We start from the raw sequence: 57,671 nt of genomic DNA on the forward strand, positions 1-57,671 counted from the left end.
AAAGGTGAAGAAGAAACTGATGACACCTATCATATTTTAAAAAGAAAATTCATTATTTCTTTAGCTTTTACAATTCCGGTTTTTATCTTGTCAATGGGCGGAATGTTAATCGATTTTCCATTTTCACATTATACTCAGGGTATTTTCGAATTAATTCTTACGCTTCCTGTTTTATTCTATTCCGGATGGTTTTTGATGAAAAGAGGCTGGGTTTCATTTAAAACCTGGAACTTAAATATGTTTAGCCTAATTGCTTTGGGCGTAGCTGCAGCATTTATTTTCAGTGTTATTGCTTTGGCTTTTCCCAATTTGCTTCCACATGAAATCCGGGGACACAATCATGAAATTCCACTTTATTTTGAAGCCGTTTGTGTGATTATGACTTTGGTTATTCTAGGTCAGTTAATGGAAGCTTTAGCTCACAAAAAAACAGGAAATGCCATTAAAGAACTGATGAATCTTTCTCCTGATGAAGCTAATTTAATGGTTAATAATGAAGAAAAAAAAGTTCCGCTTTCTGAAGTGAAAATTGGAGATTTATTAAAAGTAAAACCAGGCGAAAAAATTCCTGTTGATGGAAAAATTATTGAAGGAAATTCTGTCGTTAATGAAAGTATGATTACCGGTGAACCCATTCCTGTTGAAAAAAATATTGACGACCAGGTAACTTCCGGAACAATCAATGGAAATCAGGTTTTCATCATGAAAGCTGAAAAAGTGGGTGATGAAACTTTGCTTTCCAAGATTATTAAAATGGTAAACGATGCAAGCAGAAGTCGTGCTCCTATTCAGAAACTGACCGATAAAGTGGCAAAAGTTTTTGTTCCGGCTGTTATTTTTATTGCGGTAATTACGTTTATTCTATGGCAGATTCTTGGTCCTGAAGGTCAGAAAACATTGTTCGCTTTTGTAAATGCGGTTGCGGTTTTAATTGTTGCCTGTCCATGTGCTTTAGGTTTGGCAACCCCAATGTCTTTGATGGTTGGAATCGGTAAAGGTGCTAAAAACGGAATTCTGATTAAAAATGCTGAAGCCCTTGAATTGATGAATCAAGTAAATGTTTTAATCACTGATAAAACAGGGACTTTAACCGAAGGGAAGTCATCTTTGGAATACATTCAAACTATCAATCAATCTGATCAGGATTTAATTTTAAAATTAGCCTATTCATTGAATCAAAACTCAGAGCATCCCTTGTCGAGTGCCGTTATTAAAAAAGCAAAAGACCAAAATATATCTGCTGAAAAAGTCGAAAAGTTTGAAAACATTTCAGGAAAAGGCGTAAAAGGAATTGTTGATGGGAAAAAGGTGTACTTAGGAAATGAAAATCTTTTAGTTTCAAATAAAATTCAAATTCCTGAAGAATTGAAACTAAAAGCTACGGAAATTCAATCGAAAGCTCACACAATTTCATACATCGCTCAGGAAAACGAAGTTTTAGGATTTATAAGTTTTACCGATAAAATCAAGGAAAGTTCGAAAAAAGCTGTCCAGCATTTATTAAATGAAGGAATTGATGTCATCATGATGACCGGAGACAACGAAAATACTGCAAAAGCTGTTGCAGATGAACTGGGCATCAAACATTTTAAAGCCAACTGTCTTCCTGAAGACAAATTAAATGAAGTTAAAAAGCTTCAACAGCAAGGAAAAATTGTAGCTATGACCGGTGATGGAATCAACGATTCTCCCGCTCTTGCACAGGCAAACATTGGTATTGCAATGGGAACAGGAACCGATGTCGCCATTGAAACGGCAGAAATCACGTTACTAAAAGGAGACATTTTAGGAATTGCAAAAGCAAAAATTTTAAGTGAAAAATTATTAAGAAACATCAAAGAAAATCTATTCTTTGCATTTATATACAATGTCTTGGGAATTCCGATTGCGGCAGGATTGTTGTATCCGTTTTTTGGTATTCTCTTATCACCAATGATTGCAGCGGCTGCGATGAGCTTCAGCTCTCTGTCGGTGATTTTAAATTCATTGAGATTGAATTCTGTGGATTTGGAAATAAAATAATTAAACTCTCGCAGATTTGCTGATAGCGCAGATTATTTTTGTTTAATGACTATTTAAATCTGCTCAATCCGCTTAATCTACAAGAGGCAAATAAAATATGGAAAAAGAAAATATCTACATCGGCTGTTCGGGTTTCTACAATAATGACTGGAAAGGTTCTTTGTATCCCGAAGATGCGAAAAGTAAAGACTTTCTGACTTTATATTCTAAAGAATTCAATGCTGTTGAAATCAACTCAACTTTCTACAGAAAACCTACCGCAAAAACTTTATTGAAATGGTTTGAGGAAACTCCCGAAGATTTCAGATTTTTTATTAAGATACCTAAAGGTATTTCTCACGAAAAGCGTTTAAAAGATTGTAAAGAAGAAATTCAAGAATTTTGTGAGCACATTCAAACTCATTTAAAAGAAAAACTGTCGGGCTTTTTGTATCAGTTTCCGCCTTCATTTAAAAATACGGAAGAGAATTTAAATTTAATCATTCAAAATTTAGATTTTGATTATCTCAATGTCATAGAGTTCCGAAACGATTCCTGGTGGAATGATGAAATTTATTCAATTTTAAGATCAAAAAAAATTATCTTTTCAGGAGTAAGTTTTCCCGGAAATCTACCTGATGATTTCATCATTAATCATGCTGAACTTTTTTATTATCGGCTCCACGGAAAACCAATTCTTTATAAATCTGAATATCCTGAAAATGAAATGAAAATCTTAGCTGAAAATATTTTAAAATCAAAAAGGAAAGGTTTTGTTTTCTTCAATAATACTTGGGGAACCGCCGCTGTAAAAAATGCCATCGAATTGAATAAAATTCTTCAAAAATAATTTCATTAAAATTTCATTAAAAAGTGAAAAAAAAAATTATTTTGTGGTATAAATTTTGTTAACTTTACTTCGTAAAATTTAACAATTTTTAACAACTTAATTTCCACTAATTTTTATGAAAAAAACTTTTGCGGGAAAAACTCGAAATAAGAGTTTTCTCGGGGTGTTTGCAGTAATGAGTGCTGTATCAACATTATTTATCGGCTGCAATCAGAAAATCGAAGTAAAAGAATCTGAAAAAATTCTTTCGAAAGAGCCTCCCGTCGCAAAAGTCCCAAGAATTGATGATGAAGATGTCCCTTCTGATAAAAGAGTAATTTATCTTACTTTCGATGATGGCCCCAATCGAGGAACCGAAAATCTTCTGAAAATATTACACAAAAGAAACGTCTGTGCAACCGCTTTTCTTGTCGGAAAGCATGCCACAGACAGCAAAAGGCAAAAAGACGATCTTGAAAAAATGAGAGCAGATCAGCTGATCGAGCTTGCTAATCACAGTTATACACACGCCCACAACAAATACTCAGATTTTTATAAAAATCCTGATGCGGTCGTAAAAGATTTTGACCTTGCCAAAGACAGTTTAAAACTTACAGGAAAAATAGCAAGAACACCCGGAAGAAATATTTGGAGACTCAACAACATTAATGTAACCGATCTCAAAAGTTCTTCCGAAGCTGCAGATCAATTAAAAATAGCGGGTTATAAAGTAATCGGTTGGGATCTTGAATGGAAACCTACGAACAAAATGAATTTAAAAGGAAATCATGAAGCGATGCTGAAAAAAGTAGACAGCATTTTCTTTAACGATCTTGAAAAAACATCAAGACATTTGGTTTTCCTTACGCACGACCAATATCTTAACGATGCAGATTCGATTAACGAGTTAGATTTATTTATAGAAAAATTACAGAAATCAAATCGTTTTGTTTTCAGAAAAGTCTCGGCTTATCCGAAAATCAATGAGATTTTGAATTAATATTTTACTCTCACAGATTTTCACAGATGTTTATGTTTTAAATATTCTCATTGATCCGTGTAAATCTGCGTAATCTGTGGGAATTATTTAATATAAAAACATCTTTTTTTATTTTAAAATTCGGAAATTTGCAGCATGAGTATTCAGGAAAATTACAAAGCGATAAAAAATCAATTGCCGGAAAATGTTGAATTGGTTGCCGTTTCAAAAACACATCCCGTTTCTTCTATTCAGGAAGTATATGATTTAGGACAAAGAGTTTTTGGTGAAAATAAAGTTCAGGAACTCACTGAGAAATACCCATTGCTTCCGAAAGATATTCAGTGGCATCTGATCGGGCATCTTCAGACCAATAAGGTAAAATATATTGCTGAATTTATTGACACCATTCAAAGTGTGGACTCTGAGAAACTTCTAAACGAAATCAATAAAGAAGCTGCAAAACACAACCGTACAATTAAAGTTTTACTTCAGGTAAAAATCGCTGAAGAAGAAAGCAAATTCGGCTTGGAGATTTCTGAAGCCAAAGATTTGTTTGATAAATTTATAAAAGGAGAATTTACAAACATTAAAATTACAGGTTTGATGGGAATGGCAACATTTACAGAAGACGAAAATCAAATAAGAAAAGAGTTTTCTGTTTTAAAAAATCTGTTTGATGAATTGAGCCAAATTCAAAAAATGGAAACTTTATCGATGGGAATGAGTGATGACTTCCCTATTGCCATTGAATGCGGTGCCAATTCGGTACGTGTAGGATCGGCAATTTTTGGAAGAAGAGATTATTCAAAGTGAAATTTAGGAATGATATTTGCTAGTAATCAAGCAAAAAATTAACTAAATTTGCAACTATGCAAAAAATCCTTATTGTAGAAGACGAAAAAGCAATATCCGGAGTACTTCACAGTATTCTTTCGGATGAATTAACCGATTATGAATTTGTCATTGCTGATGACGGTTTAGAAGGCTATAAACAGGTTGAGAAAGAAGATTTCGCATTGGTGATTTCAGACATCAAAATGCCAAAACTTTCAGGAACAGAGCTTTTAAAGCAAAGTTTAGCCCTGAAACCTGAAACAACATTCATCATGATTTCCGGTCATGCCGACATCGATTCTGCAGTTTCGTGTTTAAAGGATGGTGCATACGATTTTATTTCCAAGCCAATTGATATCAACAGACTGATAACAAGTGTGAAAAATGCCTTGGTAAAGGAAACTCTTAAGAAAGAAAACAAAAATCTTCAGACCGAAAATAAAACCCTGAAAAAGAAAGTCAACAAAAAATACCAAATGATTGGTGAATCTGCTGCCTTGAAAAAAATTCAGGATATGATCGAAAAAGTTGCCGCTTCGGATGCAAGAGTTTTAATTACAGGTCCAAACGGAGCCGGAAAAGAATTGGTAGCTCATGCGATTCACAACCTAAGTGAAAGATCAAGAGGACCGATGATTGAGGTAAACTGTGCCGCTATTCCTTCTGAATTGATTGAATCTGAACTTTTCGGACATGTAAAAGGTTCGTTTACTGGAGCAATTAAAGACAAGCAGGGGAAATTTGAGCAGGCAAACGGAGGAACCATTTTCTTAGATGAAATTGGAGATATGAGTCTTATCGCTCAGGCAAAAGTGTTGAGAGCATTGCAGGAAAGTAAAGTTTCTCCTGTAGGAAGCGATAAAGAAATCAAAGTGGATGTAAGAGTTTTGGCTGCAACCAACAAAAATATGCAGACAGAAATTGAGGCGGGAAGATTCAGAGAAGATTTATACCACAGACTTTCTGTTATTGAAATCTACGTTCCGCCATTGGATGAAAGAAAGGAAGACATCAGTCTTTTGGTAAATCATTTTTCGGGAATCATTGCTGATGAACATGGTACTGCCATGAAAAAATTTGATGATAAAGCGATTGATGCTTTAAAAGCTCTTTCATGGACCGGAAATATCAGAGAACTTAGAAATGTGGTTGAAAGATTAATTATTCTTGGAGGAAGCTCTGTTTCTGAAGAGGATGTTGCAAGTTTTGTAAGAAAATAATTTAATTATTAATTAAAATAAATTATAAAAATTTGCAGTAATTATGCTGCAAATTTTTTTTTGAACTGTTATGAAGTTTTTAAATAAAAATTACACGAAAGAAGCCCTCACATTGGCTCTTCCGGTAATGCTTACGCAAGTTGGGCAGGTTTCTGTAAACCTATTCGACAATATTATCGTTGGGAAATTACTTGGCGCAGATGCTTTGGCTTCAGTATCTTTAGGAAACGCCGTTTTTTTCTCGATGTTTGTTTTGGCATTGGGATTTTCTTTTGCCATTCCGCCATTGGTTTCGGAAGCACATTCACAGCATGATCACAAAACGATCAATTCTGTTTTCAGTCATGGATTTGTGATCAATATGTCCGTCGGAATTATTCTGATGGGAATTCTGTTTTTGGGAATGCCGCTACTCTATCATTCTGGGCAGCCCGCAAAAATTATTCCCGATACGGTTGATTTCTTAACTATTATGGCAATCAGTATTGTTCCGTTTATGGCATTTCAGACTTTGAGAGAAGTTTCTGAAGGTTTGTCGTACACCATTGGAGTAACAAAGGCTACAATTATTGCCAATGTCATCAACATTGTTCTAAATTATGTTTTCATCAAAGGACTTTGGATCTTTCCTGAAATGGGCGTGAAAGGTTCTGCTTTAGCTAGTTTGATTGCCAGAATTTTCATGGTTGTTTTTCTTTATTTCGTTTTATTAAAAGAGAAAAAAACAAGACAGTACATCAAAGAATTTTCATTGAAAATGCAGGTTTTCTCTAAGAAAATGTTTGAGAAAATGATACGATTAGGTTTCCCTACCGCTTTACAGATGTTTTTTGAGGTAACCGCATTTGCAGGAGCTGCATTTATCTGCGGATTGATTTCAGCTCACGATATTGCTTCGCACCAGATTGCGTTGAGTATGGCTTCATTTACCTTTAATTTATGTATCGGATTCAGTGTAGCTTCAACGGTAATGATCGGCAGAAAACTGGGCGAACAGAATTTTGTTGAGTTAAGAAAAATAGGAATCAACAACCTCAAAATTGCATTTTTATTCATGTGTATTTGTGGCTTTGTATTTATTGTGGGAAGAAATATTTTGCCAACCTTCTTTACAAAACCTGAAGAAGTGGAAGTGATAACTTTAGCATCAAAACTGATGATTATTGCAGCTTTATTCCAGCTTTCTGACGGAATTCAGGTAACGGCTTTAGGAATGTTGAGAGGTTTGCAGGACGTGAAAATTCCTTCTATTTATACATTTATTGCGTATTGGCTGATTACCATTCCTTTGGGCTATTTCCTTTGCGTGACCATGGAAATGGGCGCTTTCGGAATGTGGATTGCGCTCGGATTGGGATTAACGATTTCTGCATGTATGCTGGTAAAACGTTTCCTGAATATGTCTGCAAGACGGATTAAAGGAAATAAAATATAAATTTGAAAGCGGTCTTTGGATCGCTTTCTTATTTGCTATCTTTAAAATTCGAAACTAATGCTTGATGAAAACAATCTTAGAAACCAACCGCCTTTTGCTCAGAGAATTTGACATCAGCGATGCAGAAAACTTCTATAAATTAAATTCAAATCTAAATGTTATAAAATATACAGGAAATTCTGCTTTTAAAGACATCAATGAAGCCAGAGAATTTCTTGAAAACTACTCCGATTACCAAAGAAACGGCTATGGAAGATGGGCAGTTATTAATAAATCAACAAATCAATTTTTGGGTTGGTGTGGCTTAAAATATGATGAAGATTTAGATGAAACCGATATTGGATTTCGGTTTTTTGAACATTTTTGGAATCAAGGGTTTGGTACAGAAAGCGCAAAAGCCTGTCTGGATTACGGTTTTAATGAATTACATTTAAAAACGATTGTCGGAAGAGCGATGAAAGAAAATATGGCATCCATAAAAGTTTTAGAAAAAATCGGACTCAAATTTGAAAAAGCCTTCGATTTTGATGGACAGGAAGGTGTAGTTTATAAAATTGAAAAATAAAAATATCAGATAACATCATGGAACAGATTATACTTAGAAAAATTGATGAAAAAGATGTAAAATCATTGCAGGAGATTGCCAAACAAACTTTTTTCGATACTTTCTCACCACACAATACCGCAGAAAATATGGAAAAATATCTGAATGAAGGTTTTACTACTGAAAAATTAACCTCAGAAATTCAAAACGAAAATTCTCAATTTTATTTTGCTTTGTCTGACAATGAAGTTATAGGATATTTAAAAGTAAATTCAGGAAATGCACAAACCGAATTGCAGGACAAGAATTCTCTTGAAATCGAAAGGATTTATGTTTCAAAAGATTTTCATGGTAAAAAAGTAGGACAGATTTTATATGATAAAGCATTAGAAATTGCAAAAAATAAAAACCTGAAATATGTCTGGCTAGGAGTTTGGGAAGAAAATCACAGGGCTGTACAATTTTATAAAAAAAATGGTTTTGTAGAATTTGATCAACATATTTTTCTGTTCGGAGATGAAAAACAGACAGATTTGATGATGAAAAAAGAGTTGTAATAAACTAAATATTATTCACTTTAATGTGTATAATTATTATATTTGCTAAACATTTCAAATAATAAAATGCAAAAAACACTTATTTTCATCGGTATTATCATGAATCTTTTTTATCAATCTCAAACGAACAGATTTGTTTACGAGCTACAGTACCGAAGTGATTCTACAGAAGACTACAGAAAAACATTGATGAATCTGGATATCTCTGCTGAAAAGGTAAAGTTTTATGATCAAACATTTGCTGAATACGATTCTATTAACAGAGCCGCAAAGACCACCGTATCAAAATATAGCACCAGAACAGATCAGATTATCTCAAGAGAAATCAATTCTAACAAAAATAATTGGTACAGAGACTTTTTTGACTATTTTGTCGTAAAGACCAATGATGAAATGTCTTGGAAACTTTTGCAGGAAACTAAAGACTACAATGGATATAAGCTTCAAAAGGCAGTAACCAAATTTGGAGGCAGAAATTGGATTGCATGGTTCTCAAATGATATTAATATAAAGGAAGGACCTTATAAATTTCGTGGACTTCCAGGTCTGATATTCCTTTTGGAAGATGCTGAGAAAAATTTTATCTATCAGCTTAAAAAAAATGTAAAATTGTCACAAACTTACGACACAAATGATTTTGTGGAAACTCATTTTGGCAAACAAGCAATAACGGTGAGCAATCAAAAATTCAACGCTTATCTCGAAGATTTATACTTGAATCCTACAAGAATGCTTTCTGACAATATAAAAAACGGAGGTAAAGCCAACTTTAAAAATGAAACTATTGAGACAGTAGATGAACTTAACAGAAAAAAAGGGATGTTGCAAAATGGAATAAAAAGCAGATATATTTTTATTGAAAAAGATAAACAACCTAATTTCAAAAAATAAAATTAGATTTTTCTAAAAGTACAAGTTTACTTTTTCAGAAAGCTCCCGTCGATTTTTGTAAATTGACGGGAGCTTTTGGTATAATCATCTAATGGAGTTTTGGAAAAACAATAGACAAAATTAATTAATCCTTTTCCCCATTATTTTCAAAGTACGTTCTATCCCATCCAGAACTGCGACGTTTGGCAAAATTCCCCAATCTTCAAAACCGAAGTTTTGGAAAAGCTTTATGCTTGGTTCGTTATGCAGAAATATGAACCCCAGTAAAGTCTTAATTCCAAATTTTCCGGCATTATCGACACAGTATTGCAAGGTCTTTTTGCCGTAGCCTTTTCCACGGAAATTTTCATCCATGTAAATGCTTACTTCAACCGTTCCGTTATAAGCCGGTCTGCCATAAAATGATGAAAAACTAACCCAACCAACGATATTATTTTCTGTATCTTCTACTATCCAAAGCGGTCTTCTTTCAGGATTGTGCTCATAAAACCACTGATGTCTGCTTTCTACAGAAATTTCTTCGGTATCTGCCGTAACCATTCTGGATCCGATGGTTGAGTTGTAAATTTCAACAATTCTTTTCAAATCTTCAAGTCGTGCGTCTCTGAATATTAAATCTTCCATTTTTCTTAAACAGTATTATACAAAGATACTGGAAGATTTTAGGTTACATTAAATCATACAGATTTTTTCTTTTCATTATCTTTTAAAGCCTTATTCAGACTTCTAACGGTAGTTCCCAGATAAGACGCCATATCTTCTTTTGAAATTTTCATTTCTTTTGCTTTGAGTTCCAAAAGTTGAGACAAAGTATGTTCTGTAGCATGAAGTTGCTGATAAGACGATCTGTTTGAGGTGTTCACAATACGTTCTGCAAAAACATCAAGCAATAAGTTGTTTAAATTGAGATCGTTTTTAATCAGCGACTGAAAATAAGGAATGGTAACGGTAAATACAGAAACTTCCGTAATCGCTTCAATGCTGCAGATACACGGAACATTTTTCATCATTTCAATTTCCCCGAGAATTTCACCTTTTCCCAAAAACTCAACAATGTATTCCTCCTTATTTTCTTCTGTGAAAAAACATTTGGTAATTCCGCTTTTGATGAGCATTATTTTATCAGAGACTTCATTCTGCGTCAATAATTTTTCGTCTTTTTCAAAGGATTCTAATATAATATTGCCTTTATGCTGCTGACTATTATAAAGTACCCATAAATAATCTAAAAAATCTTGATTGGTTCTTAACATAATTTTATTTAAGATAGATGCCTTTCGATATCTATAATTTATACTCAGTTTTATCAGCAGAAAATTACAAAAACTAAAATGAATAGAATATGAATTATTTAAATTAAATCAATAAAAAAACCCGCTCCACAGAACGAGTTTTAAGTATAATTATTTTTTCAGACATTTCTCTAAGAACTGATCCTGTTCCCAAAGCAAATGAAGAATATTTTCTTTGGCGGCATAGCCGTGAGATTCTTTTGGAAGTAGAACCATTCTCACTGGGGCGCCCAGATTTTTCAAAGCCTGGAAATATCTTTCGGTCTGTAAAGTAAATGTTCCCGGATTATTGTCTGCATCACCATGAACCAATAACATTGGCGTTTTCATTTTATCGGCATTCATAAACGGAGACATCGTGTTGTAAATTTCCGGAACATCCCAGTAATTTCTCTGCTCACTCTGGAATCCAAATGGCGTCAAAGTTCTGTTATATGCACCACTTCTTGCAATTCCGCACGCATAATCTTTGGAATGTGTTAAAAGATTCGCCGTCATAAAAGCACCATACGAATGTCCACCTACTGCAACTTTTGTTCGATCAATGTATCCTAATTGGTCTACTGCATCAATGGCTGCTTTTCCGTTGGCAACCAATTGCGGAATGAAAGTATCATTCGGTTCAGTCTTTCCTTCACCGATAATCGGGAATGCAGCATCATCAAGCACGGCATATCCTTTTGCCGTCCAATACACGAACGAGCCGTAATATGGAAACGTAAAATCATTCGGATTCTGAGTATTCTGTCCGGCCGTATTTTTGTCTTTATATTCTGTAGGATACGCCCAGATTAATAACGGAAGCTTTTCTTTTTTCGATTTTCTGTCGTAGTTTGCAGGTAAATAAAGCGTTCCCGTTAAAGTAACTCCGTCATTTCTTTTGTATGTAATTACTTCTTTATAAACATCTTTAATGCTTTCAAACGGATTGGCAAAATTCGTAACGGGCTCAGATTTATTAGTCTTAATATTTTTCTTATAATAATTCGGATACTGATTTGCCGATTGCTGAATTGTTAGCACCTCTCCTTTTTTAGGATCAATAATATCAATGATTTCTTCTTTAGCTCCTTTGAGATTTGAAGTGTACAGTCTTTTCTTTTTTAAAGACTTCATATCCATTTCATCAATGAAAGGATGTTGCCCATCTTTGGTAAATCCGGCTCCAATCAGATAAGATTTTTCGCCTTTCATATCGATAACATATCTTCCAAAGTCATTTTTAGTGGTGTTGAAACTTCCCGGATCATTGTAGACATCCTGATAATTTCTGTCTTCGATGACTTTCGATTCGCCGTTATTCAAATCAACCAGATAGGATTTTGTATTTCTTGTATCGTACCAACCTTCAGAAACAATGGCGTAGTGATTATTCGTCCAGCTTGTGCCTTCATATCTTTGTTTCGTTTTAAAAAAAGATTTTGGTTGATCATTAAACGGAGCGTTCCATGTGAAAATTTCGTCTCTGAAATCAACAATTTTAGATTGATCTCCGCCATCTAAAGCTTCCGCAAAAATCAATGTTGCAGGCTGATCTGCTCTCCAGGTCATATCTCTTTTCCCGGTTCTTACTGATGAAAAACCTTTAGGCATAATTTCGGTAAGCGGAACTTCATTTACCACCTTTACTTCTACTCCTTTTGCATCATACACTTTTGCAGTCAAAGGAAATCTGCTCAAAGGAACGATATAAGAAAACGGTTTTTTAATTGTCGTTGCCATTAAATAATTTCCATCTGGAGAATAACTTAGCGTATAAAAAATATCTTTGTCTTTAAACTTTTTAAGATTGCCATTCAAATCAACATGATACAATTCTGAATGAGTAAGTGTTTCAAAATTCTTTTCATCCTGCGGATTTTTAAGCAAATCCTGATACGTTCTGTTCTGAGAAACTTTTCCGTCTGCCGTGGAAACAATCGGACCTGTAGGAAGATCTTTTGAAGAATCAATCAATTGTGATCTGTTTTCAGGCAACACTTTTATCAGAAAACTTTGGGAATCTTTCATCCAAACAAACGGATAATGTAAGTTTGCATTAAGATTATCTTTTGTAATTTTTTTCGCCGTTGCCGTTTCCAAATCAACTACCCAAAGCTCAACTCCTTTATCGGTAGTATTGGTAAAAGCCAATTTCTTTTCGTCAGGAGAAAAATTAGTATTCGTAATCTTTGGATTTTGCGGAAGACCTTTTACCTGAATTTCAGTCTTATCATTCATTTTACGAACTTTCAGGTTGTTTGAATACGTAATCGTACTTGAAATATTCGTCACCGGATTGATTCTTAAACCTCCCAGTTTCATTTCCTGCTGATTAAGGTCATCCAAAGTTTTATACGTTGGTCTGTAAGTGAAAATTACCCAATCTTTTTTTGAATTGGTCAAAACACTTGGTGGTCGGTCATAATCTGCAAGTTTAAGAATTTCTGCAGATGGTTTCTGATACGTAATATTTTCCTGAGCTTCATAAAAATTGAGAAACGCAAGAAGACAGATGGTTAACTTGATCTTCATTTTCTTTTTGATTTTTCACGAATTTAATGAAAAGTAATTAATTCAATGCTTTATCCTAACTCTTAATTTTAACGCAAAGAGCGCAAAGATTTTTCTTTATGTAATTCACCGTTTTTAAGTTCGCAAAGGCGTTTGACTTCGTCGAATCTACGATTTCACTCAGCAAAGACCAAAATATATTTTCTAAATAAAATAAGATAAATAATTTATATTAAACTTTTACTCAAAATTTCAGAAACCCTTTCGATTTCTTCTAATGTATTGAAATAATGTGGTGAAAGTCGTACTGCTCCGTCAACTTTTTTGTCGGTAAAATCAATTAACGCTGAATGTTTGTAGCTTGCAGAAAAAAATACGTTATTATCTCTCAAAACATTTTGAATATTCTCCAAATCATTGTCCGGTCCGCAAAAAGTAACGATACTGCTTAAATTTTTTCCAATATCTAAAACTTTAAAACCACTTTCTGAAAGATTTGTTCTTAATGTTTCAGCTAAATTTTTATTATAATTTTCAATTTGTTCTAAACCAATATTGTTGGCATATCTTACTGCTTCCATCATTCCTAAAACTGCTGCATAAGAAACTTCCCAATGCTCAAACCTTTTTGCGGTCTTGAATAATTCATAGTTATCAAATTCGGACCAATGCGCTCCTCTCATATCCAATAAAACCGGTGCATAATCCTGTTCCAAAACTCTGTCTGAAACATATAAGAATCCGCTTCCTCTTGGTCCTCTCATAAATTTTCTCCCGGTCGCAGTAAGGAAGTCACAGCCTATTTTTTCGACATCAACAACCATTTGTCCGACCGATTGGCAACAATCTGCCAAATACAAAACATCATATTGCCGGCAGATTTTTCCGACACTTTCAACATCCTGAATCAATCCTGAATTTGTTGGAATATGGGTAACGGCAACCAATTTTGGCTGATGTTCTTTAATTAAATTTTCAAGTTCTTCAAAATCAAGTTCGTTATTATCCAATTTTTTTAGTCTGATAATTTTTACATTCAATCTCTTTTGAAGTGAAATAAACGTAATCTGATTAGAAATATAATCGTCAATTGTGGTGATAATTACATCACCTTCTATAAAAATAATGCTTGAAAGTGCTTTCGCGAAAGCTTCTGTAGCACTCGTCATGAAGGCAATATTGGAAGGCTTAGAATGAATCAGTCTCGCCGTTTCAGCGTAAAAATTTTCAAGCAATTCTGCATTCCTGTTAGCAACTTCATATCCACCGAATTGCTCTTCCTGATGAAAATAATCGATCATCGAATCCACCACAATATTGGGCATTAACGAAGAACCGGCATTGTTGAAGAATAGTTTACCATCTCTTAAACCCCTTATTTCCTGTCTTATTTTATCTGTATTCATTTCTTATTTGTAGATTTTATTTAAGCTATTTAATCTGCGTGATCTGTATAATCTGCGTGAACTAAATCTATCTAGAATAATGATGAATACTTCCCTCTCGCAGATTTGGCAGATGACGCAGATTTTAATTTTTATCTGACAATTTTATACAAAAAATCCCGAATTTGAAGTATCGGGATTTATCTATTTTTAAATTTATTATCTTTAATCTAAAACACTCCAACCTCTTTTCGGATTGGTATTTGAAGAAACCTCCTGCTCGTTGACAATGATGTTTTCTCTTCTCTGCCCGATATAATCAAGCTCGCTTAATTTTGAGAAAATATTTTCGAGACTTTTCAGCATCAAACTGATATGCAATAACGGTTCGCCCGAATTGTGATGGTCATAATTCGTTTCTGCCACTGTCGAAAGCTGGTTCAGTAAAGTATGAGGCGCAATTTCGCTCCATTCTAAGCTGTAATTCAGCATCTCTTCTAATTCTCCCGGAACAAGAATCTGTGTAGAATTGTACATTCTCAACGCTAATTTTGCAAAAGTTTCAATTAAAAAAACCGGCGGTTGATACGGAATGATATTTCTGAACTGAAAATACATATCTCCGAAAGTATTCACCAAAACATTACACAAGGCTTTCACATTTAATGCTAAAGAAGTATTTTGATTTTTATGAGAAGCTTTCTGAATGATTTTAAACGCATATTGCTGTAAATTCCCGATAGATTTTGCAAATCCGTTGTAATAATCAATCAAAACCGGATGGCTCTGAATCGATGTACAGGGCGGAATAAAATTGGTATTAACCTGCGCTATATTTCCTTTAAAATCTACTTTCCCCACAACCAGATAATTTCCTCCCGAATAATTGCTGTTCAGCGAACTTACAGGAAGCAATTCAATATGATAATTTGAATGGGCATTTGGATGTCTCGGCGGAATTTCTTCAGGATCAATATCTCCGAAAGGTACTTTATCAAAAGGATTTACGGAAACTAAAATATAGTATTCTCCATCCATTTGGTTCTCATCAATATTTAAAGATTTAGCCAGAGATTTTACACTGACTCTACGATCTTTAAGTTCTAATCTATACCCTGCTAAAGTTACTGCACTGCAATTTTTGATAAAAAGCTGCACATCATTGGTTGCCGTATTATGAACATCAAAAATGGTTTTATCGGTAAACTCATTAGACAATGGCAGCAAACCGTAATTATAATTGGTTATAGGAAGAGAGCTAGAATCTCTAATGGTATCGATTAAAAAATTGTCCTGATCGTTAAGATGTCTCTGTGAGACCTTCATTCCATCAACCCAGTTGATAGCAAAATGTTTTATGGGCTGTATCATATTGTAATACTTTTATTTGTGATTTTAATTTTACTTTTTTCCTTCTTCTTCGTGCTGAATCACTCTCTTACAAATCACCACTTCATTTTCTGAAATCGTATTTGTCGTAATATCCTGATCGAAATCGATATATTTTCTGAAGCTAAAAAACGATTTTTTGGTATAAAAAATCCAGTAATAAGGTTCTCTCTGTTCGTCAGTTAAATGAATAATTGACTTTGGATTTTTATGGTTGTAATCATCTACCACTCTGAAAAACCAATCTCCGAAAGTGACTCCCGTTGGTAGAGTTTTCGCTTTAATTCTGAATCTGTTGGCATCTTCAAGATTTTTACTCAGTTCAACATTTAAAACCATTAAGCGATCAAAATCTGCACCGTCGAAATCTGGTGGTTTCTGATCCGGAGAATATCTCCATGTTTTATAAATATCAACAGGAATGCTTATCAGCTGAATATAGCAATAATAAAAAACCAATGGTACAAAAAATATTAAAACACTGGTTGCGGACATTATAGGATATCCTGTTCCTTTGCCGATCCATCCGAAAATCAGAACAAAAAGATAAGCACCTACAAGAGCACACGTTATTGAAAGAATAGATTCAAATAAAATACTCTTCGTCTGAGATTTAAAATGTTTTCTGAAAAAATTATGCATCAGATTTACGTGGAGAATCCCAAAAACCAGATAAATAATCTGCGCGATCAAATACCAATAAGGATTGAAAGTATTACCCGCAAAACCGAAAAAACCCGGTAACGCCAGACACAGACTGCACAAAAGAACATAAACAATCATTGTTCTTATTTTTATGGCAGGCTGGCTTTTTCGGATAGCTCCCAAAATGAACATCATAATGACAGCAAGAAGCGGCACCAAAATATACCTGAAAAATATACCTTTTACTGAAGAAATTTCCATTGATTTCTTTTAATATTTAGTTTGATTGATGAATTGTAAATATACTTAAAAATTTTTACAGAAACGTAGAATAACCGAGCCTGTTTGCATTTCTTTGATCGTCTTCCAGCACAAAAGAATAGTCTTTTTTCTCTGTGATAAAATTTTCTTCAATATCTACAGAAACAGGAAGGCAATAATCGTACAAAGCTTGCAAAACTTTCCTGAAAGGATTGCCCGGAATATAATTTTTCATCTCATCATAAGGAATCGGACCGATATTTACGATCCAGTTTCTTTCGCCGTCCATGTGTTTTCCGCTTGCTATATAGGTAACTCCCAGTCTTGAATTTCCCAAAAGAATAGAAGAATCGTCTTCTTTCATTCTGTCGATTTCATTTGGTGTAAAAGTAATTTCTACAGGAACTTTCAGAAAAGCGGTCATGCAACGTTCAAACCACTTTTTATCGCCTCTGATGTTGTGGAAAAATGGCAAAATATGAAGGAAAATATAAGCATTCTGTTTATCGAGCATTTTAATGATCGGCCAGAGATCACTGAAGATGTGGAGAAGAGAATCTGTTTCGCTTGCCAAATCGAAATCAAATTCTTTCAGCAAAGCGCTGATTTCGGTAAAGAAAATTTCAAGCTCGAAAGGTCTGAAGAACTTTCTTGCATCATCTTCCACTCTTTTTTGTTTGCGGATCTCTTTTACAACACTTTCAACATTTTTTCTTGAAGTATTGAGAGAAGGCGGATGAAAAAGTCCTTCCGGAAGATAATCATAAATTCCTTCACGGTAAGTTCTGATATTGAGAACTTCTTCGTCAAATCCTAGATAATGGCTTGAAATACTTTTAATATCCTTCAGATAAGCTCTGTCGTTGATGCCTATTCTTTCAATAAAAATATTGCTTACAGATCGGTGATATTTCAAAAGATTTACGGCAACTGCTTCAGCTTTAAAGTCTGTCTGCAGCTTGTTGTAATTCATTTCTATCGTGCTGTTGTCGTACATATTTATTTGTGTGATCTTAATTGGTATCGTAAAGATAAAATATCTCCTATTATTGAAAAAGAATTTATATTAATTTTTTACACTTAAATTCTTTATCTGATCTAATTTACTGATTTTCTTTTGCATTAATCTTTATTAAATAAAATTCGTCTGTGATTTTACATAAAATTAACAGTGCAATAACCAACAAATCATCATTTTCAACCATAATTTCGGTAAGGCTGGCTTATCTTTGCAACTCGAAAATTAATTAAAGAAATGAAAAGTATTTATTCTAAAATTCTGCTTTTGGCATTTGTTGCAAGTTCGGTTTATTCATACGCATGGGGATTAACGGGACACCGAGTGATTGCTGAGATTGCAGAAAACCATCTTTCAGGAAAGGCTAAAAGAGAGATCAGAAAAATGTTGGGGCAGGAAAGAATGGCGTATTGGGCAAACTGGCCGGATTTTATTAAATCTGATACGACCGGTGTCTGGAAGCAGGCTTCAGCTTGGCATTACGTAAACATCGATCCAAAAACAGATTTTGCTGCATTCGAAAAAGACTTAAAAGCTCAGGCAGGAGCCAATCTTTATTCTCAGATTAAAGTATTGTCGAGCCAGATTAAAGATGAAAAAACTTCTGAAAAAGACAGAAAAATTGCTTTGATTTTCCTCATTCACATGATGGGAGATTTAGCACAGCCGATGCATACAGGAAGATCTGAAGATTTAGGGGGAAATAAAATCAGTGTTACTTATTTTGGAGACAAGACCAATTTACACTCTGTTTGGGACGGAAAATTGGTTGATTCACAAAAATACAGCTACACAGAATACGCAAAACTTTTGGATATTAAATCGAAAGATGAAGTAAAACAAATTCAATCCGGAACGTTGGAAAACTGGTTGTACGATTCTCATCAGATTGCTAATAAAATTTACGCACAAACTCCGGATGGTTCGAAATTGTCTTACGATTACCAGTATAAATTTAATGACGTCATGGAAAGACAGCTTCTTTATGGAGGTTTGAGATTGGCGAAATTACTGAATGATTTGTTTTAATGTGAATCGTCAATGGTGAATTTTAAAAGTCAATTTTGAATTATGACTTAAAAATAGTAGAGCGGAACTTTGGTTTCGCTTTTTTTTGTTTTAACTGTAATAATTCTTCACTTAGTTTGTCATGCTGAAAGCATCTCAACATAGTATTAGAGATTCAATTTTAGATCCTTACAGGATGACAAACCGTGTGGATATTTATGAATGTTGAATTTATGAACAACACCCTAGCCCCGATAAAAACGACATCCTTTTTGGTGGCGGGCGGAACGAAGAGGAGACCGCTACCAAAAAGATACAGTGGATAGCGGGAAAAAGCTTCAAATAGAAAATTAAAACTGCTTTTCGATGTAATCAAATTGCTCCAAAAAAACAATAGAACACAAATTCGACAGAGTCAAAAAGCTTCAAATAAAAGATTTAATTTTTTTTGATAAAATCAATAAACGCTTTATCCTCAATATAAAGGGGAATAATTTACGACTATTTTTTCTGTTTTAAATTAAATTAATAAAAAATATTGCAACTGGTGTAACCTTTGTATTATTTTGAGCGTATAATATAATAGCAACTCTATTTTTGAGAACAGAATAAATGAGACAATTAAAAATAACCAAGCAGGTTACCAACAGGGAAACCGCTTCACTAGACAAGTATTTGCAGGAAATTGGTAAAGTAGAACTGATTACAGCAGACGAAGAAGTAGATTTGGCACAGAGAATCCGTGCAGGCGACAGAGCCGCTTTGGAAAAATTAATTAAAGCCAACCTTCGTTTCGTAGTTTCCGTTTCTAAACAATACCAAAACCAAGGACTTTCTCTTCCCGATTTGATCAACGAAGGGAATTTAGGATTAATGAAAGCTGCAAAAAGATATGACGAAACCAGAGGTTTCAAATTTATCTCTTACGCAGTTTGGTGGATTCGTCAGTCGATTTTACAGGCTTTGGCAGAACAGTCGAGAATTGTAAGATTGCCATTGAACAAAATCGGTTCGATCAACAAAATCAATAAAGCTTACGCGCACCTTGAGCAGGAAAACGAAAGACCACCTTCTCCGGAAGAATTGGCAGAAGTTTTGGACATGAGTGAGGAAGACATCAAAGAATCGATGAAAAACTCCGGAAGACATTTGTCGATGGATGCGCCATTGGTAGAAGGTGAAGATTCTAACTTGTACGACGTATTGCGTTCAGGAGAATCTCCAAGTCCGGATAAAGATTTGATGCTTGAATCTCTTCAAATCGAAATTGAAAGAGCATTGAACACTTTAACGCCAAGAGAGGCTGATTTGGTAAGACTGTATTTCGGATTGAACGGAAAACATCCAATGACTTTGGAAGAAATCGGTGAAACTTTCGATCTTACAAGAGAAAGAGTTCGTCAGATTAAAGAAAAAGCAATCAAAAGACTGAAACATAATACGAGAAGTAAGATTTTGAAATCTTATTTAGGTAAATAATTTTTAGTTTTAAATAATTATTAACGGAGCTTGATTTTTCAGGCTCCGTTTTTTTTGTTTAATAATTTAAAGTATCTTCATTCAACTAATTAAAATAATAAATTAACCATCACATTTGTCATTCTGAACGAAGAGTAGCGAAGTGAAGAATCTCAATATTTAAAATTTAAAAGAACTTTCAGAGATTTCTCCTATCGTCGAAATGACAAATGCAACAAAAAAACAAACATGAAAAAAATACTTTTTAGTTCTACTCTATTTTTATTAATAATTTCCTGCTCAGAAAAAACTGAAAATAAACCTTTAGAAAATAATGTAGTTGATAACGTAGGATCATCAACATCTTTAAAAAGTGGTCGCGGAAAAGGAAATATGGTGTTAGATATTTATGCTGAGTTACTTAAAAATGATAAAAAATTGCAGAAATTAGAAAAGAAAATTGAGGATATAAATAAAGAAACAAATGTTGTAATTTCTGATTATGAAACTATCATCAATAAATCTGACAGTTACTACAATGATGCAAATGAACTTACAAGATCAATTATTGATTCTATGACGAAGAAGGAAATTGAAAAAGAAATTAAATTCAGTTCTGAAAGATATGATTTGAAAACAAAGAAAATCAAAGATTTAATTGTAAAAATTAACCAAAATACAAGCATCATTAAAGATCAACATACGATTTTTAAAATCAAGAAAACTCTACCGGAAATTGAAAAATATCAAGATGCTCATCCTTTGAAAACGGATAGTCTTGAAAATTTTGTCAATAAACAAAATCAGTTATTAAGCGAATTGAAAAACTTGAAATAATTCTTGCCACAAATACACGAATATTGAACTTTCACATTATAATATCGTGTATTCGTGGCATTTAAAAACCAATTAATGAATCAAATCTCAATCATCGGAGCCGGAATCGGCGGTTTAACTTTAGGAAATATTCTCAAGCAACACGACTTAGATTTTACTATTTATGAATCTGCGTCTGAAATAAAACCTGTCGGAGCCGGAATTATGATGGCAGTGAATGCAATGCAGATTTTCGACAAATTAGGTTTAAAAGAAAAAATTGAAAGTAAAGGAAATAAAATTCACGGAATATGTATTGCCGATGAAAAGCTTAAAACCATTTCTACGACGAATGTTTTGGCTTTAGAAAAGAAATTCAACTCCTGTAATGTTGCCATTCACAGAGCTGAGCTTCAGAATATTTTAGCAGAAAATTTAGGTTTTGAAAATATTCAATTAAATCATTCTTTGAATCAAATTAAGAAGAAAGAAAATTATATTCTGAAATTTGAAAATGGTTTTGAAACAGAATGTGAAATCGTTTTCGGAGCCGACGGGATTCATTCTAAAGTCAGAAATCAAATTTTAGGAGCCGGAAGTATCAGAAATGCCGGACAAAAATGTTGGAGAGGCTTAACCGATTTCAATCTTCCGGAAAAATACAGTCATCATGCTTTGGAAATCTGGGGCAAAGGAAAACGTTTTGGTTTTGTAAAAATTTCCGACAGAAAAGTGTATTGGTACGCCTTGGTCAATGAAAATAAATTTGAAGAAAAAATTGATTTGTCTGAAACATTCCGAGACTTTGACTCGTTGGTTTTAGAAATTTTAGAATCAACCCAAAAAGAAAATATTATTCTGAATGATATTGTCGACCTCACTCCTATTCCAAAATGGTACGCAGAAAATACTTGTCTGATTGGTGATGCTGCTCATGCAACGACTCCAAATATGGGGCAAGGCGCTTGTCAGTCGATTGAAGATGCTTATGTGATTGGGAAATTACTGGAGAAAAATCGAAATTTTAACTCGATTTTTGAAGAATTTCAGAAAATCAGAAGAAAAAAAGTAGACTATATCGTTAAAAACAGCTGGACAATTGGGAAAATATCGCAATGGGAAAAGGGAAATCAACTGAGGAATTTTCTCATGCGTTCGATTCCTGAAAGTATCAATCAGAAAATGGTTGAAAAAATTTTAAAACTGGAGCTATAAAAAAAGAAACTCAAATTGAGTTTCTTTCTATAATTTATTCTATTTCAGATTTTACAGAGCCGCATTTTAGCATTGAACTTCCATAATATGGATTGATAATCTGTTTTTCATTACTCAGCCAACTTCCTTTTGCCATCGGACAATACTGTACGAAAATGGTTTTGTCTGAAATTTTATTTTCGTGAGCAATAGAAATCATGACTTCAGATAATTTATAAAAAGGTTTTCTCTGCGCTTCAATATTTTTCGCCAAAGAAATTGTTTTCGCATCAGATTTTAAAGCGTTCAGCTTTTTCTCATCCAAAGATTTTGAATTTATCGAAGAAGCTGTTTTCATAAATTCTCCGGCTGCAATTGACGTTTTCTTAAAATCATCAGACGCTAAGGCAGATTTTATAGCAATATAATTCTGATATAGTTTTGATAGTTGAGGATTTGTTTTAGCCTGCGCAGTTACCGACAAAAAGGTAAATATTGAAAACAAAAAAGTAATAATATGTTTTTTCATTTTTAATTTAGCAAATTATTATTTTTAAAAATGCCACGAATGCACAAATGTTTGATTACTCCATCTCAAAATCATTCGTGCATTCGTGGCATTAAATATTATTTTATTTTAAATTCTAATTTTACATTAAAGAATCTTCCCGTCAAACGCACCGGAACAGGATACATCAAACTTGTATTGGCATCGGTAATCCATTGATTGGCCACCGTATTGTTGATATTAAATGCATTGAAAACCTGAACTCCTAAAGTCAGCTCTTCAAAATTACTAAGAAAACCGTACGTTTGTTTTTTCTCTTTTGCATCTACAAATGCATAAGAAAGTCCTAAATCTACCCTTTTGTATGAAGGCAAAGTTTTCTGATACTGATAAGGATCTGTGAAAACCGGAGCTCCGTTTGGCAATCCCATTGCATACGTTAACGTAAGATTTACACGCATTTGCGGGAATCTTGGCATATAATCCTGGTAGAACATTGCAAATCTGAATCTTTGATCTGTAGGTCTCGGAATATTTCCCCTGTCATCAATATTTTCATAAACTCTCGCATAACTTGCAGAAAGCCAAGAATCTACCCCCGGAACAAACTCTCCGAATAATCTTGTATCAATACCGTAAGCATAACCGGTAGCATTATTTTTTCCTGAATAACGGATTCTTACATTATCCATATAATACGGAATCAGGTTATCCATTTTTTTGTAATATAATTCCGTCGTTAATTTAAATGGTCTGTCTTCAAACTCAAATTCATATTCATTAGCTAAAATTGCCTGTATTGATCTTTGAGATTTAATGTTCGGATTAAAATTACCATTCAGATCCTTTATTTCTTTATAGAAAGGAGCCTGATAATAAATTCCTCCCGATAATCTGAACCACATTTCGGAATCCCAATCAGGTTTGATCGCAAACTGGGCTCTTGGTGAGAAAATCGTTTCATTATTAAAACTCCAATGGGCAACTCTTGCACCACCATTTACCAAAACTTTACTTGCGCCCCAGAAAAACTTCTGAGAATATTGTGCATAAGCCGATAATCTCGTTGGCTCAATGTGATTGTTTCCGGCAATACTGTAGAATAAATCTAAATCTGATGCATCAGGAAATCTCGGGTCATCAATTGGTCTTGGTGTGCTGTAACCAGAAGAATCTACAAGCTTCCATTCGTTTGTTAAATCCTGAAGATTTTCTTTTTCATATTTAAAACCTAATTCGATGTCTGTATTTACATTAGGTGAAAAACGTGTTCTGAACTGTGCCCCATAAGTTCTTACAAATAAATCGTTTCTTGCATGTTCGATTTGTCCGCCCACGTCATAAGAAGTAATCGGGTTTCCTGTAATCGGATCGAAAGTCTGCAAAATATAGCTCGAAGCAATAGAATAATATTCTCGTTCACGATTCTGATACGCAAAACTATCCAATGTAAACCTCCATTTATCGGAAGCTTTGTAGTTTGCAGAAACCGTACCCATCATATTTTTATACTGGTCATTTTCTTTACCGTTATAAAAAACAGAAAGATTGATCGGTTGATTTATCGTCCCGAAATCAACACTTCTTTCTTTAGGAAACATTTCGTAATCATTCTTAGAGTAATATCCGATGAATGATAATGAAAGTTTGCTGTTTACATGATAATTCAGATATGACTGAAAATCATAATAAACCGGATTAAAATCGGTGTCTTCATTTAAAGTATTCAGAACCAGATTGGTATTTCTGTATCTTCCTGAAAATAAAGCGGTAAATTTTTTATTTCCGTTTTCATCTTCTTTTCCTGTTGCAAAACCTGTTGTCAATCTTCCGCCGATTAAACTCGCTTCTCCGGAAAGTTCAAACTTTTTGGGTTCACGATAATAAATATTTAAAGCAGAAGACATTTTATCACCATATCTCGGTTCAAAGCCTCCCGCAGAGAAATTAACGGTAGAAACCATATCCGGATTGATGATACTTAAACCTTCCTGTTGAGAATTTCTGATCAGGAAAGGCCTGTAAATTTCAATATCATTAATGTAGATAAGGTTTTCGTCATAGTTTCCACCACGTACCATATATTGTGAAGAAAGCTCGGTATTGGAGTTGACAGACGGAAGCGTTTTAAGCAAACCTTCCACACCGCCCGAAATACTCGAAACATTCTGAGCATCTTTAGCTGAAATTCTTACTGCGGTAACGTCGTTTGTTCTCCCGGTGACTTTTTTCTGGAAAACAACTTCCTCAATACTGGTAACCCTTGTCGTTGTGGTATCTCTTTTTCTTGATTGAGAGAATACTAAAACCGGTACTATAAGGCTTAGTGGTAAAACTAGTTTTTTCAAAAGGAATTATTTAGAATTTCTAAAATTAAGTATTTTTTAACAATTATAGTATAGATTCTCTAACTCTTGTGAGTTTTTGTAATAAATCTTCCAATAAATCTAATCTTAACATATTGGCTCCGTCAGAAAGTGCCGTTTCAGGAGTTGGGTGCGTTTCAATGAAAATTCCGTCTGCTCCGACTGCAATTCCTGCTTTGGCAACGGTTTCGATAAGATCCGGTCTTCCTCCCGTAACTCCTGAGCTTTGGTTGGGCTGTTGCAGAGAATGCGTTACATCCAAAATTACCGGAGCGTAGTTTCTCATCGTAGGAATTCCTCTGTAATCTACAATCAGATCTGTATATCCAAAAGAATTTCCTCTTTCGATAATCGCTACTTTTTCATTGTTTGAATCTGTTATTTTCTGAACAGCAAATTTCATCGATTCCGGAGAAAGGAATTGCCCTTTTTTCAAGGTGACACATTTTCCTGTTTCAGCTGCAGCGACCAAAAGATCTGTCTGACGAACCAAAAAAGCAGGAATCTGAAGAACATCCACATATTGTGCAGCCAAAGCAGCGTGCTCATTTTCATGAATATCTGTAGTCGTAGGAATATTAAAAGTCTCCCCTACTTTTTTAAGGATTTCCAGAGATTTCTCTTCGCCGATTGTCGTAAAAGAATCTACTCTGCTTCTGTTTGCTTTTTTAAAACTTCCTTTAAATATATAAGGAATATTGAATTTATTCGTTAGTTCAATTACTTTTTCAGCAATTCTCAATGCCATATCTTCGCCTTCAATAATGCAAGGACCGGCAATCAGGAAAAAATTTTTTGAATCTTTGTGGTGTATGTTGTCTAAATGTTGGATCATTTTTATTTTAATTAAAGTTGAGTAAAAATACTGAGAAAGTTCGGAAATCCGAAATCTTTAACAGACAATGGTTATAATAGTTTTGATCTTTTGGATTGAATTTATTTTGTAAAAATCCTTTGTCGGTTTGTCGCAAATTAAACAGATTGCGCAGATTTTTTTAACTTTTTACACTAAATTGAACATAATCTGCCAAATTGGTGATAAAATTTAATTAAAACTTTTTAAGAATCTTCTCAAAAGTATTGATATTTCTGCTGGTAAACTGATCTTTCAGGCTTTTTTTGCCTAAAACCTTTCCAAAGTTTGAATCTAATGTACTACCTTTCGGAACCTGCCAATAGAATATATTGCTGACGATCTCTGCTTTTTCGTTTTCTGTTTTCGTTGCGTTTTCAAATTCTTTCATCAGAATATCTTCCACACACTCGTTTCCTACGAAAGCGTAGATATGAAAATCAACATTTTTTTCAAAAGGATTTTGAGTCCAGAATAATTCTGTTTGCTCTGAATTTTTTACAAAAAGAAATGCTTCGTAATTAAAATATTCAGACATTGCCTTTTCAAGAATAACTTTCAATTCTTCTGCATTTTTGTCAGAACCGAAAACAATATTTCCGGAAGCTAAAACAGAACTTACATTTTCCATTCCGGCATCCTTAAAAACCTGACAGACATCTGCCATTTTCATGTTGGTTCCTTTTACATTGACGCCGCGGAGAAAAGCACAGTATTTCATGAGGTTAGGTTGAGATTTAGGTAGAGTGTTTTAGAATTAGAATTTTAGAAAGAAAATATACATCAAGCTGTAAACTTCCAGCATCCGACATCCATCTTCCAGCCAATTATTTCTTTATTTTTTCGTACAAATTATAGTCTGTTCCTGAAGGTTTCAGTTTATAAATTTTTTCTAAAACCGGATATTCGCTTTTCAGATGATCTTTAATTCTGAATTCATTCAGGAGTCTGTAATGCGTTTTATAATATTCGGCATCAGAACCTTCGAAAAGATTTCTATAGGAAAGTAAATATTTTGGTTTTCGGTTTCTAACGGTATTTATCCAGTAGTTGGGTTTCTCTTTTTTAATTTCTTCCTGAATTTGCTTATCTACAAGACCTACTTCATCAATTGTCTTTAATCCTGAGAAATACGGGACATAACCAGCAGGCTCAAGCAAAATCCACTGTTTTTTATCTTTTTCATAAAGATTTAAAAATATTCCTATTGATCTTCTGTAATTCCATTCTCCGTTTCCTGTTGCGATAGAATGTATTGTCTGGAACGCTAACATTGGTAAAATATAAATTAAAATCAATAAAGTCAGCCAAAGATTTCTTTTTACTTTCTGTTCCAAAACAAAGATCAAAACCGGAACGAAAAGTAAAATCTGCGGAACCCAATAATACCAATCGAAAAGGCTTTTTTGTGAAATAAAAATGACCTGTTTCGACCATGCGAAAAGAAAAATAATCCATAAAAAATAGTTTCTTTTTTCTCTCTGTCTGATTAAATAAATAAAACAAAGCAGTTCAAAAAGTAAAATAACAATTGTGATTGGATTGAAATTTCCGGACAGCTTCAGCATTCCCCAGAAGTTCCCATAGTTTAATTTAAAATATTCAAAATTCTGCTGCATTGTGAAAGTCTGGTCATAAGCCAGTTTTTTAGCAACAATCGTATTATTTACCCATTCGCCAAAATAAAACCAATTGAATGAAACACAGATCGCAACACCTAAAATACCACCCAAAATGTAGCTCCATCTGATTTTCCTGTTCCAGAAAATATCTACTAAAAATATAATCCCTAGAAAGATCACCGTATCGATTCTGGTAAATAAAATGAAAGCCGGAAGCAAAAGAAAAGCCCATTTTTTCTCTTTTTTAAAACCGTAGTATAATAATGTCATTTCAAGAAAGAACAGAATTCCATATTCCATTCCGAGAATTGAAATCTTGATGGATGGCGGTAAAAGTCCGAATAATAAAATGAAAATTGCTTTGTGCCAATTGTTTTTAAACAAAACATTAGACAGAAGTAAGCTACCAATTGTAAACAGCGTTGTATTAAAAATAAGCAGCGGCTCTATAAAATTTTCTTTGCCAAAAATCAGATTGAAAATATAAGAAACAAATACATACAAATGTGTTGTAGAAGCTGAAATTTTGGTGGCTCCGTTGAAACCGATCACTCCGTAATCCATTAAATTCTGGGCAACTCTCCAGGTAATAAAAGCGTCTTCCTGAATGTGATGCGTCAATAAAAAATAAAGTTTTGCAATAATTGCAAAGAATACAGCGTAGATTGGGAGATTCCTGTGTTTAGCTTCAGCCATTGTGCGTTTTTTAGTTGACAAATATAATCCTAAATTTCAGGAATATCAACATAAAAAAACGGAACCGAAGTTCCGTTTTAGTATTGATTTTATTGTGTTGCTTTGATAATTGCCGTTGTGATCTGATCTTCTTTTTCTTTTGAGTAAGTAGAATCAAAAGGTTCCATCACATCAAATAAATATTGGTAGAAAGGAGTAATCTTTTGAACATTTTCAGATTCTTTCATCGCTTTTTCTTTGCCTAATTGCTGAAGATCTTTGATGAATACATTGAACTTTTTATCGATTGGCTCAATAGACTTCACAAGGTAAGCGTAAGCTTTATTGTCTTGTCCAAGCTTTTTGTAAGCATCCGTAACCGAACTTACAACAAGCGAATATTCCATCGGTTTCGATCTCATCTGGCTTCCTGCAAATCGTTGCTCAGATTTGCTTAATGAAAGATAATAATCATATTCTTCGAAAATACCTTTTTTAAGAACTTCTGCAAGTTTCAATGCTTTTTGTTCCTGCCCTGCAATAATATATCCGTAAACCATAGAGCTCAATGAACGAGGATCATTGTATTTTTCGGCAGGAATTTCTCTTGAAGCAAGATCAAGAAGCTCAATCGCTTTTGCTTTTTGTCCTGATAATGCTAAAGCTGCTGCTGCTCTGCTTGCTGAACTTCTGTAGCTCATGATATTTGAAGTAGCAGTTTCATCGAAATGTACATTTAAATCTTTAAAATTACCCCATTTGAAATTTTTCACCACGTTGTATAAAGAATTTGCATCTACTCTTCCCATTTCTCCATCTGCACTTCTTGGCGTACGAATCGGAACCAATCTGTAACTGAATCCGTCAAACTGAAGATATTCTTCCAGGTAGAAAATATTTTCTTTATCATAAACACCGCCTGATGAGAAGTTGATTGGTCTTTTCCAGTCGAAGTTTGCCAGAATATCAAACATCATCAGATTGTTCTTATATAAAGTCCCTGCTTTATAGTCTACCACAATCTGATCAACAGTATTCGGAAGATCTGCAGCACTTATGATTCCAGCTTTTACAGCATTTGCCTTGTTTACAGGAATTACAAATTTATTTACAGGTAAGAAGTTGTATTTTTCGTAACGTTCTTCACCGAAGATCATTTTTAAAACTTCATCTTTTTCAGGAGATTTAATTTTAATAAAATCCATCGCTTCTTTTAAAGTCATCGAATCCTGAGTGAGATATTTCTGGAACGGCGCCATCATCGATTCCGGAGCTCCGGCTTCCTGAAGGTTTGCGATAATGTTTTTCCAGTCGTTATTTTTCATCAGATAGATCTGGTCATTCACACCATCTCTGTAATCTTCGTGACTAAGCTGACTAGGAATTGCATTTGCATTGTATGTTTTTCTTTTTACCTGATCGATATTCCAAGGGGTTGAAAGCAACGTGAAGTTAACCACTTTCACGTCATCACGGAATCTTTCAGTTTCCTGCATTGCCCAAACCGGATAGGTATCGTTATCACCATAAACAAATAAAATATCTTCTTTCGGTAATGATTTTAATACTGAATAAGAATAATCATAAGCAGTATATCTGTTGCTTCTGTCATGAACATTATAGTTCTGGAAGCCCATCATCAAAGGAACTCCCAACAAAATGGCTCCGAATGCAATATTTGCTCCGTTTGATTTTACTTTAGACTGCAAAAACCAAAGAATTGCGGCCGCTCCCATACCAATCCATATCGCAAAGGCATAGAATGAGCCGACCATTGCGTAGTCTCTTTCTCTTGGTTCAAATGGTTTTACCCCGGTGTAGAAAACAATTCCGACACTTGTTAAAATAAATAATGAAAGAATTGCATAAAATCTTCCGAAATCTCGGCTAAATTGGAAATAACATCCCAAAACTCCCAAAATCAAAGGTAAAAAGAAGAATGCAACGGTACTTTCATTTTTAAATTTCGCTGGCATTGCATCCTGATTTCCCCAAAGTGCGTTATCGATAGGTGCAATTCCGGAAATCCAGTTTCCTTGTGTATTTTCACTGTGCCCTTCAAGGTCGTTTTGTCTTCCTACAAAGTTCCACATCAAATATCTTAAGAAATAATATCCATTTTGGAAAGAGATAAAATAATCCATATTCTGCATAAAAGAGGGCTTTTGTACAGTAATCAGATTATAAGGTCTCACCTGAAGATAATCTGCAGCTGTGATCGACCCGTCTTCGTATTTAGTTCTTAATTCATCAAAAATCTGCTTAGCTTCAGGGCTGTCTGCAACATCTTCATTGGCATAATTAAGTTGAAAATCCGGTGCTCCGTACATAGAAATGTAATTTGCCATTACATCTTTATCATCGTTGAACATTCTCGGCATTAAGCTCACATGAGATTTATCGAAAACATAATTAAAACGCTCACTTGTTTTTCTGTACGTTCCTGTTTTTTCGTCTTTTTCGTAAACTTCTCCTTTTTTTGTTGTTTTAAAGCTTCCGTCTTCATTTTTCTGAATTCCGTTTGCATCAAGGAATGCTGTATAGTTTTGTCCGTAAATTGTCGGCCAGTCACCATATTGTTCCCTGTTGTAATAATCAAGCATTCCGATGGCAGTATCCGGATCGTTAAGGTTCATCGGCGGGTTTGCATTTGCCCTGATCGGAATAACCATCCAGCAAGAAAAACCGATTATCATATAAACAACCGATAAAGCTACAGTCTGATAAATATTTCTTTTTGCCTGTCTTGCATATTTTATAATGAAATAGCAAAGAGCAACCATAGTAATAAATCCTGCAATCGTTCCTGAGTGGAAAGGAAGACCTAAACCATTCACGAAGAATATTTCTAATTTTCCGAATAATGACATGATTACCGGGAAAATAATTTTAAATACAATAATTAAAATACCTAAAGTAATGAGGTTTGCCCAGAGGAAATTTTTCCAAGTAAAGGTATAATTTCTTGCATAATATACTAAACACACAGCAGGTATTGCCAACATACACATCATGTGAACCCCGACAGAAAGTCCAAGAATAAAGAAGATCAAAATAATCCATCTTTCGCTGTCTTTCTCAAGATATTCGTTTTCCCATTTAGTGATTAACCAAACTAAAAGCGCAATAAACATTGACGCCATCGAGTAAACTTCACCTTCTACCGCAGAAAACCAGAATGTATCTGAAAAGGTAAAACATAAAGAGCCGATAAGTCCCGCAAAAAGAATGGAAATCTCCTGATGTTTTGTGATTTCTTCAAAATCTTTGTTCAGAAGTCTTCTTACGAAATGAGTAATCGTCCAGAACAGAAACAAAATAGTAAATGCGCTGAATAATGCAGACATTGCATTGATAACGATTGAATAATTTTCACCCTTCCCAAAAGCAAAAATGGCAGCTACTGCTCCCACGATCTGAAATAAAGCGGCTCCCGGAGCGTGCGTTACTTCTAATTTTACTGCCGAAGAAATGTATTCACCGCAATCCCAAAAACTAAAATTGGGTTCTATGGTCGATAAGTACGTGAAAAATGCAATGACGAAAGTCACCCATCCGAGAACGGTGTTCCATTGCCTAAAAGTCCAGTTTTTCATATAATAAAATCAATTATGCGAAAATAAGGTTTTTAGATTAGTTTATATTGTTTTTAACAAAATTTAAAAAATTTGGCGTGCTTTTTGTCGGCTTCCGTTGGCTGAAAGTAAAAATAAATCACGTATTTATATAATTAGCGAACTTATAATTGACTAAAAGTTCAGAAATTATTTATTTTTTTGTATTTTTGCGGACAGATTTTTATTGAAAAATAACAAATAATGAGTAATGTTTACGATAATATTCTTGGCTTGATTGGGAGCACTCCTTTGGTAAAACTTAATACCGTAACAAAAGAAATTCCTGCAACCATTTATGCCAAGTTAGAATCATATAATCCTGGACATTCCACTAAAGATAGAATCGCACTTCATATTATAGAAAACGCTGAGAAAAAAGGTTTATTAAAGGAAGATTCTGTAGTTGTAGAGACCACTTCCGGAAATACAGGTTTTTCACTGGCTATGGTTTGTATCATTAAAGGATATAAATGTATTTTGGCAGTGAGCGACAAAACAAAACCTGAGAAAATTGCTTATCTGAAAGCTCTTGGTGCTACAGTCTATGTATGTCCTGCGAATGTACCTGCGAATGACCCAAGATCATATTATGAGGTAGCAAAGAGAATTGCTGCTGAAACACCTAATTCTGTATATATCAATCAATACTTCAACGAATTGAATATTGATGCGCATTATCAGACGACAGGTCCTGAAATCTGGGAACAGACACAAGGTAAAATAACTCACCTTTTTGCTTGTACAGGAACTGGTGGAACTCTATCCGGTTCTGCAAAATTTTTGAAAGAGAAAAACCCTGATATTAAAATCATTGGGGTTGATGCAGACGGATCCATTCTGAAAAGCTATCACGAAACAGGAGAAATTCATAAAGAAGATGTACATCCTTATCAAATCGAAGGAATGGGAAAAAATTTAATTCCTTCTGCCCTTTTGTTTGATAAAATTGATGAATTTGTAAGAGTAAATGACGAAATGTCTGCTTACAGAACCAGAGAAATTGCATTGAAAGAAGCGATTATGGGTGGTTACACAACTGGTGCGGTTACTCAGGGATTGATGCAATACGCCAATTCGCATCAGTTTAACGAAAATGATCTTGTTGTTTTGATCTATCCTGATCATGGTTCAAGATACATCACTAAAGTTTATAGTGATAAATGGATGGCTGAACAAGGTTTCGTTAATAATTGTTTCCACAATTATGATGAAGTTTTCAAAACAGAAATCATCAAATAACAATTTAAAAAAATACAAAGCAAGCCTTTTTTGTCATTCACAAAAGGCTTTTTTACTTAAAAATTACGAATATAATGTTGGATATTTTTGAAAGAATAAAAGAAAATCCAGGGCCTCTGGGACAGTTTGCAGATTATGGTGAAGGTTATTTTATTTTCCCGAAATTAGAAGGTCCTATCGGTCCGAGAATGCAGTTTCAGGGAAGAGAAGTGATTTTCTGGAGTGCCAATGATTACCTGGGAATGTGTAATCATCCTGAAGTTTTGGAAGCAGATGCTAAAGCTGCAGCAGAATACGGAATGTTTTATCCCATGGGTGCAAGAGCAATGTCCGGTGAAACGCATCAGCATTTGCAGTTGGAGAAAGAACTGGCAGAATTCGTGCAAAAAGAATCCGCATATTTATTAAACTTTGGTTATCAGGGGATGGTTTCTACCATCGATGCTTTGGTAAGCCGGAATGATGTCATTGTTTACGATGTAGATTCTCACGCTTGTATTGTAGACGGTGTAAGGCTTCATGCTGGTAAAAGATTTACTTACAGACATAACGATATCGAAAGTCTTGAAAAAAATCTTCAGAGAGCAACAAAAGTAGCTGAAGAAACAGGTGGTGGTATTTTGGTAATTACTGAAGGCGTTTTCGGAATGAGAGGTCAACAAGGTAAACTAAAAGAAATCTGTGACCTTAAATCAAAATATCAATTCAGACTTTTAGTTGACGACGCTCACGGGTTCGGAACACTCGGTAAAACAGGAGCCGGAGCCGGAGAAGAGCAAGGATGTCAGGATCAGATTGATGTTTATTTCTCAACTTTTGCAAAATCAATGGCTGGCTTCGGGGCTTTCATTGCAGGAGATAAAGAAATCATCAGATATTTGAAATTCAACTTAAGATCTCAGATTTTTGCTAAATCTTTAACAATGCCAATGGTAATCGGAGGTTTAAAAAGATTAGAATTGCTAAGAACAAGACCGGAAATCAAAGCTAAACTTTGGGAAAATACCAATAAATTACAAAACGGACTTAAAGAAAGAGGTTTCAACATCGGTGATACCAATACTTGTGTAACTCCGGTAATGATGCAGGGAACTCCGGTGGAAGCGACTTTACTGGTAAAAGATCTTAGAGAAAATTACGGAATCTTCACCTCTGTAGTGGTTTACCCTGTAATACCTAAAGGAATGATTTTACTTAGACTAATTCCTACAGCTTCACATACAGATTCAGAAATCAATGAAACATTGGCTGCCTTCGAAGCAATTCACGATAAACTGGTTAGCGGATATTACAAAGATCAGGAAAAGCAATTGTTATCAGAACAAGGTCTAAGTTTCAAAGAAATTTAAAGACTGATCAAAATTTCTTGATAATTATATTTGCCACGAATCCACGAATCTTATATTTGTGAATTCGTGGCAAAAATTTATTAAAACTGAAAGCAGATTCATCACATATTAAAATAAATTTGTAAAAATTTTCTTTTGAAAGACATTCTTCTTATCACTCCGCCTTTCACGCAGCTCAACACTCCTTATCCGGCGACAGCTTATATCAAAGGTTTTCTGAACACCAAAAATATTTCAAGCTATCAGATAGATTTAGGGATTGATGTTATTTTGGAATTATTTTCCAAAAAAGGTATCCAGAGAATTTTTGATAAAGAAATTGATGTACAAAATGTTTCAGAAAATTCACAGCGAATTTTTGCTTTAAGAGAAGAATACTTAAAAACCATCGATCAGGTAATTTCATTTCTTCAGAACAAAAATCCTACCTTGGCAAGACAGATTTGTTCGATGAATTTTCTTCCCGAAGCCTCCCGATTTAATCAGCTTGATGATATGGAATTTGCCTTCGGAAATATGGGACTTCAGGATAAAGCTAAACATCTGGCTACCTTATATTTAGAAGATTTATCTGATTATATTGTTGAAAACATAGATTCCGATTTCGGATTCAGCAGATATGCCGAAAGATTAGGGAAAAGTGCCAATACTTTTGATGAATTGTATCATAAATTACAAAGTGAGCATACTTTTATTGATGATTTTACTTTAAAGATTCTTCATGAAAAATTAGAATTGGTTCAGCCAAAATTAGTATGCTTTTCGATTCCGTTTCCGGGAAATTTATATTCTGCTTTTCGTTCAGCAAAATTTATTAAGGAAAATTATCCGTACATCAAGACGGCAATGGGTGGCGGTTTCCCAAATACTGAATTAAGAGAAATTAAAGACCAAAGAGTTTTCGAGTTTTTTGATTTTATTACTCTTGACGACGGTGAACTTCCGATTGAATTGGTGTATGAAAATGTTTGTTTTTCTGAGCCAAGCCAAGAATCTAAGTTTAAAAGAACATTTCTTATTGAAAATCAGGAAGTTGTTTATAAAAATAATTCTACAAGACATGATTATAAACAATCGGATATTGGAACTCCCGATTATACTGATTTACAATTAGATAAATACATTTCCGTTATAGAAATTGCCAATCCGATGCACAGTTTATGGAGCGACGGAAGATGGAATAAACTTACCATGGCGCATGGTTGCTATTGGGGAAAATGTACTTTCTGCGATATTTCTTTAGATTATATCAAAATTTACGAACCCATTTCTGCCAAGATTTTGGTTGACAGAATGGGAGAATTAATAGAAACAACCGGCGAAACCGGATTTCATTTTGTAGATGAAGCTGCACCACCCGCTTTAATGCGTGAAGTTGCTTTAGAAATTTTACGAAGAAATCTGGTCGTAACCTGGTGGACGAATATTCGTTTTGAAAAAAGCTTCACTCAGGATTTATGTTTTTTACTAAAACTTTCCGGCTGTGTTGCGGTTTCTGGTGGATTGGAAGTTGCGAGTGATCGGTTGTTAAAATTAATTGACAAAGGCGTTTCGGTAGATCAGGTTGCAAAAGTGACCAGAAATTTTACGGAAGCCGGAATTATGGTTCATGCATATCTCATGTACGGCTACCCGACTCAGACTGTTCAGGAAACGGTGGATTCTTTGGAAATGGTTCGTCAGCTTTTCGAAATGGGAATTTTGCAAAGTGGTTTTTGGCACCAGTTTGCAATGACCGCACATTCTCCGGTTGGACAAAATCCTGAAGAGTTCGGAGTAATCCCGCTAAAACAGGAAATAAAGTTTGCCAACAATGATATTGACTTCAGAGATAAAACCGGAATCGATCACGGAAAATTTAGTTTTGGTTTAAAAAAATCGCTTTTCAATTATATGCATGGAATTAATTTTGAAATTCCACTACAAGATTGGTTTGATTTTAAAATTCCAAAAACTACAATTCACCCGGATTATATTCACGACAGTCTCCTGAATGAAGATCAATTTAGTTTTAAAGCAAATTCTAAAATTGTTTTTTTAGCTAAAAACGTAATCGCTGAGAATTACATAAAAACAAAAAAACTTAACTCTTGGGCGTACACGAGAATTACGTTCCATTTAAAAACGAATATTGTTAAAATTGAATTAGAGCAGGAAAAAGCAGATTGGTTGATAAAAATCATCTCTGAAAATACTTTTGAGAATCCAAAACGTATTACACTTCAGCAACTTAAGAATAGCTTTGAAGAATATTTTGATGATTTTGAATTATTCTGGTTTTCAAAACCAATGCAACAATTAAAGGAGAATGGAATTATTTTGAGTTTGTAGAATTTAGGTTTAGATTTAGATTTAGATTTAGGTTAAAATTAAAAAAATATATACATAATAAAAATCCTGATAACAATTTCAGGATTTTATATTTTTTAGATTTTGGCTAAAGCCGTTGAAAATTTTTAATTACAAACGGGCTAAAGCCCGTTCCTATGGAAATCAAATTATACAATTATTTTTTATCTTTTTCGACACCATCTTTTACAACTTCTCCGACTTCTACTTTTTCTCTGATTTTAATAAAATTCGGATCTAAAATTGCCATTCTTTCTGCAAGTGCTTTGTAAGTCGGAAATTTTAGAATTGAAGCACGGCCAGACATTTCTCTGTATAAAGTAAAAACTTTTCCTCCAGCTGTTGTAATTCTTTTGGTTGTTGTGCTGTATCGCCCAACCAGTTTACTTTTAGCATCATAGATTTCGATGTCTATAAAAGATTTGTCTGAAATTGTATCGTCTGCACCGAAACTTACAGGTAAATTTGTGAAATATCCGACAGGAACACCGTTACTCAAAATTTCACCTACGTTATTAACGGTAATATTCAGCTTGTCAATTTTTGTTCGGGTTGTATAGGCTTCTTTGGTTTTGGTATCGAGCTTACGTTTCGGCATATTTTTGAAAAGCTCATCCAAATTTTTAATATTAATTCCTCTTTCATCAATAATCTTCAGACCTTTGATACAGGTATAGACCGCCGATTTTTCATCCCCAGAAAATGCAGATGGCGAAATATAATCCATATCTAAAATTTTATCCCGGTTGTAAACACGATTTAGCTTTACATAACTATCTCGTACAGAATCTACTACACTTTTATCAACGAATTCCATTGTAAAAATCGGAGTTTCCTTCAGATCCATAAAAGTATATTGCCCGGATTTGCTAGAGATTTTTGCAACATGAATTCCGTCTAAACTAACAATGCCCCTCTTCGTTTTAATTAACTGAGCGTTTAGAAAAAAGCTCAAAACTGTAAAGAACATGATTAAATTTCTTTTCATAAAATCAGATTTTTACAAAGCATAAAAAAAGTGTAACAAAGTTACACCTTTCTTGAAAATATATTTAGCTATTTAGTAACTATTCACAAAGGATAATTCCTTTATCATGATTAAATTCCACAACACCGCTCTTGATCGGATAAGCATATACAGAACCTTCCTTTTCGTTTTCCTGTGTAAAGTTTTTAGCAAAAGTCTCATCCACAGATTTAGCAAAAAGCTTTACTTTACCTGCTGATAAAGAAGAAACAATTCCTGCGTGGTTTTTCATGATGTGAAATTCACCATTTTTTCCAGGCAATAACACTGAGTCTACTTCTCCTTCAAAAACTACGTATTCTGGTGTTAAAATTTTTATATTCATAGAAACAAATTTGAAATTTGATGCTTGAAATTTGAAATTGCTTATCGAATCTCAAATTTCACATCTCAAATTTTTAATTATTTTTAAGCGTTATCAGCTAACATTTTTTGTCCGGCTTCGATCGCTTCCTCGATTGTTCCTTTCAAGTTGAAAGCAGCTTCTGGTAAGTGATCCAATTCACCATCCATGATCATTGTAAATCCTTTGATGGTATCTTTAATATCTACTAAAGATCCGGGAATACCTGTAAACTGTTCAGCTACGTGGAAAGGCTGAGACAAGAATCTCTGAACTTTTCTAGCTCTGTAAACTACTGATTTATCTTCTTCAGAAAGTTCTTCCATACCTAAGATTGCGATAATATCCTGCAACGCTTTGTATCTCTGAAGAATTTCTTTTACTCTCTGAGCACAGTTATAATGCTCTTCACCGATAATTTCCGGAGCCAAGATTCTTGACGTAGAAGCCAATGGATCTACTGCCGGATAAATACCTAATGAAGCAATTTTTCTATCTAATACCGTTGTAGCATCTAAGTGAGCAAACGTAGTTGCAGGAGCCGGATCAGTTAAGTCATCCGCAGGTACGTAAACCGCCTGTACTGAAGTAATTGAACCATTTTTAGTTGAAGTAATTCTTTCCTGCATCGCACCCATTTCAGATGCCAATGTTGGTTGATAACCTACCGCAGAAGGCATACGACCAAGAAGTGCAGATACTTCAGAACCAGCCTGTGTAAAACGGAAGATATTATCTACGAAGAACAATACGTCTCTACCTTGTCCTGTCTCACCACCGTCTCTGTAGTATTCAGCTAAAGTAAGACCAGAAAGTGCTACTCTTGCTCTTGCTCCAGGTGGCTCGTTCATCTGTCCGAAAACGAATGCAGCTTTTGAATCTTTCATCACTTCCAAATCTACTTTAGAAAGATCCCAACCTCCGTTTTCCATAGAGTGCATGAAATCATCACCGTATTTAATAATACCTGACTCTAACATCTCTCTCAAAAGGTCATTTCCTTCTCTCGTTCTTTCACCTACTCCGGCAAAAACAGAAAGACCACCATGTCCTTTTGCAATATTATTAATCAACTCCTGGATCAATACTGTTTTACCTACACCTGCACCTCCGAACAAACCAATTTTACCTCCTTTTGCATAAGGCTCAACTAAGTCGATTACTTTAATACCTGTAAATAAAACTTCTGCAGAAGTTGAAAGCTGATCAAATTTCGGAGCTGGTCTGTGAATAGGGAGACCACCTTCCTTAGAAATATTCTGAAGCCCATCAATAGCGTCACCTACAACGTTGAAAAGTCTTCCGTTTACAGCGTCACCAATTGGCATTGTAATAGGATTACCGTATCCGATCACATCCTGACCTCTTTTAAGACCATCAGTTGCATCCATCGCGATACATCTTACTGTATCTTCACCAATATGCTGTTCTACTTCTAATACTACTTTTTCACCGTTTTCTTTTGTAATCTCCAACGCATCATAAATACTTGGAATAGCCTCTACATTTGTAAAAACTACGTCGATTACAGGACCAATAATTTGAGAAATTTTTCCTTTAATTTGGTTTGCCATTGCTAAATTTTTTCTTGGTGCAAATATAATGATTCTTCATAAACCTGCAATTGCTAAAAAAAAGATTTTTATCATGCTTTTTTACAAATTTACCAAGGCTACAATCCATCGATTTGAGAGTGAATTTCTTCAAAAAAACATTGTTACACTATTCCGTTGATACATTGTTACATTATGTTTATATTTGCAGTCAAAATTTTTTGTCTTGAAAGTTTTCAGAAATTTTAGCGATTATCAAGCTCATAAACCTTTAGCTTTATCTTTAGGAATGTTTGACGGAGTGCATCTCGGTCATAAAAGTATAATAGACGAATTGGCAAAGGTAAGTTCTGAAAACAATTTAGAGACTGCAATTCTTACATTTTGGCCACATCCGAGATTTGTTTTTAATCCTGAGGAAGATTTAAAGCTTCTCAATACATTGGATGAAAAAACTGAACTGATGGCTCAGTATAATATTCAAAATTTATTTCTGAAAGAATTTGACGAAGAATTTCGGAATCTTACAGGTGAAGAATTTGTACGTCAGATCTTAGTTGATAAATTAAATGTAAAATATTTAATCATTGGCTACGATCACTCATTTGGTAAAAATAAAAGTGGAAATTTTGAATTGCTTCAAAAACTTTCAAAAGAATTAAATTTTGAGGTCGAGCAAATGGAAGCGATTAACATTCACGAAAATAACATCAGCTCCACTAAAGTAAGAAATGCTTTGTTGAATGGTAATATTTTAGAGGCTAATGAAATGTTGGGTTACTCCTACTCTGTTTCGGGAATTGTTGTTCATGGGAAAAAATTGGGTAGAACGATTGGTTATCCTACAGCGAATATCGAAACTGAAAATATCAAACTCTTACCGAAAAAAGGCGCATACATCGTTGAAGTTTTTGTAAAAGACCAGCAATACAAAGGAATGTTGAGCGTTGGTACAAACCCAACTGTAAATGGGGAAAAACTAACCGTTGAAGTCTACATTCTTGATTTCGAAGGCGATATTTATGATGAAAAAATTACCATAAAATTCCGTGATTTCCTGCACGAGGAAATTAAATTTGAAGGTCTTGAAAAACTTGTTGAGAGGTTGGATGAGGATAAAAGACTGACGGAAGCTTTTGAGTTTTAACTATTCACTATTTCTTCCTTCACTTTTTTAGTTAACGATTTAAATACCAGATCGTACGACTGATCAATCATTTTTAAAATTAAATCTCTTTTCAAACCGTCTACTGAAACAGAATTCCAGTGTGTTTTATTCATGTGAAATGCTCCCGTGATTTGTGGATACTGTTCTCGAAGTTCCAGACTCCATTCCGGATCGGTCTTTACATTAATGTTTAAAGGTTGTCTTTCCAATGACATTAGCAAAAACATTTTCGTTCCTACTTTCATTACAAGCGTTTCGTTATCAAAAGGAAAACTTTCGGTAACTCCTTTTTTTGCAAGACAATAATCTAAAACTTCGTTGGCATCCATTTAGTATGAGTAATTGATAATGAGTAATAATTGATAAGTAATTTAGTTAAAAATATCTTTTATCTTTTATCTTTTATCTTTTATCTTTTATCTTTTATCTTTTATAATTATCTCAAATTTAGTAAATTTAAGAAAGAAAATACCACCATACAAACCACATTATTATGAAAGCTCTCGTCATCGGTGCTACAGGCGCTACAGGAAAAGATTTAGTGAATCAGTTGGTCAATGATAAAGATTTTGAAGAAGTGAATATTTTTGTCAGAAAACCCTTATCAATTCAAAATGAAAAGCTGAAAACCCATGTGGTGAATTTTGAAAAACCTGACGAATGGAAAGATCTTGTAAAAGGTGATGTTGCATTTTCGTGTCTTGGAACAACTTTAAAAGCTGCCGGAAGTAAAGAAGCCCAGAGAAAGGTAGATTTTGATTATCAGTACGAATTTGCAAAAGCCGCCAAAGAAAATAGTGTGGACGATTATGTATTGGTTTCTGCATACGGTGCAAACCCAAAATCTAAAATTTTTTACTCAAAAATGAAGGGTGAGCTTGAGGAAGCTGTAAAGAAATTACATTTCAACAAAATTACTATTTTCAAACCCGGAATGCTTGAAAGAAAAGATTCTGAAAGAACCGGGGAAGTTTTGGGCAGTCGAATTATAAAATTTGCCAATAAACTTGGCCTCTTTGAAAGCCAAAAACCTTTACCAACGGATGTTTTGGCAAAAGCGATGATAAATTCATCCAAAATTAAGAGCAACGGATACTCGAGTATCAAGTTGGGAAATATTTTCTGTTTTGCTGAAAAAAGTAATGATTAAGAAATAAAAAATCCGCCTCTGTAAAAAGAGGCGGATTATTATATATTTCAAATAATTTAAATATTATTTTGCCGGAGCGGCTGCCTGAAGTGCTGCTTCTTTAGCTTTCAGTTCTGCAACTTTAGCCTGGTTTCTAAGCATTCCGTAAACATCTTTTAATACAGTTACTGCGTCAATATTATTGGGTTCAGCCTGATACCATTTTTCAGCATATGGAAGCGCTTTGTTGAATCTTTCTTTTCTTGCTTCAATAAGCTCAGTAGCTTTATCAGGATTTGATTTTCTGATACCATTGATCTCTTCCACTGCTTTAGCATCATCACCGATCACAGCATAAACAAGATTCTGATGTGCATTAGACATTTTAGGGTTTATTTCTAAAGCTTTTGTAAAAGATGCAATCGCATCATTCAATGTTGCCGGATTTTTAGACTGTAAAACTCCTAAATTATACCAGTTAACCGCATCAGTCGGATTTTTTGCCAACTGATCTTTCAGGTTTGTCATGAACTGATCTGTTTTACCAGATGCATACAAAGCTGTACCCTGATATTCTTTAAGTTTAGCATTATTAGGATATTTTGCCAGTCCTTTTTCAATAATTGCCAAAGCTTCATCATTCTTTTTAGCATTTAAAAGCAAAGTTGATAAAGTTTCATACAAATCCGGTTCTACACTTTTAGTCTGTTCAGTTTTGAAGTCGGTATAATCTTTTGAACCTGTCTTTTTTAATGTTTCCCAAACATCTTTATTAAATGCTTCTACTTTTCCTGTTTTATCTTTAGCTGTATACTGTGTTTGAACACCTGTATAGCCTGAATTAACTAGATCTGTGTAGATTTTTATTGATTCATCAAGATTATTTGCCAATGCATAACTAAGCCCTGAATAATACATATATGTTTTATCATCCTGACCATTCGTTTTCAACAAGTTATACAGTTCCAAAAACTTCGGTGCTGCAACCGCATAGTTTTTAGCATTATATGCATCCATTGCTGCCTTATTAGTAGCTTCAACTTGAGCATTTAAATCTTTCGGATCTTGTTTTTGTGCAAAAACAAAAGTCGAAGCAACGATTGCTAAACCTAAAATTAGCTTTTTCATAATAAGAATTTTAATTAATTTTAAATTATTCCTCAGAATCAGAATTCTCAGTTTCATCAACCGGATTTCCATTTTCTGAATTATTTTCTGTTTGTGGTGAAGCATTTTCCTCAGTTGAGATTTCTTCAGATACTTCTCCTTCAAACTCCTCTTCTACATCTTTATCCATTTCAACTTTTGCGATGGCTGCAATTTCGTCATTCTTTTTAAGATTGATCATTCTTACACCCTGAGTATTTCTACCCATTACACGCATTTCGTCCATATTCATTCTGATAGCAACACCCGATTTATTGATAATCATCAATCCGTCTTCATCAGTTACATTCTGAATGGCGATCAGATTACCCGTTTTTTCAGTAATATTAAGAGTGATAACTCCTTTTCCACCTCTGTTGGTAATTCTGTAATCTTCTACTGCAGTTCTTTTACCATACCCTTTTTCAGATACCACAAGAACCGTTTCGCGCTCAACATCATTCACAACAATCATACCAATAACCTCATCATTATCTTCCATTGTTATTCCACGCACACCAATTGATCCCCTACCTACTTCTCTTACTTTTTCTTCAGGGAAACGGATACATTTACCATTTTTAGTGGCTATCATAATCTGAGATTCACCATTTGTAAGATATGCACTTAGCAACTGATCGTTTTCTCTGATTTCGATAGCATTAATACCATTTACTCTCGGTCTTGAATACGCTTCTAAAGATGTTTTCTTAATTGTACCGTTTTTCGTAATCATTACAACGCTCATTTGGTTGATGTAATCTACATCTTTCAAATCGTTAGTTCTGATATAGGCTTTGATTTTATCGTCTGGTTCAATATTGATAAGGTTTTGTACCGCTCTTCCTTTTGCCGTTTTTGAACCTTCAGGAATTTCGAATACTCTTAACCAATAACATTTTCCTTTTTCGGTAAAGAATAACATATATTGGTGGTTTGTTGCAGAAACGATATACTCCAAGAAATCTGAATCTCTTGTTGTAGCCGCTTTATTTCCTACACCACCTCTACTTTGAATTTTATATTCTGAAAGCAACGTTCTCTTCACATATCCTGCGTGAGAAATCGTAAGAACTACAGATTCATTCGGAATAATATCTTCGATAGACATTTCTCCACCTGAATAATCGATTTCAGTTCTTCTTTCGTCGCCGTATTTTTCTTTAATTTCAAGCAATTCATCCTTAATAATCTGGAATCTTCTTGGTTCATTCGCTAAAATATCTTCCAAATCAGCAATTTCTTTCATGATTGCATCGTACTCATCACGGATCTTATCAAGCTCCATTCCTGTGAGACGAGCTAAACGAAGGTCTAGAATTGCCTGTGCTTGAATATCAGAAAGCTCAAATTCAGAAATCAAACCTTCTTTTGCAGCTTGTGGATTTGAAGAGTGACGAATAATCGAAATCGCCTTATCCAAAGCATCCTGCGTTCCGATCACTTTCATGAAACCTTCCAAGATGTGAGCTCTTTCTTTAGCTTTTTTAAGCTCGTACTGAGTTCTTCTTACAATAATTTCATGTCTGTGCTCAACAAAATGATGAATAATATCTTTTAAATTCAACTGTTCCGGTCTTCCGTGCACCAAAGCGATATTGTTTACGCTGAAAGACGTTTGAAGTGAGGTATATTTATACAACATATTCAGAACAACGTTCGGGATCGCATCATTTTTCAATTCATAAACGATACGCATTCCGTTTCTGTCCGACTCATCTCTGATTTCGTAGATACCAAGAATTTTTTCATCTTTTACCAACTCAGCTGTTCTCGCAATCATCTCAGCTTTGTTGACTTGGTAAGGAATTTCAGTTACAATAATTGCATTTCTGTTGTGTACTTCTTCAAAACCAACTTTAGCTCTGAGAACTACTCTTCCTCTACCTGTGTGGAAAGCATCTCTTACCCCATCATAGCCGTATATAATTCCTCCTGTAGGAAAATCCGGAGCAATGATGTGCTGCATCAGCTCATCGATGGTAATTTCTCTATTATCTATATATGCAGTAATTGCATCAATAGCTTCAGAAAGATTATGAGGAGCCATATTGGTTGCCATACCTACCGCGATACCCGAAGTACCGTTCACCAAAAGATTTGGAATTTTTGTAGGCATTACAGTCGGTTCTGTCAAACTGTCGTCAAAGTTATTCTGGAAATCAACAGTATCTTTATCAAGATCCGATAAAATTTCGTCTGAAACTTTTTTGAGTCTCGCTTCAGTGTAACGCATAGCTGCAGGCGGATCACCATCCATCGAACCGAAGTTACCCTGCCCGTCAACCTGCGGATATCTTAAACTCCAAGGCTGCGCCATTCTTACCATTGCATCATAAACTGAAGAATCTCCATGCGGGTGATATTTACCTAAAACATCCCCTACAATTCTCGCTGACTTTAAATATTTTCTGTTTGAGAAAACGCCTAAACCATACATACCGTAAAGCACTCTTCGGTGTACCGGTTTCAGACCATCTCTCACGTCCGGTAATGCTCTTGAAACAATAACCGACATCGAATAATCAATGTAAGATGATTTCATTTCATCAACAATGTTGATAGGAATTAATCTTTCTCCTTCTTTTTGCATATATAAGTTTTATTGTAATGATAATCAGACTTTTAAAAAAATGCCTGAAAACTATTTATTTTGATTATTTAATAACGGGCTAATTTACAAAATTTTTGCCGATTTTTGCCTGAGAATTCAATCAAAATATCTTAAAAAATATTAAAATATGAGTGTATTAAGCATTACCTTCCATTGTGTGAAAAACAGTCTGGAAGAATGGGAAAAATATGTAGATGAAACTTTAATCTTAATGACTGAAAACCTGATGGATGTTGATAAATACATCTTGTCTGAAATTCACAGTGACTTTATCGAAGAAGGAAAAAACTATAATCTTCTTTTGGTATTTGATGATGAAGAAAAGAGAAAAGATTTTATTGACAGTGAATTACTGAATATTTCCGAAAGAATTGAAAAGCACTTCGGTCAGGATGTAATGATTTTCAACACATCTCTTAATCCGAAAAAATCAACATTATAAAAAAATAAAAGCTCCGATTGGAGCTTTTATTTTTAATGTCTGCCACGATGGTGACCTTTATGTTTTTTATGACCGTGACCTGGTTTATCGTAATAATATACTCTTTTTTTAACCTGACCCGGAGCATAATGTTTTGCACTTCCGCCGTAAACTTTTTTGGCATGTCCCGGAGGTAACCTTCTTCCGTGATGCTCGTGAACTACACACGATACAAATAAAGTGCCCATAACCATCACTACTCCCATAATTTTCAATAACCCTTTCATAAATCTTCCTTTTAAATTTCAAAATCTACCAATTACAATGATGATGCCAAAAGAGAAATAAAATCTGCTATATATTTTCGAATTAAATTTTAATTATAATAAAAAAACTGCCTCAAAATTGAGACAGTCGTTATCTATAAATTTACTACAATTACCGGTCTGCTGTGGTAAACACGGGGTTGCTTGTATCTTTTGTAAGAATAATATTTGTATGTTCTCTGTGGTTTATAATAATGCTTCTTGTAATAATGTTTCGGAGCTTTATAGTAAACTACTTTTTTATACTTCATCTTATGAGGCCCGCGGTGTCCATGGTAATGACTTTTATGTGGACCATGATGACGTTTTTGTATTGGTGATGCCTGATAAAATGCGAATGAAAAAACAAATAAGAATAATCCGAGTGCTTTAAATAATACTTTCATAATAACCAATTTCAAATTATAGAAAAAATTTAACAAGACTAATGCCAATAATCTTATATCATTGATTTTTTAATAATTTTTATGATAATTTTATGTTTTTAAAGAGTAATCTCAATAAATTACTTTCAAATAATTGAATTGATGTTATCGGTTTCGCGGATGAGCTTCTTTCAATTTTTCAACCTTTTTATCATGTCCCGGAGGCATTGGTCGACGACTCGGATGCGGAAGACATGACGAAAACATTCCGATTAAAATGAAAGCTGCAATTGTATTTTTAATAAGTTTCATAATGCTGTTTTTAGGTTTATGAATTAAAACATACAATCGAAATGCCATTCATTCTGTAATTCTAAAATACATTTTCACTTCTTCTCTCCATAAAAATAAGATCTTTCCATTCACCATGAAGTTGAGCTATTTTTTCTCTTTTTCCAATAATTTTGAACCCATTTTTCTGATGAAATTTTATAGCCATTTCATTTTCAGAAAAAAGATGAGATTCCAAAGTCCAAAATCCGTGGTTTTCACTGTCGACAATCAATTTTTTCAAAAGAATTGTACCTAAGCCTTTCCCGATATAATTATTATCCAAAAAAATACTTACCTCAGCAACGCCTTTAAAGAATTCTTTTTTACTAATCATTTTTAAAGCGCACCAACCGATCACTTCATTTGTTTCATTTTCCAAAACCCATCTGCAATCATTATAATAAGTGGTATTCCAAGCTTCTGCACTTGGTAATTCTGTTTCAAGGGTTGCCGTTCCGCTTTTGATTCCTTGTTTGAGAATTTCCAAAACTCTTGTATCATCATGAGGAAGCATTTCTCGTAGCTCGTAGTTCATTTCTAATGGTATTTTCTTTTATTTTTTCTTTTGATTCTAGAGTAATGAGTTTGCGAATCTTTTTTATCCTCAGAAATCACACTGATATTTCCATCTACTTCAAGAATAGCAAGCTTTACGTTTTCCATTGTTTCAACGCCATGCTCCCGGATTGCCTCGTTCAGTTCATCAAAACTAATTTTCACTTTTCTTAGTGCCACCTGATCTGCAACCCCATCTTTTACCAAAATCTCAGGATCTGCTTCCATAAAACTTGCAAAGCGTCGATTAGAAAACATCAGTCTTTTAACAATAAAATTAGCGATGAAAAGAACCAAAGCCGCGATAATTCCGCCTTCCAGAGAAGTATTTTCTCCGACCATTGCATTCTGTACTGCATTAGAAATGAGAAGCAGGAAGACTACATCTCCTGCATTAAGCTGAGAAAGCTGGTTTTTCCCAAACAAACGGATGGCGATCATCATAAAAAGATAAACGCAGACAGATCGAAGCACAACATCTAAAATAGGATTCACAGTTGAAGAATATTTAAATCAAATGTATACAATTACCACAAATAAAAAAACTGCTTTTTCAAGCAGCTTTGTGGAGTAAAATTATATAGTTTGTTTCTTGTAATTATCTATTGTTTATATCTACTTTTACCGGCATTACATATGATGAAGCCAACATATTTTCATTAAGTTTAGCCGGATCTATTTTGTACTGAAGATGAGACAAAACGTTTACAATTTCTTTGCTAACGTTTTTGCAGTCTCCTTTCGAACGTACATTTACAATTTTACCATTTTCAGCAATATCAAATTTTACTTCAGAGTTTACAACTCCTTGTTTATAATCTGAATTAGTAAAATCAAAATTAGCCATTAAAAGATTTCTGATCTCATTAAAAGCATCATTCTTATTTAACTGTATTTCCTGAATGGTATTACTGGATGTAGTCTGAGCTTTTGCATTGTTAACAACAGCTGTTAAGCCAAAAATGAAAAGTGCTGTAACGAATATTTGGATTTTATTTTTCATAAGTCTTTGATTTTAAAGATTATATTAAACTTGTTTACTATTTCTTTATCAAAGATATATAAAATAATTTACAATAATTTTACATTGAGTTAACATTGAGTTAATATTGAAATATAATTATCTGATTTTCAATATTATAAATTTTAAAAATAATTGAAAATTTAATATTGGAACTAAAATTTGAACACAGAAAAGGCTAAAATCGATAAATTTTAGCCTTATTATTTTAAAACTTTGTCAAAGATTTTCAACTTTGACAAAGTATAAAGGAATATCATTCAAAAAAAAGAATCTGCTTGTGCAAATTCTTTTTATACTTAGTATTGATAAATAATTATTTATTTTGTCCCGGAGCAAATGGTTTTGCCGATTTTGTTCCGTAAATTTTCTTAGCCTGACCTGGAGGTATAGGTTTAGAGCTACCTGTTCTTACGCTTGTTGCTGTTCTTACTTCACAAGAAACAAAACTGAGAGAAAAAGCTAAAAGCGCCAAATAAATTTTAATCGATTTCATAAGATTTTTTGGTAGATACCACAAAACTGAGACCAATTACAATTCTCTCTTCAAGAATTTTCCTGTCAAACTCTTCTTCGACTTCACAATTTCTTCGGGTGTTCCCTGTGCAACGATTTGTCCGCCGTGTTTCCCACCTTCCGGACCAACATCAATAATATGATCGGCTAATTTAATGACATCCATATTATGTTCAATGATGATGAAAGAATTGCCTAATTCCACCAACTGATTAATCGCATCCATCAGGATTTTCACGTCTTCAAAATGAAGTCCGGTTGTTGGTTCATCAAGAATGTATAATGTATTTCCGGTTTGTCTTTTTGCTAATTCCGTTGCTAACTTGATACGCTGAGCTTCTCCTCCAGAAAGTGTTGTCGATTGCTGTCCTAACGTAATATATCCCAAACCAACATCCTGCAGAGTCTTTACTTTGGCAAAAATTTTAGGAATCGGCTGGAAAAATTCTACCGCTTCATCAATCGTCATATCCAATATATCCGAAATTGATTTTCCTTTGTAACGAACTTCCAATGTTTCTCTGTTGAAACGTTTTCCGTTACAAGTCTCGCAATGAACATAAACATCTGGCAAGAAATTCATTTCAATGACCTTCAAACCGCCTCCCTGACAAGTTTCGCATCTTCCGCCTTTCACGTTGAAAGAAAATCTTCCGGGTTTGTAACCACGGATTTTAGATTCAGGCAGTTCTGCAAAAAGATTTCTAATGTCTGTAAACATTCCTGTATACGTTGCAGGATTTGAACGTGGCGTTCTTCCAATCGGAGTCTGGTCTACATCTACAATTTTATCAATGTGTTCAAGACCTTCAATTTTTTTATAAGGTAAGGGTTCCTGAACGGCTCTGTAAAAGTGTTTGTTCAAAATAGGATACAAAGTTCCGTTAATCAGAGAAGATTTTCCACTTCCTGAAATCCCAGAAACCACAACCAGTTTTCCTAAAGGAATATCAAGTGTAACATTTTTAAGGTTATTTCCTGTAGCACCTTTTAATACTATATTTTTACCGTTCCCTTCTCTTCTTTTTTCAGGAATGGTAATTTTTCGTTTTCCATTAATGTACTGAGCCGTAATAGTATCCGCTTTCAACAAATCTTTAGGTTTTCCCTGCCAAAGAATTTCACCACCGAATTTTCCGGCTCTAGGACCAATATCCAAAACCTCATCGGCTTCCAAAATCATGTCTTTATCGTGTTCAACAACCAAAACAGAGTTTCCGATGTCACGAAGATTTTTTAATGAATTAATCAATCTTTCGTTGTCTCTTTGATGCAATCCGATACTTGGTTCATCCAAAATATAGAGAACATTCACCAACTGAGAACCGATTTGCGTCGCCAATCGAATTCTTTGAGACTCCCCTCCAGAAAGCGTTTTCGAACTTCTGCTCAAACTTAGATAATCCAAACCGACATCTAATAAAAACTGAAGTCTGGTTTCGATTTCCTTTAAAATTTCATGAGCAATGATTGCATTTTTTTCAGAAAATTTATCTTTTACATTAGCTAACCATTCTTTTAAGTCTGATAAGCTTAATCCGTTAACCTCAGCAATATTTTTTCCGTCAATTTTAAAGCTTAAACTTCCCGGCTGAAGACGTGTTCCTTTACATTCAGGACAGGTTTCTTCGGTCGTGAAATGTCTTTCCAGCAAAATCGCTTCGTAAGATTCTCTTTCCTCAATAATTTCCTCCATAAAAGGAATCAACCCATCAAAACTTATTTTGATTTTCTTAGAAATTCCTGCATATTTTAAATCTTTATTGAATTCTTTGTGACAGCCGTTGTAAATATAATCCAACGCTTCTTCCGGAATATCTTTTATTGCCGTTGCAAAGCCGAGTCCAAAAATCTCAAGAATGTTTTTAATCTGAGTCTGAATCCATTTATTAGATTTAATATCTTCTAAAGGCAACAAACCTCCCTGATTGATCGATAATTTAGGATTTTCAACAAAATAATCAGTATTAATTTTCTTGATAGTTCCTAAACCTTTACAACTCGGGCAACTTCCTTTCGGAGAGTTGAACGAAAACGTGTTAGGTTCCGGTAACGCCAATGAATGACCGGTTTCGGCATCCATTAAATTTTTAGAAAAATATTCAATCTCGGTACTTCCCAGCTTTTGAATTCCGATTAAACCTTCTCCCATTTCCATTGCTGTTCGCAACGATTTTTCCATTCTCGCTTCGGAAGCACTTTCACCGATAATCCAACGGTCGATTACGATGTCGATGTCGTGGGTTTTATAACGGTCGAGTTTTAAGTCATATTCAATATCCTGCAATTCTCCGTCAATTCTTGCCTGTCCGTAACCTTTTTTTGCCATTTGCACGAAAAGTTCATGATAATGCCCTTTTCTGGAACGTACAACAGGTGCCATCAACATAATTTTTTCGCCCTTGTAATTTTCTTTAATCGTTTCGAGAATTTGATCTTCAGTATAACTTACCAGTTTCTTTCCCGTTGTTTGTGAATACGCATCCGAAACTCTTGCGTACAAAAGACGAAGATAATCGTACAATTCTGTAACAGTTCCGACGGTTGAACGTGGGTTTTTGTTGGTTGTTTTCTGCTCGATGGCAATTACGGGAGACAAACCTTCAATTTTATCGACATCGGGACGTTCCAAACCTCCCAAAAACTGTCTTGCATAAGCAGAAAATGTTTCGATATAACGACGCTGGCCTTCCGCAAAAATCGTATCAAAAGCCAATGACGATTTTCCGCTTCCCGAAAGACCGGTAATTACGACCAATTCGTTGCGCGGGATTTTTACATTGATGTTTTTTAAATTGTGTTCACGGGCACCGTAAACTTCTATATATTCTGTTGATTTACTCATAATTTGGAGTGACTTTACCTGAAAATCACGATGTGCAAAATTACGGAAATTTTAGGAATTTTCTGTGTTAAAATATGTTAGTAATTTTTAGTTTTAATTAAACAAAATATTCAATTTTTATAATATTTTCTCCTATTGAAATTTGTTTAAAAAATTATCCTTCTTTTACTTAAATTTACATTGATTTAAATAGAACCATGAACAGATTACGAGAGCATATTGAGGAAATTATTTCTTTAACAGAAGAAGAATTTAATTATATAAAAACATTTTTTACAATAAAGAATGTCCGCAAAAATCAGTTTTTGGTGCATGAAGGTGATGAAGTAAAATTTGAATTTCTTACTCTTGAAGGAATTTATAAAGTCTTTTATATTGACGAAAACGGAAAAGAGCATATTCTGCAGTTTGCAAAAAAGAATTGGTGGATGACCGATTACATTGGATTTTTTAAGCAAAAAAATGCAACAATGTTTGTAGAATGTCTGCAAGACGGAGCTGTTGCCTGTCTGACTTTAGAAGGCAGAGAAAAACTCGCTTCAGAATTTCATAAGATGGAATATTTTTTCAGAACTAAGCTTACCAATGGGTATATTGCCTTACAGCAGAGAATTATTCTTCTGCTCTCCAGTACACCTCAACAACGTTATGAGGAATTTTCAAAATTATATCCCGATTTGATTTCGCAGATTCCCAAAAAATATGTTGCGGAATACCTTGGAGTCAGCCGGGAAACTTTAAGCCGGCTTTATTCAAACCATAAATAAATCTTAAGTGTGATTTCGATCACACTTTTTTTGTGACTTTTCTCCTTCGATTGAGGCTTTGAACCGAACTACATTTGCTATAGAAATTAAAATAATTTCAAAAAAATTCAAGCAAAATATTTATTAACTAAAAAATTCAAAGTCATGAAACCAAAAGTTTTAATTATTGTTTCTAATGCAAACACAATCGGTCCTAACAACAGAAGAACAGGAATATTCTTACCTGAAGTAGCGCATCCTTATGCTGAATTTGAGAAAGCAGATTATGAAATCGATTTTGTAAGCTTAACGGGTGAATCACCTTTTTTAGATGCCTTAAATTTATCCGATGATCCTGATAATTTGAAATTTTTAACAGGAAAAGGTTGGGAAAAAATGCATAGCGCTCCGAAACTTTCCAGTATAAATACAGATGATTATGACGCTGTTTTTATTCCAGGAGGCTTGGCTCCGATGGTCGATATGCCTGAAAACACTGAGCTTAAAAAAATCATTGCCGGATTTTATGAAAGTAATCGTATTGTCGGTGCAGTTTGTCATGGTCCTGTCTCTTTACTGAATGTGAAATTAAGTGACGGAAATTATCTGGTGAATGGTAAAAACATTGCTTCTTTTACCACTGAAGAAGAAGACAATTATGCAAAAAACGATGTCCCTTTTGATTTGCAAACAGCTTTAACCGAGCAAGGCGCAATTTTCCATGCTGCGGAACCTTGGTCAGCAAACAGTATTGTTGATGGGAACTTAGTAACCGGCCAAAATCCTGCTTCCGCAAAAGGTGTGGGTGAAAAAATGGTAACACTTATAGAATCTAAAAATTCATAATTTACTTTTAAAACTAAAAAAATGAACGAACAAGCAATTTACGTTTATGCCAAATGGCAGGTAAAAGAAGGAAAATTGGACGCAGTATTGCAAATCATGAAAGAAGCTGCACAGAAAAGTGCTGAAGAACAAGGAAATTTGTTTTACAAAATCCATCAAAGCAAAACCGATGAAAATACATTGATTTTATTTGAAGGATATGAAAATGAATCTGCTGTAGAGTTTCACCGCAATTCAGAGCATTACCAAAACTTGGTAGTAAAGCAGATTATCCCTTTACTGGAAAACAGGGAGGTAATTTTGATGAATCCTATTATTTAAATTAAAAATTCCGAAAAATTTAATTTTTCGGAATTTTTAATGTTGAATTTTAATTCACGTCAATTATTATTTTACAAACGAATTGTAAGAACTTAATACAGATTCATAAGCAGAATCCATTTCATTGATATTGCTGTCGGGAATTCGCTTGGTTGATTTTGAATCTCTGATCAGCTTTCTGAATTTATCCAAAAAGTCTGAAGCATTTTTGTTCACACTTTCAAACTGGCTTTTTTTGTAAGAATACTGAGCATCTTTCACATTAAATTCTTTCTTGGAATTTTCTGCAACAATTTTCTCAAATTCGTCATATTTTTTCTGTGCTTCGGCTTCATTGAAGCCTTCTGCATATTGTTTATCCAGAACATCCATCACAGAATCCATAGAATTCATCAACGATTTAGACGAAACGATAAATTCTTTCATCGGATGATCTTTCAGAATCACTTCTTCTGCAGCGTCTGTTGCGGGTTTTATTTTGGTTAAAACATTTCCTCCTGCAGTAAAAAACGCCTGCGCTTCGGCATCGATATCTTTTTTTAAAGCTTCTGCTTTTGCACCTTTATCATCTTTATAATCTTCGGAAGTCATGTACGATTTCAACTCGTCAAATTTCTTCTGAATGCTTTCTCTTTTAGCTTTATACATATTGTATTCTGTCTCCACGGCTCCTTTATCTTTATCGAATCCAGAAGGTACCTCTTTGATTTTACTGATGGCATAATCCATAGAGCTCATCACGGTCGGAATATAGATCACATTTTCTCCTTTTGCTTTTTTTACAGCCGCTTCCGCATATTTTACAATTGATTCTACATGTCTTGAAGAATTTTTATAAGAATCCAGAAAATTATTATTAAAATCTATTATTGCCTGAGATTCATTTTCACCAGCTTTCATTACGGCATTTCCTATTTTATCGAGACCTTTTTTACAGCTTACAGTTGCCACACTGAGCGATAATGCGAGTGCAACCATCATTACTTTTTTCATACTCTATTATTTGGTTTAAATTAATTTTCAAAAAAATCGGTGTCTTCGTTGCTTACTTTTACGAGATACTCAATTCCGTCGATTGCCTTTGAGACAATCTGATTCCTCAAAATATTTGCCATGTTTTCCCAATACGCTCTTCCGTAAAAAGAATAATTATTAGGAACAATTTCAACTTCCACAGTTCGCACAAAACCTTCTTTTGGCTTGGTACTGATCATGGTTCCACGTTTTACACGAACATCCTTAAGCTCGTCTTTAAGAACCATTCTGCAATAATTTCTCACATCTTCGAGAGAAATAATTTTATCTCTCGTTGTCAATGCATATTTGTAAGCCTGAATACTGTCTGAACCTTTCTGCTCTTCTGCTCCGCCAATGGTTTCGGTAAGCAAAATCATCGATTGTGATTTCAATTGGTTTGATAGTTCTGTTCCGGGACGCATATGATTGGCAAAAGTGCAGTGAGTTATCCAGAATGAGGCGTAAGTATGGTCTGTTTTTTCAACAGGTTCCATAATCACATAATTCAGTTCTTGTCGGATGTTTCTTTTTGCATTGTTTACTTTCTGCACCATCGATTTCATCTTGTCGGACATTTCACCCAGAATTCCTTTCACATTATCTCGATTTAATAACGAAAATGCTGCGATCTCGTCTCTTGTAAGCTCAAGAACATTGGAAATCATATCAACTGCATTTCTGTTGTTGAAGCGCTCCATTCCACCTTTTCTAATCGTGTATAAACCTTTTTTAAGATTATCAGAAGGAGTAAATGGAATTTCTCTGTATTTTCTTCCATCGCCATCCTGCACTTCATCAACATATAAAAAATGTTCTGCATCTTCGGTAATCAAAGGGATGTTATTTCCCATAATGTCTAAACTGTATTCTGTTTTCTTCCAGCCTCTGTTGTAAACCGGAAATGCATTAAGCACAAAAGTGAAATTATCTAAAATTTCTGCAGAAAACTGTGGTGGAAACTCGAAAGTCAGCCACAAATATTCTTTTCCGTTCAGGTATTTTTCAATCTCTTCTCTTCCGTTCAGAAAATCTAGATCCTGTGGAAGATTTTTTGTGAATAAATCTCTTGAAAGTCCGCTAACCTCAATGAATCGATGGTGATAAATGCTTTTGATGTCATCAATTATTTTTGATTTTATCGACTGCTCATGAAATATCTGTTCATATCCTTCAGCCTGCGGATTTTTCACATATGAAATACCTTCTTTAATAAACATCGGATTTCCATTGCTTGAAACCGTGCTGTAAGGCAATAATTTATATACAAAATCAAGATGTTCAAATGCAGGATTTGAACAGTATAGACTTATGGTTTTAGGAAATTTTTCGTTGGTATATCTTGAAACATCAATTCCGATCGTTACTTTACGGTAATCTTCCGTTCTTCCCTGAAATCTTGAAATCGGAATTTTATTTAATCTTTCATCTAAACTGTAACAGGTATTTCCTACAAACATAATAGCGGTCTGCGCTTTGTTTGTACGCACACTTCCCACCGGAGTAAAAGGAATATTCAGCTGTTTGTCTGATTCCGATTTTATGGTGGAATTCATATGTTTTCTGAAGAAAAACTCGGTGTGTTCTAGCAAAATTTCGGAGGATTCATAAGGCATTGTGTAGGCCAAAGCATGAGCCGGAACCGGATGTGTATAAATCGATGGCGTTAATAACTTGGCAAGCTTCTCTAAAATTCTTGCATTAACGGTCTGAATTTCATTATTCGCTTTAAAAACTTCTGTGCTGAATGCATCAATCAGTAATTTTACAAAAGGATCTAATGACTGCGGACTTTTCAGTCCCCAAACTTTTGTAGCATTCTGAAGCATTCTCGCTTTTACGGATTCTTTGGAATAAATATTCTGGTCTAAATTCATAAAATCTTTTTACAAATAAATATTTAGTCGATCGACATCGGACTTAGAAACAGTTCGGTAGAAAAACTGAAACGTTCGCCTGTAGCTTCCATTTTAGCGTTGATCCCGATTCTTACTTTTTTCTTGATTTCCGTATGTTCTTTGGTATCGTAGTTGTGCTCTACAAACTGAATGTGAGCATCGATCTGTGGCTGTACAATTCGTGGTTCGTACTGTAAAATCTGCCTCTTCAGACTTTTGATAAAAACATTTTCCCAAACTGCCGATGTTACGCCGTTATCGAATTCTAGATTCCAGACATCGTTTCCGTAATTGTCGTCATATCTGTTTTCTCCTTTTTTTGTGGTAATTAAAAGCATGATGTTGTGAGCAATGCTTTCTCCCATGTCGCAGGTATCGATACTTCCACCTTCGGACATAAGCGTAGAGGGTACAAAAGGCATTCTGTAATTTGGTGTGTCCATAAGTGATATTTCGTTATTTCTCTTTGGTGTTATTTAAAACGAAATACCAAATTAATCATTTTTGAGAAATAATGGGTTATGGTATCTTAAAATTATTGCTAAAAATCTGAGATTCTTTGTTTAAATTTTTATGCCGTTGATTCTGCTCATCAAAATAAATGAATGCTGTTGCTAAAAACCGTGTCAAGGTTTAGAACTTTGACACGGTTAG

The 57,671-nt window shown here is 34.3% G+C and carries 52 protein-coding genes (1 of these 52 running past the window's edge); 22 read left to right on the plus strand and 30 right to left on the minus strand.

All coding sequences use genetic code 11. The features are described from left to right. From BA768_RS17225 to BA768_RS17265, 9 genes are all read left to right on the plus strand, one after another. Positions 1-2,022, plus strand: partial view of a heavy metal translocating P-type ATPase gene (locus tag BA768_RS17225; RefSeq protein WP_065721764.1) — the 3' portion only. Its footprint begins 711 nt before the window's first position; 2,022 of the gene's 2,733 nt are visible here — the last part of the coding sequence; the start codon falls outside the window, past its left edge; it ends in the stop codon at positions 2,020-2,022. 97 nt (positions 2,023-2,119) lie between these two features. Further along, positions 2,120-2,851: a DUF72 domain-containing protein gene (locus BA768_RS17230; protein ID WP_065721765.1), complete on the plus strand. Its 732-nt coding sequence runs from the start codon at positions 2,120-2,122 to the stop codon at positions 2,849-2,851. 115 nt (positions 2,852-2,966) lie between these two features. Beyond that, the gene (locus BA768_RS17235) at positions 2,967-3,830 is read left to right on the plus strand and encodes a polysaccharide deacetylase family protein (protein WP_065721766.1); all 864 of its coding nucleotides are present in this window, start codon (positions 2,967-2,969) and stop codon (positions 3,828-3,830) included. Between the two features lie 135 nt (positions 3,831-3,965). Next, the gene (locus tag BA768_RS17240; protein ID WP_065721767.1) at positions 3,966-4,625 is read left to right on the plus strand and encodes a YggS family pyridoxal phosphate-dependent enzyme; all 660 of its coding nucleotides are present in this window, start codon (positions 3,966-3,968) and stop codon (positions 4,623-4,625) included. A gap of 56 nt (positions 4,626-4,681) precedes the next feature. Next, a complete protein-coding gene (locus BA768_RS17245) occupies positions 4,682-5,866 on the plus strand; it encodes a sigma-54-dependent transcriptional regulator (protein ID WP_034676039.1) in 1,185 nt (394 codons plus the stop codon). A gap of 70 nt (positions 5,867-5,936) precedes the next feature. Further along, on the plus strand, positions 5,937-7,301 hold the full coding sequence (locus tag BA768_RS17250; protein ID WP_065721768.1) for an MATE family efflux transporter: 1,365 nt from the start codon (positions 5,937-5,939) through the stop codon (positions 7,299-7,301). Positions 7,302-7,365: 64 nt separating this feature from the next. Next, positions 7,366-7,866, plus strand: a complete 501-nt coding sequence (locus BA768_RS17255) for a GNAT family N-acetyltransferase (RefSeq protein ID WP_065721769.1) — start codon at positions 7,366-7,368, stop codon at positions 7,864-7,866. A 17-nt stretch (positions 7,867-7,883) separates the two neighbouring features. Continuing rightward, positions 7,884-8,402 carry a GNAT family N-acetyltransferase gene (locus BA768_RS17260; protein WP_065721770.1) on the plus strand — a complete coding sequence of 173 codons (519 nt, stop codon included), beginning with the start codon at positions 7,884-7,886 and terminating at the stop codon, positions 8,400-8,402. Positions 8,403-8,468: 66 nt separating this feature from the next. Further along, complete coding sequence (locus tag BA768_RS17265; RefSeq protein WP_065721771.1) at positions 8,469-9,293, plus strand: GLPGLI family protein; 825 nt, start codon at positions 8,469-8,471, stop codon at positions 9,291-9,293. A gap of 120 nt (positions 9,294-9,413) precedes the next feature. On the opposite strand, the gene BA768_RS17270 is transcribed toward BA768_RS17265, so the two are convergent. The 7 genes from BA768_RS17270 to BA768_RS17300 form a co-directional block, all read right to left on the minus strand. Then, complete coding sequence (locus BA768_RS17270; protein ID WP_034676030.1) at positions 9,414-9,917, minus strand: GNAT family N-acetyltransferase; 504 nt, start codon at positions 9,915-9,917, stop codon at positions 9,414-9,416. Between the two features lie 53 nt (positions 9,918-9,970). Then, entirely contained in the window at positions 9,971-10,546 is a 576-nt protein-coding gene (locus tag BA768_RS17275) for a Crp/Fnr family transcriptional regulator (protein WP_065721772.1), read from the minus strand. Positions 10,547-10,696: 150 nt separating this feature from the next. Continuing rightward, positions 10,697-13,099, minus strand: a complete 2,403-nt coding sequence (locus BA768_RS17280) for an alpha/beta hydrolase family protein (protein ID WP_065721773.1) — start codon at positions 13,097-13,099, stop codon at positions 10,697-10,699. 206 nt (positions 13,100-13,305) lie between these two features. Next, a complete protein-coding gene (locus tag BA768_RS17285; protein ID WP_065721774.1) occupies positions 13,306-14,484 on the minus strand; it encodes an aminotransferase class V-fold PLP-dependent enzyme in 1,179 nt (392 codons plus the stop codon). A gap of 204 nt (positions 14,485-14,688) precedes the next feature. Beyond that, positions 14,689-15,834 carry a hypothetical protein gene (locus BA768_RS17290; protein ID WP_034676019.1) on the minus strand — a complete coding sequence of 382 codons (1,146 nt, stop codon included), beginning with the start codon at positions 15,832-15,834 and terminating at the stop codon, positions 14,689-14,691. Positions 15,835-15,864: 30 nt separating this feature from the next. Continuing rightward, the gene (locus BA768_RS17295) at positions 15,865-16,758 is read right to left on the minus strand and encodes a TssN family type VI secretion system protein (RefSeq protein WP_065721775.1); all 894 of its coding nucleotides are present in this window, start codon (positions 16,756-16,758) and stop codon (positions 15,865-15,867) included. 55 nt (positions 16,759-16,813) lie between these two features. Continuing rightward, positions 16,814-17,755: a type VI secretion system baseplate subunit TssG gene (locus BA768_RS17300; protein ID WP_065721776.1), complete on the minus strand. Its 942-nt coding sequence runs from the start codon at positions 17,753-17,755 to the stop codon at positions 16,814-16,816. 258 nt (positions 17,756-18,013) lie between these two features. Between BA768_RS17300 and BA768_RS17305 the strand changes: the two genes are divergently transcribed. The 4 genes from BA768_RS17305 to BA768_RS17320 all read left to right on the plus strand — a co-directional run bounded on the left by BA768_RS17305 (position 18,014) and on the right by BA768_RS17320 (position 22,273). After that, positions 18,014-18,805, plus strand: a complete 792-nt coding sequence (locus BA768_RS17305) for a S1/P1 nuclease (protein WP_065721777.1) — start codon at positions 18,014-18,016, stop codon at positions 18,803-18,805. A gap of 591 nt (positions 18,806-19,396) precedes the next feature. Then, complete coding sequence (locus tag BA768_RS17310) at positions 19,397-20,263, plus strand: RNA polymerase sigma factor RpoD/SigA (protein ID WP_027385416.1); 867 nt, start codon at positions 19,397-19,399, stop codon at positions 20,261-20,263. 228 nt (positions 20,264-20,491) lie between these two features. Next, positions 20,492-21,079: a hypothetical protein gene (locus BA768_RS17315; protein WP_065721778.1), complete on the plus strand. Its 588-nt coding sequence runs from the start codon at positions 20,492-20,494 to the stop codon at positions 21,077-21,079. A 75-nt stretch (positions 21,080-21,154) separates the two neighbouring features. Then, complete coding sequence (locus BA768_RS17320) at positions 21,155-22,273, plus strand: FAD-dependent monooxygenase (protein ID WP_065721779.1); 1,119 nt, start codon at positions 21,155-21,157, stop codon at positions 22,271-22,273. A gap of 34 nt (positions 22,274-22,307) precedes the next feature. On the opposite strand, the gene BA768_RS17325 is transcribed toward BA768_RS17320, so the two are convergent. From BA768_RS17325 to BA768_RS17350, 6 genes are all read right to left on the minus strand, one after another. Further along, the gene (locus tag BA768_RS17325; RefSeq protein WP_034676006.1) at positions 22,308-22,781 is read right to left on the minus strand and encodes a DUF3347 domain-containing protein; all 474 of its coding nucleotides are present in this window, start codon (positions 22,779-22,781) and stop codon (positions 22,308-22,310) included. Positions 22,782-22,879: 98 nt separating this feature from the next. Beyond that, positions 22,880-25,108 (minus strand): TonB-dependent receptor plug domain-containing protein, encoded by a 2,229-nt coding sequence (locus BA768_RS17330; RefSeq protein WP_065721780.1) that lies wholly within the window; start codon positions 25,106-25,108, stop codon positions 22,880-22,882. 43 nt (positions 25,109-25,151) lie between these two features. After that, positions 25,152-25,961, minus strand: coding sequence for a 3-deoxy-8-phosphooctulonate synthase (gene kdsA, locus BA768_RS17335; RefSeq protein ID WP_034676000.1), 810 nt, complete (start codon positions 25,959-25,961; stop codon positions 25,152-25,154). Positions 25,962-26,175: 214 nt separating this feature from the next. After that, positions 26,176-26,700: a DUF1697 domain-containing protein gene (locus tag BA768_RS17340; RefSeq protein ID WP_065721781.1), complete on the minus strand. Its 525-nt coding sequence runs from the start codon at positions 26,698-26,700 to the stop codon at positions 26,176-26,178. Between the two features lie 106 nt (positions 26,701-26,806). After that, the gene (locus BA768_RS17345) at positions 26,807-28,297 is read right to left on the minus strand and encodes a hypothetical protein (protein WP_065721782.1); all 1,491 of its coding nucleotides are present in this window, start codon (positions 28,295-28,297) and stop codon (positions 26,807-26,809) included. A gap of 89 nt (positions 28,298-28,386) precedes the next feature. Further along, positions 28,387-31,872, minus strand: a complete 3,486-nt coding sequence (locus BA768_RS17350; RefSeq protein WP_065721783.1) for a DUF2723 domain-containing protein — start codon at positions 31,870-31,872, stop codon at positions 28,387-28,389. A gap of 222 nt (positions 31,873-32,094) precedes the next feature. Here BA768_RS17350 and BA768_RS17355 point away from each other — a divergent pair, with 222 nt between their 5' ends. From BA768_RS17355 to BA768_RS17365, 3 genes are all read left to right on the plus strand, one after another. Beyond that, complete coding sequence (locus tag BA768_RS17355; RefSeq protein WP_034675990.1) at positions 32,095-33,132, plus strand: PLP-dependent cysteine synthase family protein; 1,038 nt, start codon at positions 32,095-32,097, stop codon at positions 33,130-33,132. A 77-nt stretch (positions 33,133-33,209) separates the two neighbouring features. Next, the gene (locus BA768_RS17360; RefSeq protein WP_177225344.1) at positions 33,210-34,481 is read left to right on the plus strand and encodes an aminotransferase class I/II-fold pyridoxal phosphate-dependent enzyme; all 1,272 of its coding nucleotides are present in this window, start codon (positions 33,210-33,212) and stop codon (positions 34,479-34,481) included. Between the two features lie 135 nt (positions 34,482-34,616). Further along, the gene (locus BA768_RS17365) at positions 34,617-36,812 is read left to right on the plus strand and encodes a B12-binding domain-containing radical SAM protein (RefSeq protein WP_065721784.1); all 2,196 of its coding nucleotides are present in this window, start codon (positions 34,617-34,619) and stop codon (positions 36,810-36,812) included. A gap of 175 nt (positions 36,813-36,987) precedes the next feature. Here the strand turns inward: BA768_RS17365 and BA768_RS17370 are convergent, their stop codons facing one another. The 3 genes from BA768_RS17370 to atpD form a co-directional block, all read right to left on the minus strand. Next, a complete protein-coding gene (locus BA768_RS17370; protein ID WP_065721785.1) occupies positions 36,988-37,818 on the minus strand; it encodes a hypothetical protein in 831 nt (276 codons plus the stop codon). Between the two features lie 79 nt (positions 37,819-37,897). Continuing rightward, positions 37,898-38,182, minus strand: coding sequence for a FoF1 ATP synthase subunit delta/epsilon (locus BA768_RS17375; RefSeq protein ID WP_034675985.1), 285 nt, complete (start codon positions 38,180-38,182; stop codon positions 37,898-37,900). A gap of 83 nt (positions 38,183-38,265) precedes the next feature. Next, positions 38,266-39,774 (minus strand): F0F1 ATP synthase subunit beta, encoded by a 1,509-nt coding sequence (gene atpD / locus BA768_RS17380; RefSeq protein ID WP_034675983.1) that lies wholly within the window; start codon positions 39,772-39,774, stop codon positions 38,266-38,268. Between the two features lie 205 nt (positions 39,775-39,979). Here atpD and BA768_RS17385 point away from each other — a divergent pair, with 205 nt between their 5' ends. Then, a complete protein-coding gene (locus BA768_RS17385) occupies positions 39,980-40,900 on the plus strand; it encodes a bifunctional riboflavin kinase/FAD synthetase (protein WP_065721786.1) in 921 nt (306 codons plus the stop codon). Here the strand turns inward: BA768_RS17385 and BA768_RS17390 are convergent. Further along, the gene (locus BA768_RS17390; RefSeq protein ID WP_065721787.1) at positions 40,897-41,250 is read right to left on the minus strand and encodes an MmcQ/YjbR family DNA-binding protein; all 354 of its coding nucleotides are present in this window, start codon (positions 41,248-41,250) and stop codon (positions 40,897-40,899) included. The genes BA768_RS17385 and BA768_RS17390 overlap by 4 nt on opposite strands. 164 nt (positions 41,251-41,414) lie before the next feature. Here BA768_RS17390 and BA768_RS17395 point away from each other — a divergent pair, with 164 nt between their 5' ends. Further along, on the plus strand, positions 41,415-42,071 hold the full coding sequence (locus BA768_RS17395) for an NAD(P)H-binding protein (protein ID WP_065721788.1): 657 nt from the start codon (positions 41,415-41,417) through the stop codon (positions 42,069-42,071). A gap of 63 nt (positions 42,072-42,134) precedes the next feature. Here BA768_RS17395 and BA768_RS17400 read toward each other — a convergent pair whose 3' ends face one another. Beyond that, positions 42,135-43,178 carry a hypothetical protein gene (locus BA768_RS17400; protein ID WP_065721825.1) on the minus strand — a complete coding sequence of 348 codons (1,044 nt, stop codon included), beginning with the start codon at positions 43,176-43,178 and terminating at the stop codon, positions 42,135-42,137. A gap of 25 nt (positions 43,179-43,203) precedes the next feature. Further along, entirely contained in the window at positions 43,204-45,789 is a 2,586-nt protein-coding gene (gyrA, locus tag BA768_RS17405; RefSeq protein ID WP_047483370.1) for a DNA gyrase subunit A, read from the minus strand. 148 nt (positions 45,790-45,937) lie between these two features. Here gyrA and BA768_RS17410 point away from each other — a divergent pair, with 148 nt between their 5' ends. Next, complete coding sequence (locus BA768_RS17410; RefSeq protein ID WP_065721789.1) at positions 45,938-46,252, plus strand: DUF4286 family protein; 315 nt, start codon at positions 45,938-45,940, stop codon at positions 46,250-46,252. A 32-nt stretch (positions 46,253-46,284) separates the two neighbouring features. Here the strand turns inward: BA768_RS17410 and BA768_RS17415 are convergent, their stop codons facing one another. The 8 genes from BA768_RS17415 to uvrA form a co-directional block, all read right to left on the minus strand. Continuing rightward, a complete protein-coding gene (locus BA768_RS17415) occupies positions 46,285-46,518 on the minus strand; it encodes a hypothetical protein (protein ID WP_065721790.1) in 234 nt (77 codons plus the stop codon). Between the two features lie 134 nt (positions 46,519-46,652). Next, on the minus strand, positions 46,653-46,943 hold the full coding sequence (locus BA768_RS21130; protein ID WP_123947140.1) for a hypothetical protein: 291 nt from the start codon (positions 46,941-46,943) through the stop codon (positions 46,653-46,655). A 144-nt stretch (positions 46,944-47,087) separates the two neighbouring features. Beyond that, positions 47,088-47,234, minus strand: a complete 147-nt coding sequence (locus tag BA768_RS21345) for a hypothetical protein (protein ID WP_165571776.1) — start codon at positions 47,232-47,234, stop codon at positions 47,088-47,090. Positions 47,235-47,295: 61 nt separating this feature from the next. Beyond that, positions 47,296-47,790 (minus strand): GNAT family N-acetyltransferase, encoded by a 495-nt coding sequence (locus BA768_RS17430; protein WP_065721793.1) that lies wholly within the window; start codon positions 47,788-47,790, stop codon positions 47,296-47,298. A gap of 2 nt (positions 47,791-47,792) precedes the next feature. Continuing rightward, on the minus strand, positions 47,793-48,305 hold the full coding sequence (locus BA768_RS17435) for a DUF421 domain-containing protein (protein ID WP_083206730.1): 513 nt from the start codon (positions 48,303-48,305) through the stop codon (positions 47,793-47,795). A gap of 103 nt (positions 48,306-48,408) precedes the next feature. Then, the gene (locus BA768_RS17440) at positions 48,409-48,813 is read right to left on the minus strand and encodes a hypothetical protein (protein WP_034675950.1); all 405 of its coding nucleotides are present in this window, start codon (positions 48,811-48,813) and stop codon (positions 48,409-48,411) included. A gap of 334 nt (positions 48,814-49,147) precedes the next feature. Next, the gene (locus tag BA768_RS17445) at positions 49,148-49,327 is read right to left on the minus strand and encodes a hypothetical protein (protein WP_034675946.1); all 180 of its coding nucleotides are present in this window, start codon (positions 49,325-49,327) and stop codon (positions 49,148-49,150) included. 36 nt (positions 49,328-49,363) lie between these two features. Beyond that, positions 49,364-52,192 (minus strand): excinuclease ABC subunit UvrA, encoded by a 2,829-nt coding sequence (uvrA, locus tag BA768_RS17450; protein ID WP_065721795.1) that lies wholly within the window; start codon positions 52,190-52,192, stop codon positions 49,364-49,366. 197 nt (positions 52,193-52,389) lie between these two features. On the opposite strand from uvrA, the gene BA768_RS17455 reads away from it, so the two are divergent. The 3 genes from BA768_RS17455 to BA768_RS17465 all read left to right on the plus strand — a co-directional run bounded on the left by BA768_RS17455 (position 52,390) and on the right by BA768_RS17465 (position 54,105). Then, complete coding sequence (locus BA768_RS17455; protein WP_065721796.1) at positions 52,390-52,959, plus strand: Crp/Fnr family transcriptional regulator; 570 nt, start codon at positions 52,390-52,392, stop codon at positions 52,957-52,959. 144 nt (positions 52,960-53,103) lie between these two features. Further along, entirely contained in the window at positions 53,104-53,784 is a 681-nt protein-coding gene (locus BA768_RS17460) for a type 1 glutamine amidotransferase domain-containing protein (RefSeq protein ID WP_065721797.1), read from the plus strand. Positions 53,785-53,805: 21 nt separating this feature from the next. Beyond that, positions 53,806-54,105 carry a putative quinol monooxygenase gene (locus tag BA768_RS17465; protein WP_034675936.1) on the plus strand — a complete coding sequence of 100 codons (300 nt, stop codon included), beginning with the start codon at positions 53,806-53,808 and terminating at the stop codon, positions 54,103-54,105. A 66-nt stretch (positions 54,106-54,171) separates the two neighbouring features. Here BA768_RS17465 and BA768_RS17470 read toward each other — a convergent pair whose 3' ends face one another. The 3 genes from BA768_RS17470 to BA768_RS17480 are packed head-to-tail and all read right to left on the minus strand — an operon-like array spanning position 54,172 to position 57,460. Further along, positions 54,172-55,098, minus strand: a complete 927-nt coding sequence (locus tag BA768_RS17470) for a DUF3829 domain-containing protein (RefSeq protein ID WP_065721798.1) — start codon at positions 55,096-55,098, stop codon at positions 54,172-54,174. Between the two features lie 20 nt (positions 55,099-55,118). After that, positions 55,119-56,996: a type VI secretion system baseplate subunit TssF gene (locus tag BA768_RS17475; protein ID WP_065721799.1), complete on the minus strand. Its 1,878-nt coding sequence runs from the start codon at positions 56,994-56,996 to the stop codon at positions 55,119-55,121. Positions 56,997-57,019: 23 nt separating this feature from the next. After that, a complete protein-coding gene (locus BA768_RS17480) occupies positions 57,020-57,460 on the minus strand; it encodes a GPW/gp25 family protein (protein ID WP_034675931.1) in 441 nt (146 codons plus the stop codon). Positions 57,461-57,671: the final 211 nt, after the last annotated feature.

This window comes from Chryseobacterium sp. CBo1, from assembly GCF_001693475.1.
Classification (GTDB): domain Bacteria; phylum Bacteroidota; class Bacteroidia; order Flavobacteriales; family Weeksellaceae; genus Chryseobacterium; species Chryseobacterium formosense.

Excerpts from the sequence above, each read along its gene's own strand:
- BA768_RS17465 (WP_034675936.1), top strand. The coding sequence starts at position 53,806 with ATGAACGAACAAGCAATTTACGTTTATGCCAAATGGCAGGTAAAAGAA.
- BA768_RS17375 (WP_034675985.1), bottom strand. The coding sequence starts at position 38,182 with ATGAATATAAAAATTTTAACACCAGAATACGTAGTTTTTGAAGGAGAA.
- BA768_RS17345 (WP_065721782.1), bottom strand. The coding sequence starts at position 28,297 with ATGGCTGAAGCTAAACACAGGAATCTCCCAATCTACGCTGTATTCTTT.
- gyrA (WP_047483370.1), bottom strand. The coding sequence starts at position 45,789 with ATGCAAAAAGAAGGAGAAAGATTAATTCCTATCAACATTGTTGATGAA.
- BA768_RS17480 (WP_034675931.1), bottom strand. The coding sequence starts at position 57,460 with ATGGACACACCAAATTACAGAATGCCTTTTGTACCCTCTACGCTTATG.
- BA768_RS17460 (WP_065721797.1), top strand. The coding sequence starts at position 53,104 with ATGAAACCAAAAGTTTTAATTATTGTTTCTAATGCAAACACAATCGGT.
- BA768_RS17340 (WP_065721781.1), bottom strand. The coding sequence starts at position 26,700 with ATGAAATACTGTGCTTTTCTCCGCGGCGTCAATGTAAAAGGAACCAAC.
- BA768_RS17310 (WP_027385416.1), top strand. The coding sequence starts at position 19,397 with ATGAGACAATTAAAAATAACCAAGCAGGTTACCAACAGGGAAACCGCT.
- BA768_RS17285 (WP_065721774.1), bottom strand. The coding sequence starts at position 14,484 with ATGAATACAGATAAAATAAGACAGGAAATAAGGGGTTTAAGAGATGGT.
- BA768_RS17440 (WP_034675950.1), bottom strand. The coding sequence starts at position 48,813 with ATGAAAAATAAAATCCAAATATTCGTTACAGCACTTTTCATTTTTGGC.
- BA768_RS17300 (WP_065721776.1), bottom strand. The coding sequence starts at position 17,755 with ATGTACGACAACAGCACGATAGAAATGAATTACAACAAGCTGCAGACA.
- BA768_RS17240 (WP_065721767.1), top strand. The coding sequence starts at position 3,966 with ATGAGTATTCAGGAAAATTACAAAGCGATAAAAAATCAATTGCCGGAA.
- BA768_RS17250 (WP_065721768.1), top strand. The coding sequence starts at position 5,937 with ATGAAGTTTTTAAATAAAAATTACACGAAAGAAGCCCTCACATTGGCT.
- BA768_RS17245 (WP_034676039.1), top strand. The coding sequence starts at position 4,682 with ATGCAAAAAATCCTTATTGTAGAAGACGAAAAAGCAATATCCGGAGTA.
- BA768_RS17235 (WP_065721766.1), top strand. The coding sequence starts at position 2,967 with ATGAAAAAAACTTTTGCGGGAAAAACTCGAAATAAGAGTTTTCTCGGG.
- BA768_RS17230 (WP_065721765.1), top strand. The coding sequence starts at position 2,120 with ATGGAAAAAGAAAATATCTACATCGGCTGTTCGGGTTTCTACAATAAT.
- BA768_RS17280 (WP_065721773.1), bottom strand. The coding sequence starts at position 13,099 with ATGAAGATCAAGTTAACCATCTGTCTTCTTGCGTTTCTCAATTTTTAT.
- BA768_RS17350 (WP_065721783.1), bottom strand. The coding sequence starts at position 31,872 with ATGAAAAACTGGACTTTTAGGCAATGGAACACCGTTCTCGGATGGGTG.
- BA768_RS17290 (WP_034676019.1), bottom strand. The coding sequence starts at position 15,834 with ATGATACAGCCCATAAAACATTTTGCTATCAACTGGGTTGATGGAATG.
- BA768_RS17260 (WP_065721770.1), top strand. The coding sequence starts at position 7,884 with ATGGAACAGATTATACTTAGAAAAATTGATGAAAAAGATGTAAAATCA.
- BA768_RS17410 (WP_065721789.1), top strand. The coding sequence starts at position 45,938 with ATGAGTGTATTAAGCATTACCTTCCATTGTGTGAAAAACAGTCTGGAA.
- kdsA (WP_034676000.1), bottom strand. The coding sequence starts at position 25,961 with ATGATCCAACATTTAGACAACATACACCACAAAGATTCAAAAAATTTT.
- BA768_RS21130 (WP_123947140.1), bottom strand. The coding sequence starts at position 46,943 with ATGAAAGTATTATTTAAAGCACTCGGATTATTCTTATTTGTTTTTTCA.
- BA768_RS17470 (WP_065721798.1), bottom strand. The coding sequence starts at position 55,098 with ATGAAAAAAGTAATGATGGTTGCACTCGCATTATCGCTCAGTGTGGCA.
- BA768_RS17325 (WP_034676006.1), bottom strand. The coding sequence starts at position 22,781 with ATGAAAAAACATATTATTACTTTTTTGTTTTCAATATTTACCTTTTTG.
- BA768_RS17455 (WP_065721796.1), top strand. The coding sequence starts at position 52,390 with ATGAACAGATTACGAGAGCATATTGAGGAAATTATTTCTTTAACAGAA.
- BA768_RS17430 (WP_065721793.1), bottom strand. The coding sequence starts at position 47,790 with ATGAACTACGAGCTACGAGAAATGCTTCCTCATGATGATACAAGAGTT.
- BA768_RS17265 (WP_065721771.1), top strand. The coding sequence starts at position 8,469 with ATGCAAAAAACACTTATTTTCATCGGTATTATCATGAATCTTTTTTAT.
- BA768_RS17320 (WP_065721779.1), top strand. The coding sequence starts at position 21,155 with ATGAATCAAATCTCAATCATCGGAGCCGGAATCGGCGGTTTAACTTTA.
- BA768_RS17305 (WP_065721777.1), top strand. The coding sequence starts at position 18,014 with ATGAAAAGTATTTATTCTAAAATTCTGCTTTTGGCATTTGTTGCAAGT.
- BA768_RS21345 (WP_165571776.1), bottom strand. The coding sequence starts at position 47,234 with ATGAAACTTATTAAAAATACAATTGCAGCTTTCATTTTAATCGGAATG.
- BA768_RS17445 (WP_034675946.1), bottom strand. The coding sequence starts at position 49,327 with ATGAAATCGATTAAAATTTATTTGGCGCTTTTAGCTTTTTCTCTCAGT.
- atpD (WP_034675983.1), bottom strand. The coding sequence starts at position 39,774 with ATGGCAAACCAAATTAAAGGAAAAATTTCTCAAATTATTGGTCCTGTA.
- BA768_RS17270 (WP_034676030.1), bottom strand. The coding sequence starts at position 9,917 with ATGGAAGATTTAATATTCAGAGACGCACGACTTGAAGATTTGAAAAGA.
- BA768_RS17400 (WP_065721825.1), bottom strand. The coding sequence starts at position 43,178 with ATGAAAAAGCTAATTTTAGGTTTAGCAATCGTTGCTTCGACTTTTGTT.
- BA768_RS17275 (WP_065721772.1), bottom strand. The coding sequence starts at position 10,546 with ATGTTAAGAACCAATCAAGATTTTTTAGATTATTTATGGGTACTTTAT.
- BA768_RS17355 (WP_034675990.1), top strand. The coding sequence starts at position 32,095 with ATGAGTAATGTTTACGATAATATTCTTGGCTTGATTGGGAGCACTCCT.
- BA768_RS17295 (WP_065721775.1), bottom strand. The coding sequence starts at position 16,758 with ATGGAAATTTCTTCAGTAAAAGGTATATTTTTCAGGTATATTTTGGTG.
- BA768_RS17475 (WP_065721799.1), bottom strand. The coding sequence starts at position 56,996 with ATGAATTTAGACCAGAATATTTATTCCAAAGAATCCGTAAAAGCGAGA.
- uvrA (WP_065721795.1), bottom strand. The coding sequence starts at position 52,192 with ATGAGTAAATCAACAGAATATATAGAAGTTTACGGTGCCCGTGAACAC.
- BA768_RS17415 (WP_065721790.1), bottom strand. The coding sequence starts at position 46,518 with ATGAAAGGGTTATTGAAAATTATGGGAGTAGTGATGGTTATGGGCACT.
- BA768_RS17390 (WP_065721787.1), bottom strand. The coding sequence starts at position 41,250 with ATGGATGCCAACGAAGTTTTAGATTATTGTCTTGCAAAAAAAGGAGTT.
- BA768_RS17315 (WP_065721778.1), top strand. The coding sequence starts at position 20,492 with ATGAAAAAAATACTTTTTAGTTCTACTCTATTTTTATTAATAATTTCC.
- BA768_RS17255 (WP_065721769.1), top strand. The coding sequence starts at position 7,366 with ATGAAAACAATCTTAGAAACCAACCGCCTTTTGCTCAGAGAATTTGAC.
- BA768_RS17395 (WP_065721788.1), top strand. The coding sequence starts at position 41,415 with ATGAAAGCTCTCGTCATCGGTGCTACAGGCGCTACAGGAAAAGATTTA.
- BA768_RS17370 (WP_065721785.1), bottom strand. The coding sequence starts at position 37,818 with ATGAAAAGAAATTTAATCATGTTCTTTACAGTTTTGAGCTTTTTTCTA.